Consider the following 41,749-nt stretch of genomic DNA (forward strand, 5'->3'; position numbering starts at 1 on the left):
AAAAAGTAGAAAAGCTTGTTTTGCTTTGCCCATCCGGCGTGGGACCGCAAAAGGGTTCTTTCCTTTTTACAGCGATGTTCCATATGTGTTTTGGAGATCGCGGACTAAAAAAACTATTCTATAAAGTGAATGGGAATCAGCCTATTCCCGACATTGTGCTGGATTATCAATTGCTGATTGGCAAGAGTTTCAACTTTCGCCGTGAAATGATACCCATTTTTTCCGATCAGGAATTGAAATCCTTAACGATGCCGGTCGTTTTATTTGTGGGCGGCAAAGATATCATGCTTCATTCGGCGAAGACTGCTCGGCGGATGGAAACATTGGTTCCACAGGGCAAGATCAATATTCTACCCGAGGCAGGCCATACACTTACCAATCTAACCACGGAAATCTATGATTTTTTAATTCAGGAATAATGAACATTCTTTTATTTTTTTACGTAGTTATTAGAAATTTTAGGTGCGATATGATATCTTTAACATTGGCTGCCTTTGGAAGGCGTTATTTTACCGTGAGAATGCCAAACTATTTTTAGCCAGTGTGAGGTGCTTCATTTGATTCTATTATCGGCAGAAAAGATTACGAAAAGTTATAGTGAGAAAAAACTCTTAAAAGATATGTCTCTATTCATCAATGAGGGAGACAAAATCGGTGTGATCGGGATTAATGGCACCGGTAAATCGACCTTCTTAAAGATTATTGCCGGCATAGAGAACCCTGATGCCGGAGCCGTAACGACGGCTTCTGGGGTCAGGATCAGTTATCTTCCGCAAAATCCTATTTTCGGTGAGGGTCTGACCGTTCTGGAACAAGTATTTCTGGGAACGTCATCTGAAGTCCGGGATTTGATGGAATATGAAGCCAAGTCTATTCTAACCAGGCTGGGTATTACGGATTTCTCGATGGATGTCAGCTTCCTGTCAGGCGGAGAAAAGAAACGCGTTGCGATCGCGCGTACATTGGTCAAACCCAGTGAAATCCTGATTCTGGATGAACCGACCAACCATTTGGACAATGAAATGGTCCTCTGGCTGGAAAATTATCTGCGCAAATACAGCGGAGCGATGATCATGATCACGCACGATCGCTATTTCCTCGACAGGGTAACCAACCGTATGATTGAGATCAGTCAGGGAAATCTGTACAGCTATCCGGCGAATTATTCCAAGTATTTGGAGCTGAAAGCCCAGCGCGAAGAAATGGAAATCAGCACGGAAAGAAAAAACAGCAGTCTCTTCCGAAGAGAACTGGAGTGGATCAGCCGCGGTGCCAGAGCCAGAGGGACGAAAAGTAAAGAACGGATTGAGCGTTTCAGACAATTAAGCGAGAGAGATAAACCGGCAGACAGGGAGAAGCTGAACCTCAGTTCGGTGGCATCCCGCCTTGGTAAAAAGACCATTGAAATGAACCATATCGCAAAATCCTATGCCGGAAAAATGCTGATCCGGGATTTTGACCATATTATTCTGCGTGACGCCAGAATAGGCATTGTTGGCAAAAACGGCTGCGGCAAATCGACCCTGTTAAAAATGATCATGGGCTCGGTTGAAGCGGACAGCGGGACGATCGTTACAGGCGAAACCGTCAGGATCGGTTACTTTTCGCAGGAAAGCGCTGAGATGGATCCCTCTCAGCGCGTCATCGCCTATATTCGGGATATTGCCGAAAACATTGAGACGGTGGACGGAACAGTGACTGCCACGCAAATGCTGGAACGCTTCCTGTTTCCAGCTGATTTACAGTGGAATACGATTGCCAAGCTTTCCGGCGGCGAACGCAGACGACTTTATCTGCTCAGCGTGCTGATGAAATCCCCGAATATCCTGCTGCTGGACGAGCCGTCTAATGATCTGGATATTGAGACGCTGAGCATCCTGGAAGATTACCTGGAGAACTTCAACGGTGCTGTGGTCGTCGTCTCCCATGACCGTTATTTCCTGGATAAAGTCGTAGACCGGATCTTTGAATTCCAGGAAGACGGGACACTGCGGCAATATGTCGGCGGTTATTCCGATTATCAGGAACAAATTACGGATAAGGGCAGAGAAGAAAAAGATAGTTCTAAGAGAAACAGTCCTTCAAGTGGTTCAAGTACTTCAAATACTTTAATCACTTCAAGCAACATGGGCATTTCAGACCAATTTAATTGTACTGATCCCCAGGGTGAAACCGCCGAACCCAGGAAAAAATTGAAGTTTACCTACAAGGAAGAACAGGAATACGGAAAAATCGAAGAAGAGATTGCACAGCTCGAAGCAAACTTGCGTACACTGGATGAAACCATTTCGCGGGAGACCAGTAACTATGCAAAATTGCAGGAATTGCTTTCCGAGAAAGAAGAGCTGGAATGTACCATTGCCGGCAAGATGGAACGCTGGATATATCTGAACGATCTTGCTGAAAAAATTGCTGCTGCGAAATTATAATCCTTCGACAAACGCTGATTACTTATGTTATAATGACTACTTGATTGTATTATAATGGCGACTTGGTTGCACGAATAAGGATGGTAATAAAATGATCAGTACGACTGGAATATCTCTTCGTTACGGCGGACGTGCGTTATTTGAAAACGTCAATATTAAGTTCATCCCCGGGAACTGTTATGGACTCATCGGCGCGAACGGCTCCGGCAAATCGACCTTTTTAAAAATTCTCTCCGGTGAGATAGAAGCCAATAAAGGAGATGTCTCGACTGACCCCGGCGAAAGAATCGCCGTCTTAAAGCAGAACCACTTTGAATTTGACGAAGTTGAGGTCTTAAAAACCGTCATGATGGGTCACAAAAGGCTCTGTGAGGTTATGGATGAAAAAGAAGTTCTCTATGCCAAACCCGATTTTTCCGAAGAAGACGGCATGAAGATCGCCGAACTGGAAGCGGAATTTGCGGAAATGAACGGCTGGGAAGCTGAATCCGAAGCGGCAACGCTCTTAAACGGACTCGGTATTGGCGAAGAGTACCACGATAAAAAGATGAAGGAACTCGACGGCAATGAAAAGATCCGGGTCCTTTTGGCCCAGGCTCTATTTGGAAGTCCTGATATCCTGCTGCTGGACGAACCTACAAACCACCTCGACATTGCCTCCATTACCTGGCTCGAAAACTTCCTGTATAACTTTGAGAACACCGTGATCGTCGTTTCCCACGACAGACACTTTTTAAATAAAGTCTGCACGCATATTGCCGATATTGATTTCGGTAAAATTCAGCTTTACGTCGGTAACTATGACTTCTGGTACGAATCGAGCCAGCTGGCGTTGAAGCAGATGAGAGACGCCAATGAAAAGACGGAAGCTAAGAAAAAGGAATTGCAGGAGTTTATCCAGCGGTTCAGTGCCAATGCTTCCAAGTCAAAACAGGCCACATCCCGCAAAAAACTTCTGGAAAAACTGACCCTGGAGGACATCCGGCCGTCATCCCGCAAATATCCGTTTGTTGATTTTAAACCGGATAGGGAAGCAGGGAATGACCTGTTGGCCGTGAACGGAATCAGCAAAGAAGTAGAAGGGGAGAAGATCCTGAACAATGTCTCATTTATCGTTAGTAAAGGTGATAAGATTGCGTTCGTAGGTCCTAACGGTCTGCCTAAGACATCCCTGTTTAAAATATTAATCGGGGAAACGACTGCCGACAGCGGAGATTTCAAATGGGGCGTTACCACATCCCAGTCCTATTTCCCGAAAGACAACGCGGCTTATTTTGACGATGTTCATCTGAGCCTTGTCGATTGGCTCAGGCAATATTCCAGTGATCAGACCGAGACCTTCGTCAGAGGCTGGCTTGGCAGAATGCTTTTCTCCGGCGAAGAAGCGCTGAAGGAAGCAGCCGTGCTTTCCGGAGGGGAAAAGGTCCGCTGCATGCTGGCTAAAATGATGCTTTCCGGCGCTAACGTCCTGCTGTTTGACGAGCCGACCAACCACCTCGACCTGGAATCCATCACTGCCTTAAATGACGGGCTGATCAATTATAAGGGAACGATTCTGTTTGTTTCGCATGACCACCAGTTTGTCCAGACTGTGGCCAACCGAATCATTGAAATCACGCCGAATGGGATTATCGACAAGCAGATCACGTATGACGAATATCTGGAAAGTGAAGATATTCAGGCGCTGCGCAAGAAGATGTACGAAATGTAGGATTAATTTTTATACTGCAAATAACCCCTAAACAAGAGTAAACAAACCGATATGATGCTGGTGATGGTCCTCACAGACTGTTACCAGCATTTTTGTAAATTTAGCTGCGGCTGACGTTTTAGGTCTAAAGCACCATTAGCCTGAGAATAAATCCCTATATAACCAAAAATAGTAATATGGTATAATTTTGGCAATATTTATTAATTTTGTAATAATATTGCCATTTATTAGTTTTTATCTCAAGATTATGGGTTAAACAAGGGAGGAAGAAAAGTGAAAAAATTATGTTCAAAAATATTATTCCTGCTATTCGTCGGCTGTTTCATTCTTCTGTTAAAATCACCCGCAGTCTATGCAGCAACAATCACTGCGCCATCTTCGATTACTGCGAATACAACCTGGACTAGCGACAATGTCTATGTGGTTTCATCCACCACAGTCCAGCCAAACGTGACGCTGACTATTGAGCCTGGAACCGTCGTCAAATTGAACGCGATTAACAGCAAACTTGTAATTAAAGGCACACTGAATGCACTCGGATCAGACACGAATCAAATCGCCTTTCGTCGATCAAAGATGATACATATGGCGGAGACACCAATAACGATGGAACAACAACGACCCCGGCCAAAGGCAATTGGGATTGCCTCGAGTCTTATTCCGGTGGAATAATAAACCTTTCCTATTGCCGTATTTGTTATGGTGGATATGTGTATTCTCAAGTTTACAGCACCGGAGGAAGCCTGAATATCAACAATTGTGTATTGGAACTCAGCAAAAACAGGGGTATTGAAACTTCTGGTACAGCCAGTATCACAAATTCACAGGTTTCGAATTGCACGACACGAGGCATATATATTAAAAATGGTGCGCCAACCATATCCGGCAATACAATTAGTAATTGTTCTAGCGGCATATATTTAGCAGACGGTAATATCCTCATCACAAATAATAATATTTCGGCGTGTTCATATGGCATTTATGTGCTAAAAGGAACGCATACTCTCTCTTCAAATACTATCGTAAACAGCAGCACTTCAGCTATAGCTATTGAAAATGCAACATGTAATATCGTAAGTAATAACATTTCCCAGTGTCCCAATGAGGCTATCCGTTTTATAAATTCAACTCAAGTACTGACTGGAAGTATAACTGGAAATACATTTGATAACTGCAAAGATTTCCTGGGGTTTCGGTCAAGCTTAATGGCAAGCTTATTCCCAACATTGACATTGAACGTAAGCGTAAACTCTGGCGGCGTAAAAAAGAGCCCACTGTTAACCAGCAGGCTCGCGTTATCTAAGAATCAATCGTCGCATTTGCTCTTAGCATACGGTACTCGGCAATGCTCCGGAGCATTTGCCGGGAGTAACTGAATCACCCAGTCCGGTTGTGTTTGATCAAGGTTAGGAGCAGTTGTTAAGACATATACCAGATACCTATACGGATCAAGGTTGTTCTCCTTGGCGGTTTCAATTAGGCTGTATATCACCGCGCTGCCCTCAGCCCCATTTGGCGTATTAGCGAATAGAAAGTTTTTTCGGCTCATGACAAACGGTTTTATGCTCCATTCTGCTCGGTTGTTAGAGAGCTCCAGCCGGCCGGCCTTCAGATACTCTATCAAGTGAGGCCACTGCTGTTGCAGATAATACAAGGCTTTTCCAAGGGCAGACTTCGGAGCTGCGTTTCTTGTTCGTGCCCATGTTAGCATTGCATCCAGTACCGGTTTTTCCAGCTCCAGCCGCTGGGTATATCGTTCTTCAGGGGAAAGACATTTAAGCTTATCCTCAATTGAGAATAGCTTGTTGCAATACTCTTGCCCAATTATTGCCGAAGATCCTTTTTGCTCGGATTTCGGTAAGGAATTGACTGCCTCATCAAATTTGCGCCGAGCATGGGCCCAGCAGCCAACTACCGTGATGTTTTCCGGCAACGTGTAATAGGCCTGATAACCGTCAGCATGCAGGTATCCGGAGAATCCTTCCAAAAATTTCTTCGGGTTTTCAGCTTTCCGATCAGGCTTGTATTCATAAAGCACAATCGGCTGATCAGTATCCCCGCCGGTTCTGTACATCCACATGTAGCTTTTGGCTTGCGCCTTCTTGCCTGGTTCCCGCAACACCTGCAAGGTGGTCTCGTCCGCGAATAGAACACTGTGCTGCAAGAGCCGTCGGTGCATCTCCTCGTACACTGGTTTCAACCAGTCCTCAGATGCTCTTAATATCCAGCTGGACATCGTCTGGCGGGATAGCATCACGCCGCTTCGGTTAAGCTCCTGTTCCTGTCGGTAAAGAGGAGAATACATCACGAATTTCTGGGTCATGATGTGGGCTATCGCTTCCGGGGAGGCAAAGCTTCCCGCGATGACGGGTTTATTTTTTTGCGTTTTCAGCACGGGGGTTTCCAAGGCCTCTGCTTTACAGGTCAAGCAGGCATAGCTGAAATACCAGTCTTCACGGATTTTTACCTGAGCCGGAATAATTACAAGGCTGCGGCGGACTTCCTTGCCGATTTCCTGCATGACAGTATCGCAGGATGCGCAGAGCCGTTCTTCGTCTGGAAGACGATGCTCAACTACTTCAACAGGGACATTATCCGGCAGAATTTCCTCAAGGCTACCAGAACGCTTTTTGCGGGTATGGGCGGCAACCTTTGTTTTCTCCGATGGCTCGATTTTTATATACGCTTCCGCCTCGTTAAACAGAAGGCTCAGCTGCTCCATGACCGCTTCCTGCGTTTTCTCGGTGGAAGATCCGAAGCGCTTCTTTTGGTTCAGGCGTATCTGTTGTATAAGCCACTCGATTTGCCGACCTTGCTCCGCATTCTGCTCTTTAAGCGCTTCATATTCGGTACGTGAAATGGTGACCATTTCAGCGTTATTCATCTCATTTTTTTGTAGCTCTTTCATAACAAAATTATATCATGAAACAGCCATTTTTTCCAGTGTTTACAAGGGTTTGTGGCATTTTTTGAGCATTTTTAAACCATGCAGAGGCCTGTTGAAGGACGGTGTGCTTTGGGTTGTTCTACGCTTAAACCTTCCATGAGCCACCGGTACTGCTGTGGGGTAAGCGCCTGCGCTTCGGCGGCACTACGCGGCCACTGAAACCTGCCGTTTTCAAGCCGTTTATACAGGAGAACAAACCCATTGCCTTCCCAATACAAGGCCTTTATCCGGTCACATCGGCGTCCGCAAAATAGAAACAGGGTGTTGGTGAACGGATCCAACTGGAACTTTTGCTGGACAATACTGGCTAGACCGTCGATCCCGCATCGGAGATCGGTGTAGCCACAGGCAATATATATGTAGTCGGCTCCGGAAAAATCATTCAGCATGATTTCAGCGCGCGGAAGATTGCCTCAATGGTTGACGCGTCGGCGCTGGGATAGATGTCGGCTTCGGCATTTCCAATGCGCACAGTTGCCGCTACTTCAAGATGGTCATTCCGGCGTTCTACGGGAACTCTTGCAAAGTACGGCTCTTGCTGCGCGGTCAACGCCTCAAACACTCGGCGCTGCCAGTAATAATATGTTTTTTCGACAATCCCGTTTTCCCGACACCATTGTTTGATGCTTATTCCGCTATTCCGGCAGGATGAGATCCGCTCAGTCCACTCAGCCAGCCGCTGGTTTGCGCTTAAGGCTTGCAGGCTTTGTTCCATTTGAGTCACTCCCATTCTATCTAAATGTCTACCTTAGTCTCTTTTGGTGACACTCAGACTCTTTGGGATATTCTCTCATTCTGCCGATTCTATGACAATCCGCCTACGTGGTTTACGCTTACTATTTTTCTTATACCGGAGACAACAGAAAGAAAAAGCGGAACCGGAACCGGCCCAACCCTAACCTATTAATAGCTTTAGGTCAAGACAATAGCTGACAGCATATCAGCCGGATTATTTTAAGATGCAAGTAGTATAACAATACTAAAAAACACTTCATCGTACTGGCATACCACTACTATTGCGGGGATTTGAAAAGGCTGAATAAGTAGCAGTCATCTTTTTCAAATCCCCCAATGCCCAGCGGTAAGCCAAATTGCTTGATAGGTACACATAAATCCAGCTTGCTTAAAAAGTTGCTGCTCCCCGACTTCCGGAACCGAAATAACATTGTAAGTATACCCAGGACCGAAACGTTAGATCAATTTCTCTCTATTCTTGAAATTATGCAGCCTTGCCCGAAATACCAAAGCGAGGGTCAAGTGCCAGTGGCGTTATGCAAACGGGAATTTGAGCGTAGAAAATGTCAACGGTTCACATGCAGAAAGCCCAGGGGTTTTGACATTTTAGCGAGGATTCCTGTTTGTAGCCACGAGAACGTGCGAGCGGGGTATTTTGGGCAAGGCTGCATACCCCATAATCACCAAAAGTCAGAAATAAGACTAACCTTTACAGTGTTATTCCTATGAAAGCTTTAGACAGCTTGTCCCAGAATCTGAGGCGCCTCAGATTCTGGGACAAACCTATTCGGAGGATAACTAAAAAGTTTAACTTAATCTTGATTTTAGCAGATTGAAACAATTATAATGGCAATAATCATCATTAACATAATTTGTAATACCGAAGGAACATAACAATGATCACAAAAGCCGAAACCGTCAAAAAATATGCCCAGGATGAAGAAAGCAGACTGCTGCTTGCGCGGGCGCTGGACAAACTTGATGAATCAGAAAAGAAAAATATTCCGGTTTGCATGCGGTTCTGCAGTGAACAGCAGCGGGTGCTGCTTGGAAATGCGCTGAAAGCGAGTGGGAACCCCCGGCACTTTTTCTGGGGAGGCTATGAAGGGGCTGAGCGTACCGTATTGGTCTTTCTGCCGGACTACCTGGAGCCTGAACAAGTCATTCAGGATGATGAATATTGCCCATTAGCTTTTATCCGGGCGGAATATCCTGCAGACAGCGGCCTGTCGCATCGGGATTTCCTAGGTAGTTTGATGGGGGCAGGAATCAAGCGGGAAACGGTCGGTGACATTCTGGTCACAGAAAAAAGCTGTGATCTGATTGTCCTCAAAGAAATTTTACCGTTCCTGATAAATAATCTGGAATCAGTCGGCCGTGTCAAAATAAAAACAGCAATCATCTCTGCGGGATTGCTGCAAATACCGGAAGAAAAAGTTCTTCTGCTGAAAGACACCGTAGCCTCATTGCGGCTGGACAGTGTGGTCGCGGCAGGTTTTAACTTAAGCCGTACCAAAGCAGGGGAATATGTTGAATCCGGGAAGGTCATGCTGAATTCGCTGGAATGTGACAAAACAGATAAGACGGTTGCGGAAGGGGATACGCTATCTCTGCGCGGCTTCGGAAAAATCAAGGTTCAGGAAGTAGGCGGACTTTCTAAAAAAGGCCGCCAGTCCATCGTGATTAAAAAGTATGTCTAGTACAACGCTCTTGAAACAAGGTATATAAAATAGTTACCCCACATTTATTTCCGTGCCAGCCGTTCTGCTTCGGCCTTCGCTGCCCGAAAGCAGTCCTTGATTTCTTCAGCAGTTAAGGCGGAACCTTCCTTTTGCTTCCTGAAATATTGCATCAATACTTTGCCGACTGCATAGCAGCTAATAAAGACTAGCGAGGCTGTTCCCGGCGTGCTGCCTGAGTCTGAGTCTGCGTCCAAGCCAACCCGGGTCAATCCTTCCAGACCATATTTGGCAGTAAGCGCAAGGCCGGCCTGCCCGGAAAGTTCGCGGAAAAGGCGCTGGGCGTCCTCGGGAGCCAGCGTTTGACCGGATTCCTCCGCCAGGCGCAGCGTCAGATATACCTCTGTGATTTGAAGCAGGATGGTATCCTTGTGTTCAGCAGCCGAGGCGGCTGTGCCGGCTGTCAGGACAATCAGCCGGTTCATTCTATCCCTGGTTTTATTTTGAGGGAGCTTATTTACGGCTTCCTCAATTTTATTTAGGTATTCTTCCGGCGTAATGGTTTCCGAACCACTGCAGACCGGACAGGATCCAGCGTCATGGACATGCACAGCATGGCCGGTCTGGGAATGGTCATGGCCACAGCTGCAAGACTGCTGATGCAGCGTGGAGTGATCGTGCCGATTAGGTTGATGATGCGGATGTTTTTTCGGATGGTTCGCAGGCATATGACATCCTTTCTATCCATAAAGGATAAGCTAGCAGAATGATTCGTATTTTGATGATTAATACGAGGAAACATTAAACAAAGTACAAAAGTGTTTTGTCTTAATATAACACAATCTACGATTATTTTTAAATACTTTTACTGATAAACGAATAAGTCACAAGGTCAGAAAAAATGAGAATGTCAGATATTATTCGATCCGGACATTCTCAATAAATAAATAAATATATTTCAGCCGACGAGATGAACATGATTCATCTAACCACTAAATCACCCGTTTTGCCCCGAGATATACGGATTTCCAGTAGGTACCGAAACTATAGACAACAACACCTTTGGAGCTTGAAGCGTTGATAAATTGGTTATTGCCGATGTAAATCCCGTCATGATCAACAACACCGTTTTTGGCAATCGAAAAGAAAACGATATCTCCCGGTTGTAAATTAGCGAAACTGACCGCTTTGCCAACCAGGTATTGGTCCCTGGAAATACGCGGCAGGGTAATGCCGTTTTGCGCAAAAACATATTGAACAAATCCGGAACAATCAAACCCAGTCGATGGGTAAGTACCTCCCCATTTGTAGGGGACACCAATATATTTCTGGGCCGTCGCAACAATCGCGCTGGCTTTGACGCCTTGCGCTTTATTCATATAGGCGGTGTTTATGGCTGAACCCGTGATCGGCCCAACAATTCCGTCAGCCGATAAATTCTTGGCTTTCTGAAAAGCGATGACACCGGCTTGAGTTTTGAGTCCGAAAATTCCATCCACTGTACCGACGCTGTAACCCAGATAGTTGAGTTTGGTTTGTAGTTCCACGACATCCGGCCCCGTCGAGCCTGTCTTCAGAAGTGTATCGCCGAGGGCAGCAGACGATACCTGAGCTAAGCCGAGAATCAGGATAGCAGAAAGAAGCAGCGTCACAACAATTTTTTTCGTCATTGAAATCCTCCACTCGTCAAATTTTTTCATCTGGATTCTGTACCGGTCTCGTTCGCTTCTTACCAGTATTTTAACAATTCACTGGAAAAAAGGCATGTCCAAAATTCTGGAAATATTTATAACGCATGAAAAGGATGATAATTTGTCTTCAAGATGATATATTAGGTGTGATTGGTTTTTATTTTCATTAATTTGCCGTTAAGGGGAATAAAATGAGAGAAAAGGATCAAATATTTGCAACTAAATGGGAGCCGGATATACTCCCTGCCAAAGCAATCATCTTGATTATTCACGGGATATCGGAGCATTCCGGCAGATATGCACCGTTTGCAAGGGACCTGACGGAAGCAGGGTACATTGTTTATGCCTACGACCAAAGAGGCCATGGCAAAACAGCTGAAACCGCAGGCATGGAAGGATTTGCGGGTCAAGACGGCTGGAACCATATGGTACATGATGTCTATGATTCTGTCGCCCTGATTAAAAAAGAAAATCCCGGACTGCCGTTGTTCATTTTTGCTCATAGTATGGGAAGCTTTATTCTTCAGCATTATATGCATCTCTATGGAGATGAGCAGGGAGTACAGGGGTTTATTTTATCCGGCCCAGGCGGAGACACGACGTTTATGCTGTATTTTGGCCGCTTTTTGTGTCGGATGATAGCTCTGGTCAAAGGAAAGCTTTACAAAAGCAAATTGATTCACGAGCTGACTTTTAAAAACTTCAATGCCCGGTGCGCAGAAACCAGGACAGAATATGACTGGCTTACCACCAATCCGCTTGTTGTCGATGAATATATTCAGGATATTTACTGCGGGGGAACCTGTACTTTAGCGTTCTATCATGATTTTTTTGCCGGAATTTTGCAAGTGCAAAAGAAGTCTAACATCAGGAAGATCCCGAAAGACATCCCGATTCTGATCCTCTCCGGCCAAATGGATCCTGTCGGCCACTACGGAGAAATTATCACAGCGCTGCGTCTGCGTTACCAACAAGCTGGAATTCGTGATGTTACTGTAAAACAATATGAAAACTGCAGGCATGAACTGCACAATGAAACAGACCGTTCTCAAGTTCTTCAGGATATAATTCAGTGGCTAAGTTCCAAGATTGGCAAGAATAACATAGCGCATAGATAGACGGATAGATAGATAAATAGGTAGATAGGTAGATGGATAATAGGTAGATAGATAGGTAGACCGATAGCATAGATATAGAAATGAGGAGGGAAAGATGATGAAAAGAATCCAATTTGCTTTGGTTGCTTTCCTGATTGGCACAATGTTTGTTTTGCCCATTAATTCTCCTATTGCCTCGGCCGAAACTCAGAAGAGTATGACGATTTTGTTTACAAATGACATGCATGATCATCTCCTGCCGGTCAAGGATGAACAAAACGGTGTGATAAATCAGTCAGGCGGATTTGCCAGACTCCAGAGCGCCATTGCTGCCGCGAAAGAGAATGGCCCGGATACATTGCTCCTCGATGCCGGAGATTATTCCATGGGAACGCCATTTCAGACGATTTTTCGGACAGACTCCCCGGAGCTAAGCGTCATGGGGCAGATGGGGTATGATGTTGTAACCCTGGGCAATCACGAATATGACTACAGGGCTTTCGGACTGGCCGACAGCCTTCAGGCAGCTGTCGCTGCGCGGAAAAACGGGGGGATTTTGCCCCGGATCGTTCAGGCCAATATTGCCTTTCCGGCCAAGGAGGACGGCAGCTTAACGCCTTCGCTGGCAGCTCTGCAACAGGCTTATCTGGATTATGGGATCACCGAATACACCGTCGTTGAAAAGAATGGGGTAAAGATCGGTATTTTTGGCCTGATTGGAAACGATGCGGCATCCAACGCACCGAAAGCCGAAGTGGAATTCACCGATCCGGTCGCGAACGCCGAACGGATCGTTTCGGTCCTGAAAAACCAGGAAAAAGTTGATTTAATTGTCTGCTTATCCCATTCCGGGATCTGGGAAAAGGCATCCGAATCTGAAGACCAGATCCTGGCAAAAAAAGTTCCCGATATTGATGTGATTATCAGTGGCCATACCCACACCAAACTTGAAGAATCGATCATCGAAGGTAAGACGCTCATTTGTTCCGCCGGAGACAGCTGCAAGTACCTCGGTGTTTTGCAAATTTCTCAAAAATCCGGTTCTTCAGACTGGGGACTTGTCGATTACCGTCTGCCGGCAATCGATGAAAGACTGCCTGAGGATCCGCGGATTGCCGGTATTGTAAGTCAGTTCAAACAACAGGTTCAGGACAAATTCTTTGCTCCGTTTCAGTTAAATTATGATCAAATATTGGCAGAATCTCCCTATAACTTCCGGAAGGTCAACGACATATTGAATACGCATCAGGAAGATCCATTGGCCAACCTGATTTCTGATGCCTACGTTTATGCTGTGAAAAAGGCGGAAGGTTCCGGCTATGTTCCGGTGGATGTCGCAGTTGTACCTGCCGGGACGATCAGAGGTACCTTTTTTAAGGGCGCGATCACGGCCGCCGACGCCTTCAGCGTAAGCTCCCTCGGGATCGGTCCGGATAATATTCCGGGGTATCCGCTGGTTTCTGTCTATTTAACCGGCAAGGAATTAAAGACCCTATGCGAAGTAGATGCCTCGATCTCGCCGATGATGGCTGAAGCCCAATTGTTCATGTCAGGTATTAATTTCACGTATAATCCGAACCGGATGATATTCAATAAGGTCACTGACGCCGTGTTGCAGAAGCCGGACGAATCTATTGAAGAGATTGACGATACCAAATTATACAGGGTAGTTGCCGGTTTGTATTCTGCTCAGATGCTTTCAATCGTCGGCGATAAATCTTATGGTCTATTATCGATTGTGCCGAAAACAGAAGAAGGTACGCCGGTTACAGATTTTGAAGCCCAGATCGTCAAAGACACAGCCGGAAATAATGCCGAAGTCAAAGAATGGCAGGCCCTCGCCTTATATCTTCAGTCCTTTGCTAAAGTCGGCGGAGTTCCAACGATCTCCGATGATTACGGCATGATACTTGGAAGAAAAGTGGTAGACAACAGCCATCATCCAATATCCCTGCTCGCCAATCCGAACAAAATAACCCTGACGGTCTATACTGTTGTTCTTGTTATAGCACTGATTATTTTTGTGATTTACAGGATAGTTACCCGCCGCAGACGCTTGGCTCGAATCAACCAGAAATCTGTCTAAATGCAGTTTTTCTGTATGAAAATATGAAAACATGCAGAATCTTAGCCAGAAAGATTTCTGGCTTTTATTTACTATTTTTTATTAAGCGAAAAAGTAAGCTGCAATTGTAAGCAGGAATTTGCCGGGGTCTCCAAGAACTAACATAACAGCATACTTGAGAAATTGTATTGGCTGCAAACAGCCTGCTTGCTGCGGTGTTTACATGGCTGATAAGCGACGAACGATTGATGTTTTGGTGTTATCAGGGTGAGGTGTGAAAAATGGCGAAAACCATCCGTTTTGTGCATTGTGCCGGATTTCAATTTGACAGCCGTTCTTGGGAAAGACCGGCTTGCTGGACAGCAATGCGCAATCAGGACTTATGGCATACCTTCGAGGCCGTCCTGACGCTTTGCCAAAAAGAAAAAGTGGATTTTCTGTTCGTGACAGGGGATTTATTCGACCAAGAGAATGCGCGTAAAGAAACGGTCGAACGTGTTTACAGGTCATTCTCCGGCTTGAAGGACACCCGTGTCTTTATCACGCCTGGGGATCAGGATCCTTTGGTCATCTCTTCGGCCTACCGTTTTGCTGAATGGCCCGATAATGTTCATATCTTTGCGGGGGGCGTCAGTCATATTGAAATTCCGGCCAAAGGGACTGTCATTTATGGCTCGGGATGGACGAATTACCGTCAGGAGCTGATTGATCTGGGGATGATTCAGCCTGTCTTACACAACGCACCTATTCAGATGATGCTGCTCCATGCAGAGATAGCGTCCCCCAAAAATACGGATAGGTTTATTCCTCTGGAGCCAGAGGCGATCACAGCAAGTGGTTTAACCTATCTGGCGTTAGGGCATCAGCAGACATTCAGTGGGCTGCATCAGATCGGGGATACTTTCTGGGCAGATTGCGGATCCCCTGAAGCCAGGAGTTTTCAAGACAGCGGGCCGCATGGCGTACTTTTCGGAGAAACAGACGGGAAATTGACACAGGTTGATTTTGTGGAACTTGGCAGACGGAACTACATTGAAAAGTTCTGGCCGCAGGCGGCTGAACCCAAAGAGATTGCTAGCGGGCTTTTAGCGGATACAACGAAAGAAGAACGGCAAAGAGATTTGTTCCGGATTGTTCTGTCTGGGCCATACCCGGATCCGGAAAGTACAGTCCAGACTTTGCATCAGCTTCTCTCCGAAGACTTCAGCTACTTTGAGGTTTACCATACATCCCAGTCTGGTCCGGCTCTTTGTGCCGATGGCAATGTTGTAAGACGCCAAACCAGCAGCTTCCCGGATTTAACCGAAGTATTCAGGAGAGGGATCCAAAAACGCCTTTCTTCAGAGAACCGGTCTGAGGAACAGCGGCGTTGGGAATTGGTTCAGAAAATTGGATTGGCTGCAATCAGTCAGGGACGGGAAGATTATGAGGATTGATAAGATCGGGCTGCAGGGGCATCCGCTGCTCGGGGATACGGAGTGGTCCTTACCCGGGGATTTTACGGTGCTGTATTTGAAGGAACCCGAACTGGCAAAAGCTTTGTATCAATTACTGCAGGAATACTATGACGACCGGGTAGCGGCAGTACCGTCAGACAAGCAGAAAAGACAAGGATTGGCAGAAATCCTGCTTTCCGGGGAACAAACAGGTTTGAATATGACTTTTGAGGCAATCCGGCAGGGCGGCTTTATTGTCTGGCCGGATACCAATAAGCATGGTTTGTACCGAAGGGTCTCCAATCTCCAGCAGATCGGAAATGAAGAGCTTTCCCTGGCACGGGTGCATGACGCCCTGGCCAGAGCAAAGGAACGCGTCGAAGAACAGGCGGATGGAATGGCTCAGGTTAAAGCAGAGTATGATGCGTTAAGAAGGGATTGGGAAGAAGCAAGCCACCGGCAGGAGGAACAGCGCTTTCTGCAAATCGAAATCAAGAACCTGCAGGCTGAACAGCATCTTATGACGGAGAAAATTGCTGTGATGGAAAAAATTCAGCAGCGGCTTGTTATCCTGAAAGAGAACCTTGATTACCGTGAATTGCGCCGTCTGCAGGGTGAACTTGCTAGCCTCGAAGAACTGCGTAGGGATACCGGGGTTCGATTGGCGGCCGTTGTTCAGGATAAACAGGTTGATTGGGACATGATTGAAGGTTTGCGGGAAGAGTGTTATGCTTGGGCCTTGATTCAAAAAGAGGTGGAACAGGGTGAAGCTTTGATCACCCGGCAGACTCAGGCCATCAACGAGCTTCAGGATTCGCTAAGATCATCCGGCTATCGGCAACTGCCGAAAAATGAGGAGCAGCACTTACGCAGCACTGAAGAAGAGCTTCGTGCCGCGCAGAAGGAACTTGAAAGCTTTGCCGGTTTAGCTGATATCGTGAAGGAACTGGAAGGGTCCCTTTATGAAGAAAAAGCCAAACTCAAAAAATATGCGCTGATTGCCGGTGTGACTGACAAAGACCAACGCTCACTTGCCCGATCATATGCACGTCTGAAAAAATGGCAGGACTCTGTACTCGGACGCATGATTGACCGGAGGGTCATCCGGCGGTCCGGGGCAGGCAGCATCGAAGACCGATTGGCTTCGAGTCTGACAAAGCTTCTGCAAAAATATCAGGCTGCAGACTATCAAGAATTCATGCGGCAGATTGAAGCGTACCAGAATCAGAAACAGGCCGCAGACCGGCTTCAGACGGATTATAACCTGGTCAGAAAACAGGTTAAAAGGGAAAAAGAACTGCACAGGATCATCCTGTCCCGCAGTCAGCGGCTGCAAAAAGCTTTTTCGATAGTCAAGGCTTCCGATTTTTCGTCCTGGAAAAGCGGTTGGGACGAGTACCGGCAGAAAAACAGCCATAGTGCGGAAATGCTTCAGACGCTGCAGACACAGACAGGACAACAGCAGAAAACAGAACAGAAACTGCAGGAATATGCGTCACAGCTGCGCGAAAAATTACAGAACCGAATCTCGGCCGATGCCGATATTGACGAGGTCCTTGAGGCGGTGCTGCTGATTGCGCGTGAACTGCGGATCAAAGAAGAAACTGAAAAAGAATATGATTTACTGAAAAAACAGTATGATATCGCCTTAAATAAGCGGAATCTGGATCAACTGTCCAGAACTTTGGAACCGCTTGCCGAACTGGAACGTGAAGCATGTCTGCCGGAAGAAGAAAGGCTGGCCGCCCTGGTGGCTTCCCGCCAGGCGCTTTCAGAGAAAAACAGCCGGCTTCAGAAGATCCGTAAAGACCTTCAGGACAGTCAGGCTGTGAAAATTGACCATGACCTGGAGAAAAAACTCGGGAGCGTAAAACAGCAATGGCAGGCCTATCAGGAATTACAGCATACCCTTGATGATACGGCGGAACTGCTTGAAGCCTCGCTGCAAAAATGGCAGGCCGAGAACGGCATTGTTCTAAAGATTAAAGCACAGCGGTTTTTGAGGCGGGCATTTTCGTTGAACCTATCGGATAAAAAAGAAATGATGATGGCCGAAGCCTATTCGTATTATTTTGCTTACCGTCTGGCCCTTGCTGAAGCCGCTCTTGAGGACAGCAGCATTGAGATTCCTCTGTTCTTTCTGGCCGGATCAATGAACGGAACCGAGGGATTTTGGAAGAAAGCACTGGCTTATCTGCAGGAACTATCACACTTGCGTCAGGTTATTTTTTGTACGGCGGATACCAGACTACGGAAAATAGCCGATGAGCTCTACAGTAAAGCCTGATCTTCTTACCAGTAACTTGTTAACTCTAAAATGCATGTAACTAGCAATATCAAACATCGAGGCAAATAACAGGGAGGCAGCTTGAATAAATTAGCAGATTTAGTAGATAAATCAAAAGATATTCAGGAGAACCCGTCAGAGATTGCTGTGTTATTATTGGCCTGGTATGACCAAAATAAAAGGGATCTGCCCTGGAGAAGAACAAACGATCCCTATGCGGTTTGGTTATCGGAAATCATGCTTCAGCAAACACGGGTCGATACGGTTATAGATTATTACCTGAGGTTCCTGGAACGGTTCCCGGATATTGACAGTCTGGCTGACGCGGGCGAGGGGGACGTTTTAGCCTTATGGAAAGGTCTTGGTTATTACCGTCGGGCCAGGAACCTTCATCAGGCTGCCATCGTGGTACACGACAAGTACAGTGGGAATTTTCCGCGCACTTATCCTGAAATCCGCGCTTTGCCAGGAATCGGTGACTATACGGCTGGGGCTATTGCAAGCATCGCCTACAATCTGCCTTATCCGGCTGTTGATGGGAATGTTCTGCGGGTTATAACCCGTCTGCTTGGACTTGAAGCTGACATCAGCCAGCAAAAAACGCTAAAGCAAATTGCTGAAATGATTAGAGAAATGATTCCCAAAGATAGGGCGGGCGAATTTACCCAGGCGCTGATGGAACTTGGCGCAATGTGCTGTACACCCAATACTCCCGGTTGCCGGGACTGTCCCTGGCGTACCGTCTGTACGGCCCATCGTACGCACAGGGAGACTGTCCTGCCAGTTAAGAAGAAAGCAAAAAAAGCAACCTGCTTCAATTACTGGACGGCGCTTGTCTGTAACGACGGGGATATTCTAATGGAGTACCGTAGCAATACACAGCTGCTCGGCAACATGTGGGGACTGCCGCTCGTAAACAAGGAATCCGGTCCTTCTGCGGAAGAACTGTACCGTCGCGACTGGGAGTTAGATCTCCGACTTATTAAACACTTGGGCAGCGTTCGGCATGTTTTCACACATCAGGTCTGGCAAATGGATGTCATTTTGTTCTCGCTCAAGCCGGACTCGGAGGTAAAATCAGGGCTTGCCTGGATTTCCCGGGAGAAACTGAAGGACCTGCCGATTCCGAAGGCATTTCAAAAAGCCCTTCAGCTTATGCACAGTAAAGGTCATACAATGTAAAAATTCCTGCACATACAGGAATTTTCTTTTTCCGGAAGCAGGAATGCAGATAATTGGTTCCATAGAATATGTCTTTTATGATATAATAATCAGCTGTATAACCTTCATAAAGTATTGAATCTAACATACTGGAGAGAGAAAAGTGGAACTACAAGGCGTCTATAATCAACTGGGGATTTTGTTCTTAACGATTTTACTGGGTTATGTCCTGGCCAAGGTGAAGGTTATCCCACCGGCAGCGACTCAGGTTTTTTCTAAATTTGTTCTGACCATTGCACTTCCGGCCTTGATCCTGTCCGGGATGAGAGTTTCTTTTACTACGGAGAGGTTGCATACGGCACTTTTTGTTTTCTTGCTTACGATACCCTGTTACGGTCTTGCCTTTCTCGTCGGGAAACTGACAGCGAAGATCCTGACCAAAGATCGGACCAGAGAAGCCATCTTTAATTTTGGAATTGTTTTTGCAAATACAGGCTTTTTAGGCTTTCCGATATTTCAGGCGCTCTATGGCAAAGAAGCAATATTTTATGCTGCGATCTACAATATTATGTTCAACTTGTTGTTGTATACACTTGGTATAAAAATCATGAATACGGATAAAACCGGGCATCCTACAAGGCTAAACCTGGAAAAGGTTATTAATCCGGGCGTGGGTGCGAGTATCATCGGGTTCATTCTGTTTATCACCGCTGTTCCGCTGCCCGAATTTATGACCGGCACGATCGATGCGATCGGAAATACCTGTGTTCCTCTGTCAATGCTGACCATCGGGGCGACATTAAGTGAACTGCCGCTTCAAAAGATGTTCAGCGATATCGGCATTTATATCCTGTCGGTCGTCAGATTGCTTGTGATGCCGTTATTAACCCTGGTTATGGTCAAATATATCTTTCAGATTGATCAGATGTGGCTGATTGCTATCCCGGTCATCATGGCCGGTATGCCTATTGCGACCAATACGGTTTTAATGGCGATTGAATATAAAAATGATGCACATCTGGCATCGCAGACGGTGCTGATTTCAACCTTGCTTAGCTGTTTATCGATTCCATTGCTGATATTTGTGCTGTCCCATTTTTAACAGCGTCCCATTTATAATGTATAGAATAGCCATAATTTGGATAAAATGTTCCTATATCATGTAAGGGAGGATCCGTATGGGCGACAAGAATCCAAAAAATATTAAGAAACAAAAAAAGAAAAGAACGGAAAAGAAACCAGAAGCGCTTAATCCAGAAAATAATCTGTAAAATTTGTAACGATAAAACTCAATATTTCTGCATTGTTTTTAACAATACCAGAGTCTCCAAATTAATGTTTGGACTCTGGTATTTTTTTATCCAGACTCATCCGTGGTATATCATTCACAAATTTTTGCGGGTACATTCGTTGTGGTTCTATCCAACATCATGTAAAATGGTATTTATCAGAAAAACGCATCGACATGATTTTCAAACTGTTTCATGAGGTGATTGGATGGAAGACTTTCAGGAAAAACGGAAGTTTTTTCGCGTCGATTTGATCCATGATATTCCAGCCACAGCGAAGATTTCCTCGATTAACAACCGGAAGGTCGAAGTGGAGAAAACATTTCCGATTACGATCCTGGATTTGAGCACAGGCGGGATATATGCTTTTATCCCAGTGGATATTCCGGTTAATATTGTCATCATCGATATCATGTTCACGTTTGAAAATGAAGAATTTTCATTTAATGCGCTGATTATTCGCAAGACCCCCAAAGATGACGGCTTTGAATACGGGATGAAATTCCTTTTTCATTCCCAGAAAGATGAAAGCCGGATCACCCGATGTCTGAATCAATATAAAATCAAGCATACCCGCTTTATGAAGATCCAGCTTGATTTACGCAAACAGAAATACATCGGATGCTTTGTCAAGGGCCTGGAGCTGATTGAAGAGCCGGCTTATCTGATTACGAGCCGCCGGATCGTTGTTGCCACAAATAAGGCGGCACAGGACAGCGGTGTCAAACTTGGCGAGCGCTGTTATTCCACGGTTGCCAAACGGCATCGCGCCTGTCCGTTTTGCCTGCTGGAAGATGCCAAAAAAGCGGATCATCTTCTTGAGACAAATGCCGTTATCCGGGAACAAAGCTGTAAGGCCCGCTGGCTGTACCTCGAGGATCATTACATGATCCACTATTTTACGCGAAAGGAAGGGTTGAAAGATGAATGAAAAGGTGAGGGATATTGCCGAGAGAATTAAAGGCTTAAGATTACTTACCGGTTGGGCCGAAGAAGAGGCTGCACGTAAAATCGGACTTCCTGTTCAAGAATATCTGAAGTATGAAAAAGGCGAAGATGATATTCCGATCAGTATTCTCTATGAAATTGCCGATTGTTATCAGGTTGATTTAACGGATGTTCTTACCGGCGTCTCGCCCAAACTGCATGATGTCTGCTTCATCAAAAAGGGGCAGGGACTCAAAGTTGAACGTTATGACCAGTATGATTTCCAGAGTCTGGCTTATCAGTACGTTAACAGAAAAATTGAACCGCTGCTGGTGACCCTGGATGCAGAAAATAGTCCTGAACTTGTTTCCCATCACGGACAGGAATTTAACTTCTGTCTGGAAGGCAAGATGAAAGTCATGATCGGCAGTATGGAATATGTACTGGATCCGGGAGACTCTCTGTATTTTAATTCCTTGATTCCACATAAAATGCTGGCCCTCGAAAAAAGATCAGCAAAATTTTTAACCGTCATACTTTTATAAAGGATGTGAACAGATGAACCTCGCTTCAAGATATATCGGGAAAACCGATTTTGATTCTTATGAAGATTTTTGTGCGAATTATCAAGTGAAAGTACCTGACAATTTCAATTTTGCGTATGATATCGTCGATGAATATGCCCGTCTGGAACCGGAGCGTCCAGCGCTGGTCTGGTGCGACGACCACGGTAATGAACGGATCTTTACCTTTACCGACCTGAAAAAATACTCGGATAAAACGGCGAACATGTTAAGCGAAGCCGGGATCGGCAAAGGCGACAAAGTCATGCTGATCCTGAGAAGGCGTTATGAAGTGTACATAGCGATTCTGGCTCTGGCCAAAATCGGCGCGATCTATATTCCTTCTTCCAATCAGCTTACGCAGAAGGATATTATTTATCGAAATAATGCCGCATCGATTAAAGCGATCATCGCCTATCATGATCCGGTAATTCTCGACCATGTCGAAGCTTCCAGGGAAGAATCGTCAACGCTCGAAACGCTGTTTCTGGTTGGGGCTAAGCGTCCGGGCTGGGTTGATTTTGACAGCAGCCTGGAGGCCGCTTCCGAAAACTGGGTCCGGCCGACAGGTGCTGACGCTACAACGAATGACGACACAATGATCATCTATTTCACGTCAGGGACCACGAGCATGCCCAAAATGGCCATTCAGAGCTTCACCTATCCGCTTGGTCATATTGTGACGGCCAAATACTGGCAGCGCGTCGTGGACGGCGGGCTTCACCTGACGGTTTCCGATTCCGGCTGGGCTAAATTTGGCTGGGGGAAAATTTACGGCCAGTGGATTTGCGGCGCGGTGCAGTTTGTCTATGATATGGACAAGTTTATCCCTGAAAAGCTTTTGGAAATGATGCGAAAATATAAGTTATCCACGTTTTGCGCACCGCCGACAATTTATCGTTTCCTGCTTGAACACAATCTCGAAAAATATAACCTGTCCTCGATTGTTCACTGCTCCACAGCCGGAGAACCTTTAAATCCGGATGTCTTTAACCGTTTTAAAAGCATTACCGGCTTAAGCATCTTAAACGGATTTGGCCAGAGCGAGACGACCGTGCTGGTTGCCAACTTTGAATGGCTGGATATTTATCCAGGAGCGATGGGCAAACCGAATCCAGCCTACAAGATTGATGTGGTCGATGAAAACGGAGTTCCATGCCCTCCGGGAGTCGAAGGAGAACTGGTCATCCGCGAGGCTGATTCCAATAAGCCTGCCGGATTGTTCTGCGGGTACTACATGGATGAAACTGCTACCCATAAAGTGTGGTATGACGATACGTACCACACAGGGGATATGGCCTACTGGGATGAACACGGCTTTTTATGGTTTGTCGGCCGCAATGACGATGTCATTAAGGCTTCCGGCTACAGGATCAGTCCTTTTGAAGTTGAAAGTGCGCTGATCGAACATCCAGCTGTCGTGGAGTGTGCTGTTACCGGCGCGCCGGATGCTGTTAGGGGAACGGTCGTCAAAGCGACTGTTGTGCTGGCCAAAGGCTATACGGCCTCCGAATCTTTAAAAAAAGAGATCCAGGACTATGTTAAAAAGGTGACGGCTCCGTATAAATACCCGAGAATCCTCGAATTTGTCGACGAACTGCCGAAGACGATCGGCGGCAAGATCAAACGCGCCCAGATCCGGCGTGAAGACACGGAAAAGTTTCAGGATAAAGAATAACTTTAACATATACCCATCAATCATTGAATATTGTCAGATACACCCCACGATGATCGTGGGGTGATTTTATGCCTTGAAAAGTGGTTGGATTTTCATGTAAAATGAACCATAAATAATTATCATGACGAATGTTAATTTGAAAGTAACGCTGGATCTATGTTGTTGCTAAAGAAAGGATAAACTGATGTTTCCGAGCGATTTAAACTATAGAATGCCTGCGGAATGGGCGAGACACGAACGGACATTTATTTCCTGGCCGGTCCGGTCATCGATGTGCCATCCGGAAAATTACGAGGCTGTCTGTGAGGGTTATGCCGACATTATTCGAGCCATCGGGGAATTTGAACCCGTCACTGTATTGATAAACCCCGACGAACGATCCCTGCTCGAAGGCCGCTTTCGAAACAGGCCGATCGAGCTTCTGCCGCTGGCGCACAATGATGCCTGGCTTCGGGATAACGGGCCGACGTTTATTGTCAATGATCAGGGAGATATAGCCGGCATTAACTGGCACTTCAATGCCTGGGGCGGCAAATATCCGGACTGGGATCTGGACAATCAGGTCGCACCGCAAATATTGAAGCACCTCGGACTGAGTCCGTTTGATGCGCCGCTGATTATGGAAGGCGGCTCGCTGCACGTGGACGGAGAAGGTACACTCTTGACAACGGCCGAATGCCTGCTTCATCCGAACCGCAACCCCGATCTTTCCCAGGAGCGGATTACGGAACTATTGAAGAAATATTTGAGTATCCACAAAGTTATCTGGCTGGGAAAAGGCTTATATGGAGATGAAACGGACGGACATGTCGATAATATCGCCTGTTTTGCGTCGCCTGGCAAAATCCTGATTCAGGTCTGTGATGACCCTTGCGATCCGAATTATGCGATTACCCGGGAAAACCTCGCAGTGTTAAACCGGGAAACGGACGCCAGAGGAAGAACCCTTGAAATCATCCCAATACAGCAGCCTCCCGCCGTATTTGCTGACGGTAAACGGCTGACGCTGAGTTATTTGAACTTTTACTTTGTCAACGGCGGAATCATTTTACCTGTATTTGGCGGCCAGGCTGCCGAAACAGATGCCCAGGCTATTCGGACCCTGAGCCGGATATTTCCGGAAAGACGGATCCGTACCGTTAATGGAATGGCCATTATTGGGGAAGGCGGCAATGTTCACTGTACCACCCAGCAGATGCCTGCTGTAAACCGTTGAAGGTGATGTATGAATTGCCCGACAATATATACGAAAATTTGAAAAATATAAATAAAGAGAAGAGCGTAACAGATACATCTTTATATGCTGCGCTCTTCTGCGTTGTGGTTTTTTTCTGCATCATGTAAAATAGAAAATGCATACAAATTAACAAAATAGTAGAAACACCTGTAAGATCAGGTTCAGAACACACCGAAATCAGGCAGTTGGGAAGGAATATTAACGATGAGAAACGTCAAAGTGGCAGCAACCCAGATGCGCTGCACCAGTAACGTTGAAGAAAATATTGCCGGGGCGGAGACACTGGTCAGGGAGGCAGCAGCCCGGGGAGCGCAGATCATCTTGTTGCAGGAGCTGTTCGAAACCCCGTATTTCTGTCAGAAAGAAAAATCAGATTTTTACGTTTATGCTGCTGAGCTAGAAAACAATCTAGCAGTCAGACATTTCCAGAAAATTGCCAGAGAGCTGGAAATCGTCCTGCCGATCAGTTTCTATGAGAAGAAAAACTACGCGCGCTATAATACGATTGCCGTGATCGATGCCGATGGTGAGATCCTCGGCAAATACAGAAAGAGTCATATCCCCGACGGACCGGGCTATGAGGAGAAATTTTATTTCAACCCCGGTGACACAGGGTTTAAAGTCTGGCAGACGCGCTACGCCAAGATTGGGGTCGGCATCTGCTGGGATCAATGGTACCCGGAAGCTGCCCGCTGCATGACCCTGATGGGGGCGGAGATCCTGTTATATCCGACAGCCATCGGTTCAGAACCGCTGGATCAGACGATTGATTCCAAAGACCACTGGCAGGCCTGCATGCTTGGCCATGCTGCCGCGAACCTGATCCCCGTGGTCGCATCCAACCGGATCGGCGTCGAGGAAGAGGATGATTCCAGGATTACCTTTTACGGTTCCTCTTTTATTGCCGGACCGCTTGGCAACAAGGTTGCGGAAGCAGGGCGTACGGAAGAAACTGTACTGGTGGCCGAGTTCGACCTTGATCAGCTTGAGGTTCAGCGCCTGGAGTGGGGGATATTCCGCGACCGCCGGCCTGATTTATACGGAATCATTACTTCCTATGACGGCGAACGCGTAGACTGAGTCTACTAGGTAACTTCAATTTAATATCCATTGTTTGAATATTCATACATTAATTGATGATTCATACATTTATTGACAGATTTCGTGTATTTTACTATAATTGAATCAAAATCATACGATCCATTGGCAAACCTGTTGAAAAGCAGGGACGCAAAGCTACGAGTCTAAGTGCTGAAGCATATTGACAGTCGGGTTGCACACAGAAGATGAAGACCGCGGCTGCTTTGGCCGCGATTTTTTTTTCTGAGGAGGGGATTTAATGTGACAGCGGATTCGATCATCGCTGGGAGTATTTCGATTACCTTGGTCTTGTTGATATCTTACGGCTTTTTATATTTCTCCGAAAAAAAGCACTATTTCCTGGCATGGAGCCTTTCTATTGTAATGATGATGGTTACCTACCTTTCCAGAATTGCATTGCTGGAAACCGGCAGCCAGTCCCCGGTGCTTCTAATTATCAACTATGCCTCTTCAATCGCAGGCTACTGGTTGGTGTTCAAGGGTACGCAGCTATTTTTTAAGAAAAGCTATCCGGTGTTCTGGGATATCAGCGCAGGCTTTTTGATCCTTACTTTTATATGTATTACGGTCCAGGGACTCCCGACAACCGCTCTTTTCCTTCTGTCCATTGCCTGCATTATCGCACTATTATCCAAAGCAGCTATTACATGCTTAAAAGCAAAAACACCGCAAGGCCCGATCAGAATAATGCTTGGCTATACCTATATTTTTTGGGCCTTAGCGATTTTATTCTACCCGCTGTGCAAATTACTGAAGGTCATTGCATTACCTATCGGCTATTTAGTTGCCGGTGTCGTTGGTCTGCTTGCTTATCTCAATATGCAGGCCCTGTACTTCCAAAGCATCCGGGAAGAGCTCGAAAGCAAAGAAGCTAATATCAGGAAACTTGTCATTCATGACAAATTAACCGGTGCCTACTGCCGTGCTTATTTTGAGAATACGTTGGAAAATTTCTTAGATAAAGCCCTCATGCCTGCAACATTGGCCATGGGGGATTTTAATGGTCTGAAACTGATCAACGACACCTTTGGTCATGAAAAAGGGGACGAATTGCTTGCTGACGGAGTCAGAATCATGCAAGAGACGATTGGCACTGAGAATGTGATTATCCGATGGGGCGGGGATGAGTTTATCATTATCATGCCTGGTGTACCGCTTGATCAGGCCGGCGTGCTTTTAAACAGTGTCAAGAGCAATTTGAAAATATCCCGCTCGCAAACGGTACCCATAGATATTTCATTTGGCCTGACGCTTTATGAGGACAGGGAACAGCCCCTGGCAAAAATGATCAGTCAGGCTGAGGAAAAAATGTATAGCAACAAACTGAATGAAAGCAAGAAAACCCGTCTCTCCATCATCGAGTTCCTGGAAAAACTGCTCTGGGAAAAAGATTATCAGACGGAAGCCCATGTCATGAGGCTGAAAAGTCTTGTCAGTAAATTTGGCAGTCAGATCGGCTTATCTGCAAGGGAAATCGTCGAACTGGTCCAGGTTGCGATGCTGCATGATATTGGCAAGATTGGCGTTCCGGGGGAAATCTTAAAAAAGCAAGGTGACTTGACCCCGGAAGAATGGAGCATCATGAAAAAACATTCTGAAATCGGCTATCGGATTACGCAGTCTTCCAGGGAATTAGCGCATGTCTCGGAAGCCGTTCTCGGTCATCATGAATGGTGGAATGGGAAAGGTTACCCGCAGGGGCTGAAAGAAGATGAAATTCCGCTGTTCTCGAGGATTGTATCGATTGTGGATTCCTACGATGTGATCACGCATGAAAGGCCTTATAAACGGGCCATGGATCCCTATAGTGCACTTGTTGAAATCAATAAGTGCGCCGGCAAACAATTCGATCCGTATTTGGTCACTGTTTTTAACAAGATTATGCAGGAATCCCTTGTTGTAAATGATCGGTAGCCGTACAAAGAAAATATATAACATATTGAACATTAAAGGATATAAGAGGACATAATAAGATAAAAAAAGAATTGCATAATGGATAAGGAAAATAGAGAGCAGGAATATTTAGAAAGGAAAAGATAATAGCAGTTATTTTGATCTTACTAAAGATATTTTAGATAAATGATAGCGTATGTATATAACGTTTACCAAAAAAATTATTTGGAGGAAAACAACATGATTTTAACGACGACACCGTCCGTAGAAGGACGCAGGATCACCGAATACTATGGGGTGATTACCGGAGAAGCCATTATGGGGGCTAATATTGTCCGCGATATTTTTGCGAGTATCACCGATGTGATCGGCGGCCGTTCCGGGACGTATGAAGGGAAACTGCAGGAAGCCCGCAATATTGCGTTGAGAGAAATGGAAGACCGGGCGTTCCAGATGGGCGCCAACGCCGTAGTCGGCATCGACCTGGATTATGAAGTTATCGGAGCCAACGGCAGTATGCTGATGGTCAGCGCTTCCGGAACCGCCGTAAGAGTGGAATAGTTCCCAGGAGATTCCAAAGATACCCGCAAGTCTCGTACAAGCGGGTATCTTTTTACCAGGTTAAGAGTATTTTTTATAGATGAAAAAGATGCAAGCAAGATAAAAATAGGGGCAGTGATAGATGAACGCTAAAGATGATGAGAAAAAGAAATGTCTAATCATTCATGGGTTTGGTGGCGGGGTACACGAAGTGAAGCCTTTGGCCGAATATTTGACTGCTCTTGGTTATGATGTTATTTGTCCTATATTAAAAGGCCATTCAACAACCAGACATGAAATGGAAAAAGCAACTTACATGGACTGGATAGATTCTGCTGAACGTGAACTTTTAAGATTAAAAGAAATTGGGGATGAAATTCTGCTGATAGGGTTCTCCATGGGAGGGCTGATTGCATTTAATCTTGCTTGTAAACATGATATTAAGGCCATTGTGACAATCAATACTCCTATCTTTTATTGGAATATATACCAAGTGTTTCGTAATATTGCGGATGACATCAAGAACAAGAAGCCTAATCATATCAAGAGATATTTACAAGCAAAAAAGATCTCACCATTTTTAGCTATGATTCAATTCTTGTTATTATTGCACCAAACAAAGCCAAAATTAAAGAAAATAAACTGTCCTATCCTAATTATTCAGGCTGAAGATGATGATACTGTAAGAAGAAAGAGTGTGGATTATATCAATAAACATGTGTCTTCGGACAGAAAAAAGATTCGTTATTTCCCCAAAGGTGGTCATTTGATCCTTCTAAGTCCGACGGCGGAACAGGTGATGCTATGTGTTGAAGATTTTTTACAAATGTGATTGCAAAATGGTCCTATGATGCACTTTTCTTATAACCATTAAATAAATAATAGCGGAACAGTAGTCCTAGCGTAATCCCAAACACAATTGAACCGATCATTTCTGAATAATAATCATTGATAGGTCTATGCGGAATAAGGTTACGCCCTTCAATAAGCCACATGAAAATGACTTCTAATGTTAACCAGTTTAATAAACTAATGCCGATACTTTTGAATATAAAATAGTCATGATCTAAGAATTTAAGTGCGTAGTAAAAAACAAGAGATAATACACAACCTAATAGGATGGAGTATATCGCTCCGAGAATAACATTAGGCCTGTCCAGTGTTATCATAAAGCTAGTGAGCTGATATACACTATACTTGGCAAATCCAAAAGTCATTAGGACCCTTGTAACGATTTCATAGGGAATCGTGGATAAAGCTCCTAAGAGCATAGCTAAAGTTGGTTTATCGTATTTCATCGTTCGCACTACCTCTATACATAAATGTTTGAGATTAGTATTCCCAATATAAACAATTTTACAAGTATTTTCTGCAATATGCAGTTGTTGATTACATGTTAGATGATCCGGAAAAAGAAGAAACCCTAAAGTACCGGCATCTTATTATATTTCAAAAAGGTAACGGCTATGTGGTTGCGAAAATTGATCCTATGATGAGTTTTAAATGAATGATGGAGGCCCATGCCCGCTGCAAACGGGGCAGGGCTTTTATTTTTGTACTGTTATGGATCAATTATAAACTTCGACAAAACATCCTAATATTCGATAAAGGAATATGGCGCTATTTGAAGAATTTTCCTTATAATTGATCAAGCTGAAGGGAATTCATCAAAACGAATGGAAACTTTAATAGGACTACTTTCAGTAAGACAAATGGTAACTTTTTTATTATGAAAGGGGTTTTTTTAGATGAACTATGAAGGTATTGCTAATTTGGTTCATAAATGTGTCAAAAATCCCAAATTGCTAACCCAGGCTGACCATCAGGGTGAGAAGACCGCAAAACCCATTGAGTTTTGTGTTATTCAGAATGTTTTTTCCCGGTGTGAAGTATCCGGGGGTATTGTCTCAATTGAAGTAAGCCCTCTTATTCAGTGGTCATAGAATAAATGAATTTTCAGCTTGATCAAAACATCTTTGCAGAAATTGATAGGATTATGGAAGCAACAAAACTTAGTGCTGAAATGTGTCAAATGATTCAAAATTCGTTGAATGCAGACAGTAGTACGGGTGAATTATTTAAATGGGCCTATTTAGCCACTATGAGTTGCGAGTGTACAGGAGGAAAGCCAGAAACTGCGCTGCCGGGAGCAATTGCGATGGAGTTTTTTGCCTTGGCAGCGGATATTTTTGACGATATTCAAGATCAGGATCATGATGACCTGCCCTGGCGAAAAATTTCGGAAGCGAAAGCCATAAGCCTGGCAAATTGTCTTTTAATGTTAAGCGATGAGGCAATTAGCGAAATTCAGGATGACAGGATTTATAGAGAAATCAGTAAGACTATACACCGCGCTGGGGTAATTGCCAGTGATGGTCAGTTTAGGGAGTTCCTTTATGCTGATTGTGATCAGATTTCTCTTGAGCAATACTTTGAAATAGTTAAGCGAAAGTCAGGAAGTTTAACTTCCTGTGCGTGTGAAATAGGAGCGATCCTGGGAGGGGCTTCGGATTCTATTAAAGAGTTGTTAGCAGAGTTTGGCCAAAACTTTGGGATCATGAACCAAATCCGCAACGATTTAAATGACTTTCTGGATTTTCAGAAAAAACATGATTTTACAAATAATATAAAGACCTTACCCTATGTTTACCTTTTACACACAGTAAAAGAAGTGGGTCAGTTCCATCTGCGAAAAAAGGGAAAAGGCTACCGGTCGCAACAATTATTGGATAATGAAAAAGAATTGCTGAAAAGAACTTCTGACGAAGAAGGGGTTAGTCAATATTGTACCGTCATGTTTGAAATTTATCGCCATATTGCTGATGAAATCCTTGAAAGGCTTCCCGTTCCAGAAAAACAAAAGGAGAAGATGAAAAAACTTGTGGGAGAAATTTTTTAATCGGCATATCTATTATTTGGCAAGTGTGATTTTCATTGTGCTAGGATTTGTTTACTTTGTTGCTTGTCTGGATCGGCCATATATAGGTGTTGATCTAAAAAACGTAAACAGCCACTGGCTGGTGGTAACATGCGATTCTATTGGCGAAGCATATCAATCCGGGATAGAGTTGGGGGATGAAATCCTCAAAATTGACGGTAAAGATCCTAGTAAAAACCTCATTGTTCAAAAATGGAACCTACTAGAAGATGCTACAACAATCGAATTCCTCAGTCCGGGACAAATAACTTCCAAAGTAATTACTATACATAAACAAATTGATTTGTTTACAGCATTGAGTGAAATCCCGTTAATCGTATTAGGGTTTACGTTTTGGCTATTGGGTTTTTTAACTTGGTACAAGCGACCTTTTTTAAAACAAGCTCGTACTTTATTTTGGATGCTTTGGTTATTTGCCTTAGCAATTATTTTAACTCGGGCTTCAGGCCGTTGTTTGCTTTTGGCCAAAGAATTGGAGTTTGTCACGTTTTCATTAGCACCTGTTTATCTTATTCGTTTTTTTTCGGTTTTTCCTGCTGATCAATCAAGAAAGATCAATAAATATGGCCAATTATTTACAATAATTATTTTTACAGTCATAACAATTTTGACAATTATGCAATTTTCAGGTCTTGTCCAATTAGGAAGGTTAATAAGAAATTTGTCATTATCGAATATGCTTATAGGCATTTTTATTTCGATATGGAACTTAAGTCAGATAATAAAGTTCCCAAAAGAACGGCCGGAAAAGAATGAAGCTAGTATTACTTTGTTAGGAATGATTATTGGTTTTTTACCTAACGTATTATTTGTTGCTGTTCCCTTATTTTTCACTTTAAATATAAGGGTATATACCGAATTAAGTTTTCTATTTGTCGCCGCTATTCCTATTTCACTCTATTATGTTATTACAAATAAATATTTACCGGATAGTCGAAGGTTGTATGAAATCATTATTACAAATTCTTTAGCCGGGATAATCATTAGTTTCCTCACGTATTTTATCCTATACAAAATCAAATTTATTCAATCCATGAACTTCGAGCTTTATTTAGCTGTATTTATTTTATCAATATTATTTATTATTTGTTTTTATTTAATACGAACAGCAATAAGTAAAATATTTAATAATATGAGTCAAAGCAAATTTAGTGTTAAACAAAGAACCATTCAACTAGAAGAAAATGCTACATTACTGTTAGCAAAAGATCAACTCTTCAAAGATCTGATTCAAAATTTAGGGATTGACGGGGCTTTTATTATTGTAGAAAACGAACAGACAGGCTGTTTTGAAAAGTCATTTGGCCGGTTTAAGAATAATTGTAAAGAACAGTCAAAGTTAGAAGAGTATTTTCGTCAAAATCAAAAGCTGGATCTTGAAGCAGAGTTTCTTCCAGAGGAGTTTCCGGCCGAAATTTTTGTACCGTTTAGTTCTCATAATTCTCGCTGCGGAATCTTTTTTGGACACCGCTATTCACATGTCAAATTTGATAAGTCCGAATTGCCTTTTCTGACGTTACTTGCCGGTCAGTTAGCTTATCAGGTACTGATGCAGCTCGTTGTTGTTGATCTGACTAAAGAAATTAATTACCTGAACAAAACGTTCTCGAACTCTCATAGAAGAAACCGGGAACTTCAGCATATTACCAATTCCTTAATCCGAATGATTGAACGAGGTAAAGGAAGCCTGGCCAAAGAAATATTGGATGGCCCGGTACAGAGCGCCCTGGATATCAGCCGCTGGCTTAAACTACTGGAAAAGGAAAATCTGGACGATGATACGTCCCAACAGGCAATTTCGCGGATGAGGGATCTGATTAATGATCTAAATTATGATCTGAATCAAACAATTCACCATTTGCGTCCGTCGGTTTTAGCGGATTTGGGTTTAGTTCCTGCCATACAGTCGCTATCCCAGGATATTATGCTGAAGGAACCAAGTTTCATTCTACTGGAAACAGAAGGAATCGGGTTGGATGACCGTTTTGCGGAAGATATTGAAATCACCGCTTACCGCTTTATACAAAAAGGAATATTCAATTCCCTGCGTTATTCGGGTTCGAAGAAGCAGACAGTCCGTATTGAATTAAGCGGAGAAAAATTGGAATTAACGGTGAAGGATAATGGACAAGGTTTCGACCCCGATCAACTTGAAAAAGGATTATTAGGCGGGGCACATTACGGCTTGGCAATCATGAAAGAACGCATTGAGAGCCTGGGGGGGCAGATGCTGATTGATTCCGGCTTTGAGCGTGGAACAATACTTCAAGCAACAATACCGGTATATTAAGATGCAATTGAAGTTAGGTGGGTTAAATGAACGTTAAAGTTTTAATCGTCGACAGTCACGGGCCGTTTACGGAAAATACCATAGTTCTTTTTTCCATGGAGCCGCAAATCGAAATCGTGGGAATTTTGAAAAACGGGGGAGAATGCCTTGATTTTGTCCATCAATCTCCGCCTGATGTTGTATTGCTGGATATCCATCTGAATGATGGCAACGGAATCTCTTTAATCGAACAAATCCAACGAATTGTGCCCACGATAAAAATCATTTTGATGACTGAATGTAATCAGGAAGGGTATGTCATTGCAGCGAAGAGTAAAGGGGCTCAGGGGGTAATCTTAAAGGATACGTATATCCGGGAAATGGTTCAAGTCATTCTAAGGGTCATGGACGGCGGTTCTTACTTTTATCAAAGTCCTTTAGCTTTTCCCAAAAAACAAATAGACATCGATGATATGCACTTTCCAGTTAAGCCTGTGGAAATTCTGGAAAAAATACTAACGCCTGAAGAAAAAGAAATCATGAGATTATTGACCAAGAGGTTGTCCAACAAGGAGATAGCTTCCATTTTAGGCGTGTCGGTTCGTGTTCTTAGTGAGCGAATCAATATCATCCTTCTGAAATTTGGCGTGAATACCAAGTTAGAGGCTGTTTTAACTTGGCCTTTTGTCGAGACTTAAGTTCACCGTTTTCCAGTACCAATGTGGGTTCATGCCCGTCGCAGACGAGGCAGGACTTTTTATTTTTGTTTTTTAACAATTTATTTTAGAAGCCAAGAAAATTTATATTTACATGATGAAAAATAATACGTATGATAAAGCCGATATGTTTTGTTGAGAAATGTACAGGTACGTATTTTGAGAACGACAGGGGAAAGCTAAAAAATATGAAATTAAACATTACACGACAGTTCCTGGTAGCCATCATTGGCATATTTTTGCTGGCAGTTGTCCTAACCGCTGGAAAATTATTTTTTCAAGTCAATGTCATTAAATTCCATATCCCGAATCACTTATACAATCAGGACACTATTTTTTCTTGCCGTGATTATTTAGAAAAGATAGGAGCTATTGTTACCTTGGATGAAAAAGCCCAAGAAATTACAATTCAAACAGGCTTGGATAGCTATTATCTTGAAATCAAGACTGATTCTGTGCAGGGAATCCCAATCTATGTCGATAACGTGTATATTGGCAAAACACCGGTTAAAAAAAGGCTTTCAGCAGGAAAATATGTGGTTGTGGCGAAAAATTCCGGACATGTGAGCACAATACGCTATTTAACACTTAAACCAGAAATTGCTTCGGTTAAACAGATCATATTGCCGGTGGATCAAAAAAACTATGAAGAATTTCTAGATGAAATTATCTTGTTTGGCTACAAACCTATAAGGGTTATGGATTACTATAACCATGCTCCAATTACCAAGAAGACTATTGTTTTAAGGCATGATGTGGATGTATCCGCTGAGGATGCCTTAGCTATGGCAAAAATTGAACATCTCAGAGGAGTCAAAAGTACCTATTATTTTCGTTGGTGCACCGCTGATCCTGAGGTCCTCAAAGAAGTAAGGGCGCTGGGACATGAAGTTGGACTGCATTACGAGACTTTGGCAGATTATTCTCTGCAATATCATCTCAAATCTGCGCAGGATATTACATCAGATGTCAAACAAGAATTGCGAAGACGGTTAAAGACAGAGATTGTCCATTTCCGACAACAGTATGGAGAAATATATACCATTGCTTCCCATGGTGCAAAAGAGAATATAAGGCTTGGTGTTACGAATTATCAGGCAATTATGGCCGGAGAAAATCCGTATGACTATAATATTATCGGCACTGCCTATGGACCCATAACGCAACGCTTCACGTATATGAGCGATTCAGGCGGTATTTGGGAGCCGTTTCCTTACCCGAAACTTGAAAGTAACGCCGGCCCATTTTATATCTTGATTCATCCCATCCACTGGGCTTCCGGTTTAAGTCGATAAACATTTAGCCTAACAGGTATGCTCTCAAAAGGTCTCAAAATTTTTTTCAAGATTTCTTTGTACATTTTTCTGCTCTAAAAAATACTTTTAATAGTTATTAGTTATTTAGGTAAATAATGGTATGATATAGTATAACGGCCGAATCACTTTCATATAGAGGATTATGTAAGAATCTAATCAGCTGTGAGGTGAAAGGAGATAAAAAGTGAAAAAATACGCAAAACGATATCTTTTTGTACTGTTGACTTTAATCTTATGTCTGGGTTCATTTGTCCCTGAGGCTTTAGCATCTACGATTTCGACCCACCGTATTTTCGGGGATACACGATATACCACTGCCGCTAATATTGCCAAAGAAGGTTGGTCCGGCGGCTCACAGTGGGCGATTATCGCCTGCGGAAGCAATTTTCCTGATGCTTTGGCGTCAACCCCTCTGGCAACAAAATATAATGCTCCGATCTTATTGACGGAAAAAGATAGTCTAACGGAGGTTACGAAGTCCACGCTGACTACACTCGGCATAAAGAATGTCTATATTGTCGGTGGAACAAGTGTCGTTTCTACGACAGTTGAAACACAGCTGAAGTCTATGGGAATCTCAGTTACCCGATTGTTCGGAAGCGACAGATACAATACTTCAGTTGAGATTGCTCAGCGTATCGGAAATACTTCCGGGAAGCTTGTCGTTGCTCCCGGGGGTGATTATCCAAATGCGCTTTCGGTTTCATCCTACGCCGGTAAAAAACAAATTCCCATTATCCTGGCCGATAAAAGTACGATCAGCGATAGTCTGAAACAATATTTAGCAAACAACAGTATTCAACAAACCTATGTGATAGGCAATACGACAGAGATCAGTGATTCAATCGTTAACGCGCTTCCAAACCCGACACGCATTCAAAGCTCCGACCGCTATGCAACCAATCTGGCGGTATTGGAAGCCTTCGAATCCGATTACGTTTTCAGCAATACCTTTTTAGCAACCGGGAATAATTTTGCCGATGCGCTTGCTGGATCAGCTTATGCGGCCAAGCTGGGGGCTCCGATCATCCTGACCGGAAAGACGCCGGACAGCCGTATTAATACGTATTTTACGGCAATCAGTACGAGCGTTGCCCAACTCAATATTTTGGGTGGGGAAGCCGCTATAGCAACCACTCTGGTCAATGGTTATCTGGGGATTGAAACAACGGGAACACTGACTGCCAAAGAGATCTTCACCAAGGTAAGCCCTTCCGTCGTCTATATCGAGACCTATGACAGCAGCGGGAATGCCCTGGGGTCCGGCAGCGGGTTTATCGTGGATTCCAGCGGCAAAGTCGCGACGAACTACCATGTGATTGAAGGCTCGTACAGTGCTAAAGTAAAGACTGCTGCAGGGACATCCTATGATGTCCAAAAGGTCTTAAGCTATAACGAAACAACCGATCTGGCAATACTTAAAATAAGCGGGGCAGGACTGACTGCAGTTTCCCTTGGTGATTCCAGCCTGATTGAAACGGGGGACAATATTTATGCAATCGGCAACCCGTTTGGATTAGAAAATACCTTATCTAACGGTTTAATCAGCACAAAATCCAGAGATATTAATGGAACGGCCTATATTCAGATTTCTGCCCCGATCAGTTCCGGCTCAAGCGGTGGTGCGCTGGTGGATGAGCAGGGAAAAGTCATTGGTATCACAGCGGCCGTATATTATGGGGGCCAGAACTTAAACTTTGCAGTTCCGATTAACCTGTTAAGACCAATGCTCTCGGAGAATATTAATAAAACACTGCCGGAAATTCTCCCGGCCATTTACAGTGTCTTTTCCAATATGGCTTCTTATATTCAGAATGCCTACGGCACAAATGTAATTGCAGGTCAAACGATCAAATATGATATTGTCGTGACTGCCTACCAGGGTAATACCGATACTTCCCATGACGGAAGCGCATTTATCGTATTTACGGTTACTTCTGAGACAGATGCTGCCGAATCAGACGTACTGGATAATCATTACAGTTCTTATCTTGTATGGCTGGAGGCTATGTTGAATGATCTCCAAGCAAGATACGGTACGAATGCGTTTAGCGGTGGAATGTACTACGGAGATAAATTTTATATTATATTCGATAATTGGGACGGGTCTGTTCAATACTGGTATTAAGGGATTTGTTAAGGGCTTTTCAATCCTGCCAAGTCGTGCTAATCTTACCCATAGAGAATGAATCGGAAGGTGGGTGGTTTCATGGGGCTTGGCAGGGTGCGTTTTATCGATGATTCAGTGGAACTGCCGAAGATCACGGGAAAAATGCTGGGCAGGATCTTTCGCTATTTTCTTCCGTACTGGAAACAAACCATCGTGATCATCCTGTCCCTGGTCATTTCAGCGCTGCTTGGACTCGTACCGCCCTTAGCGACCCGGAGTATTTTAGATGAGGCTTTGCCTCAGCACGATATGAAGTACCTGACGATTCTGATGGTGGTTGCCATCGGGGCAGCTATCTTAAGCGGTTTGCTGATGGTCGGACAGAATTATCTCAAAACCTTGATTGCCCGGAATATCATCTATAAAATGAAAAACCAGATGTTTGAGCATATCCAGCATATGTCCCTGCGTTTTTTCTCGGCGGTCAAACCGGGTGAAATCATCACGCGGATGAACAGCGATATCAATGGCGTCCAGGAAATGCTGAACAGCACGATCATCAATACGCTTAATAGTACCCTGACGCTTGTCACCACAGCAGCGGCGCTGATCTCCATGAACTGGAAGCTGGCGATTGTCGGCATCGTGATCGTTCCGCTTTTTGTCATACCGACGCGCAAGGTCGGTAAAGTCAGATGGAAGATTGTATCCCAGACTCAGGCCAAGGTCGATGAACTGAACCAGATTTTACAGGAGACGTTCGGCATCAGCGGTTCGATCTTGATGAAAATTTTTACCAAAGAAAAAGCGGATTATGCCAAATTCGAAAAAGTCAACCGGGAAGAATCCCGTCTGCGGATGAAAGAGTCTTTAGCCGGACAATGGTTTACGATGACCATCAGCATTTTTACCTTTATCGGGCCGATGTTTATCTATTTTTTTGGCGGTTACCTCTATATGCAGAGGGAAATCACCGTCGGGGAAATTGTGGCTTTTGTAGCGCTGCTGACCAGGCTTTATACCCCTGCAGCCCAGCTGTCAAATATCCATATCAATGTTGTCCGTTCGTTCGCTTTGTTTCAGCGGATTTTCGATTATTTTGACCAGCCGCTCGAGATTGTGGACCGTGATAAAGCGAAAACCATCGTTTCGGCTGTCGGTCAAGTTGATTTTGAACACGTTTCCTTTTCGTATGACCATAAAATACCTGTTCTCCGGGATATCAGCTTCTCCGTTACCCCCGGAACCATGGTCGCACTGGTCGGGCCGAGCGGGGCAGGTAAGACAACCATCACGAATCTGATCCCAAGACTGTACGATGTCATAGACGGCTGTGTCAAAATTGACGGAGAAGATATCAGGGACCTGACACTTCAGTCGCTGCGCAGACAAATCGGCATTGTGATGCAGGAGCCTTATTTATTTAATGATACAATTGAAGCAAATCTAAAATACGCCCGGGAGAATGCCACAGAAGAAGAAACGATGGAAGCCTGCAGGGCGGCCAATATTCACAATTTTATCATGATGCTGCCGGACAAATACCAGACCGTTGTCGGAAACAGGGGAATCAAGCTGTCAGGAGGGGAGAAGCAGCGGATCTCGATTGCCCGCGTCATCCTGAAGGATCCCCGGATCATTATCTTTGATGAAGCAACTTCTTCCCTGGATTCGGTGTCGGAGCTGTACATTCAAAAAGCAATGGTTCCGCTGCTGAGAGGGAAGACAAGCTTTATTATTGCCCACAGGCTTTCCACGGTACTGGCTGCCGACCAGATCCTTGTCGTAGAAAAAGGCCGGATCACGGAAGTGGGAAAACACGCGGACTTATTGTTACGGGACGGGATCTATAAAAAGCTGTATGATACACAGTTCAAGAACCAGACAATATAAAATAAAAATATCGCTATTATCTCATAATAGTAATCATTTTTTTAATTAACTCGTACAGAACAGTAAACCAACTATTTCGTTAACCGAAGAAATTGTACACGTGTACAATTTCTTAAAATTTAGAAATTTTGTCGTATCGAAGATTTACAACTGATCACTTGACAATGTTTTCTCAATCGCTGATGATTTTGATCGATACACTAAGGCATGTGCTGTGTTGATTCAGACATCCTGATATCTGCTGCTTATTCAGCTAAATTAAATAGATTCGTACTCAGATATTTTTCCCCGCGGTCGGCAAACAGGACCACAATCAATCCTTCCTCGATATCTTTGATGCATTCTAAAGCTGCAATCATTGCGGCTCCGCTGCTCATGCCGACAAAGATGCCTTCCTGGAGAACGATGGCTCTGGCCATGGCAAAGGCGGCTTCAGATTCGATCATGACTGTCCGGTCTATCTTGCTGGGATCATAGATTTCCGGTACGATAGCTTCTTCCATGTTTTTAAGACCCTGAATATAATGGCCTTTTTCAGGGTGGGCTTCAATAATTTGAACCGCAGGATTTTTGTCCTTCAGACCCATGCCAACGCCCATGAGCGTCCCAGAGGTACCGAGTGCGGAAACGTAGTGAGTGACTTTTCCGTCGGTTTCCTCCCATATTTCATGCGCAGTCGTATAATAATGGGCGAGCTTATTGTATTCGTTTGAGAATTGGTTCGGCATGAAATATTTCTCTGGATACATCCTGCAGAGCTCATGCGCTCTGCGGATCGCTCCATCAGTTCCCTCGGATGGGTCGGTCAGGATTGTCCTAGCACCAAAAGCTTCAATCATTTTGCGGCGCTCCACGGATACGGCTTCGCTCATCACAATTTCTACCTTATATCCTTTGACTGTGCCGATCATGGCGAGGCCAATCCCTGTGTTTCCGGAAGTCGGCTCAATAATGGTCTTGCCGGGGACAAGCGAGCCGCACGCTTCGGCTTGCTCAATCATTTTTAAGGCAATGCGGTCTTTGATGCTTCCAGTCGGATTAAAACCCTCCAGCTTTGCGTACAGCGCAACGTGCGGCTTCGGATTTAATCTGTTAATCCGGACCAGCGGAGTATGTCCAATGGTCTCAAGAATATTATCGTACACAGGCATCATCCTTTCCAAACATTCAATACTATGAATACTATACACCATCTTTGTTGGCAGGGAAATCCTGCTAACCTTTGTTTTTGGCGATGCTTAACATTTTAAATTGTCTGAATTTCTGGTGAGATCTTGATTTTTGAAAGGAATGTGATAATATTTAGCGAATAAGAATATTTATGGTTGTATTTTATGGTTGTATCTTCGTTATTGATTTTAAAGAAGTCTCGGCTGGTGGCTGATATATAAATGAAGAAATACAAGCTTTATGCAAATGATAATGTTTTGAATGATTATTAATAACAAAGGAGAGATTCATATGGCCACATATTTTGATGAACCGTCCCATACTTTTGGAGAATATTTATTAGTACCCGGGTATTCTTCGGCAGACTGTACCCCGACAAATGTAAGTCTGAAGACTCCCGTTGTAAAATACAAAAAAGGTGAGGAATCTTCCATTAATATGAATATTCCTCTGGTATCGGCAATCATGCAGTCTGTTTCGGACGATAAAATGGCAATCGCTCTGGCAAGAGAAGGCGGCATTTCGTTTATTTATTGTTCTCAGCCGATTGATACCCAGGCCCAGATGATTGCGCGGGTCAAAAACTATAAGGCAGGTTTTGTGACCAGTGATTCCAATATAACCCCGGACAGCACGCTGGCGAACATCTTGGCCCTGAAAGCCAAAACGGACCATTCTACAGTGGCTGTGACCTCGGACGGCACAGCTACAGGTAAGCTGCTGGGTCTTGTTACGACCAGAGATTACCGTGTCAGCAGAATGTCCAAAGATACGAAAGTCAAAGAATTCATGACAAAGTTTGAGGATCTGATCTGCGGAAGTGATCAGATCACCCTGAGTGAAGCCAACGATATTATTTGGGACCATAAGC

General features: G+C 44.3%; 34 protein-coding genes and 1 riboswitch. Of the genes, 27 read left to right on the forward strand and 7 right to left on the reverse strand.

Annotated elements, in window-relative coordinates:
• The 4 genes from NC238_03405 to NC238_03420 form a co-directional block, all read left to right on the forward strand.
• The coding region (locus tag NC238_03405) for an alpha/beta hydrolase (protein ID MCM1565003.1) at nucleotides 1-419 on the forward strand (419 nt) is incomplete at its 5' end.
• Nucleotides 420-557: 138 nt separating this feature from the next.
• Nucleotides 558-2,429, forward strand: a complete 1,872-nt coding sequence (locus tag NC238_03410) for an ABC-F family ATP-binding cassette domain-containing protein (protein ID MCM1565004.1) — start codon at nucleotides 558-560, stop codon at nucleotides 2,427-2,429.
• A 91-nt stretch (nucleotides 2,430-2,520) separates the two neighbouring features.
• On the forward strand, nucleotides 2,521-4,140 hold the full coding sequence (locus tag NC238_03415) for an ATP-binding cassette domain-containing protein (protein MCM1565005.1): 1,620 nt from the start codon (nucleotides 2,521-2,523) through the stop codon (nucleotides 4,138-4,140).
• 273 nt (nucleotides 4,141-4,413) lie between these two features.
• Nucleotides 4,414-4,812: a hypothetical protein gene (locus NC238_03420; protein ID MCM1565006.1), complete on the forward strand. Its 399-nt coding sequence runs from the start codon at nucleotides 4,414-4,416 to the stop codon at nucleotides 4,810-4,812.
• A gap of 634 nt (nucleotides 4,813-5,446) precedes the next feature.
• Here NC238_03420 and NC238_03425 read toward each other — a convergent pair.
• The 3 genes from NC238_03425 to NC238_03435 form a co-directional block, all read right to left on the reverse strand.
• Complete coding sequence (locus NC238_03425) at nucleotides 5,447-7,048, reverse strand: IS66 family transposase (protein MCM1565007.1); 1,602 nt, start codon at nucleotides 7,046-7,048, stop codon at nucleotides 5,447-5,449.
• A gap of 71 nt (nucleotides 7,049-7,119) precedes the next feature.
• Entirely contained in the window at nucleotides 7,120-7,476 is a 357-nt protein-coding gene (tnpB, locus tag NC238_03430) for an IS66 family insertion sequence element accessory protein TnpB (GenBank protein ID MCM1565008.1), read from the reverse strand.
• Nucleotides 7,470-7,802 (reverse strand): IS66 family insertion sequence element accessory protein TnpB, encoded by a 333-nt coding sequence (locus NC238_03435; GenBank protein MCM1565009.1) that lies wholly within the window; start codon nucleotides 7,800-7,802, stop codon nucleotides 7,470-7,472. Before NC238_03435 ends, tnpB begins: the two co-directional genes overlap by 7 nt.
• 916 nt (nucleotides 7,803-8,718) lie before the next feature.
• On the opposite strand from NC238_03435, the gene NC238_03440 reads away from it, so the two are divergent.
• Entirely contained in the window at nucleotides 8,719-9,522 is an 804-nt protein-coding gene (locus NC238_03440) for a YlmH/Sll1252 family protein (protein ID MCM1565010.1), read from the forward strand.
• A 44-nt stretch (nucleotides 9,523-9,566) separates the two neighbouring features.
• Here NC238_03440 and NC238_03445 read toward each other — a convergent pair whose 3' ends face one another.
• Nucleotides 9,567-10,229, reverse strand: a complete 663-nt coding sequence (locus NC238_03445; protein MCM1565011.1) for a hypothetical protein — start codon at nucleotides 10,227-10,229, stop codon at nucleotides 9,567-9,569.
• A 264-nt stretch (nucleotides 10,230-10,493) separates the two neighbouring features.
• Complete coding sequence (locus NC238_03450; GenBank protein ID MCM1565012.1) at nucleotides 10,494-11,171, reverse strand: NlpC/P60 family protein; 678 nt, start codon at nucleotides 11,169-11,171, stop codon at nucleotides 10,494-10,496.
• Between the two features lie 212 nt (nucleotides 11,172-11,383).
• Between NC238_03450 and NC238_03455 the strand changes: the two genes are divergently transcribed.
• From NC238_03455 to NC238_03520, 14 genes are all read left to right on the forward strand, one after another.
• Nucleotides 11,384-12,310: a lysophospholipase gene (locus tag NC238_03455; GenBank protein ID MCM1565013.1), complete on the forward strand. Its 927-nt coding sequence runs from the start codon at nucleotides 11,384-11,386 to the stop codon at nucleotides 12,308-12,310.
• Between the two features lie 94 nt (nucleotides 12,311-12,404).
• A complete protein-coding gene (locus NC238_03460; protein MCM1565014.1) occupies nucleotides 12,405-14,375 on the forward strand; it encodes a bifunctional metallophosphatase/5'-nucleotidase in 1,971 nt (656 codons plus the stop codon).
• A gap of 260 nt (nucleotides 14,376-14,635) precedes the next feature.
• Complete coding sequence (locus NC238_03465; GenBank protein ID MCM1565015.1) at nucleotides 14,636-15,790, forward strand: metallophosphoesterase; 1,155 nt, start codon at nucleotides 14,636-14,638, stop codon at nucleotides 15,788-15,790.
• Nucleotides 15,780-18,077 (forward strand): hypothetical protein, encoded by a 2,298-nt coding sequence (locus tag NC238_03470; GenBank protein ID MCM1565016.1) that lies wholly within the window; start codon nucleotides 15,780-15,782, stop codon nucleotides 18,075-18,077. Before NC238_03465 ends, NC238_03470 begins: the two co-directional genes overlap by 11 nt.
• A gap of 81 nt (nucleotides 18,078-18,158) precedes the next feature.
• Nucleotides 18,159-19,259, forward strand: a complete 1,101-nt coding sequence (mutY, locus tag NC238_03475; GenBank protein ID MCM1565017.1) for an A/G-specific adenine glycosylase — start codon at nucleotides 18,159-18,161, stop codon at nucleotides 19,257-19,259.
• 142 nt (nucleotides 19,260-19,401) lie between these two features.
• Nucleotides 19,402-20,340, forward strand: a complete 939-nt coding sequence (locus NC238_03480; protein MCM1565018.1) for an AEC family transporter — start codon at nucleotides 19,402-19,404, stop codon at nucleotides 20,338-20,340.
• 395 nt (nucleotides 20,341-20,735) lie between these two features.
• Entirely contained in the window at nucleotides 20,736-21,458 is a 723-nt protein-coding gene (locus tag NC238_03485) for a PilZ domain-containing protein (protein ID MCM1565019.1), read from the forward strand.
• Nucleotides 21,451-21,999: an XRE family transcriptional regulator gene (locus NC238_03490; GenBank protein MCM1565020.1), complete on the forward strand. Its 549-nt coding sequence runs from the start codon at nucleotides 21,451-21,453 to the stop codon at nucleotides 21,997-21,999. The genes NC238_03485 and NC238_03490 overlap by 8 nt, the downstream gene beginning before the upstream one ends.
• A 13-nt stretch (nucleotides 22,000-22,012) precedes the next feature.
• Nucleotides 22,013-23,695, forward strand: coding sequence for an AMP-binding protein (locus NC238_03495; GenBank protein MCM1565021.1), 1,683 nt, complete (start codon nucleotides 22,013-22,015; stop codon nucleotides 23,693-23,695).
• Between the two features lie 184 nt (nucleotides 23,696-23,879).
• Entirely contained in the window at nucleotides 23,880-24,911 is a 1,032-nt protein-coding gene (locus NC238_03500; GenBank protein ID MCM1565022.1) for an agmatine deiminase family protein, read from the forward strand.
• Between the two features lie 225 nt (nucleotides 24,912-25,136).
• Nucleotides 25,137-26,012, forward strand: coding sequence for an N-carbamoylputrescine amidase (gene aguB, locus NC238_03505; GenBank protein ID MCM1565023.1), 876 nt, complete (start codon nucleotides 25,137-25,139; stop codon nucleotides 26,010-26,012).
• Nucleotides 26,013-26,127: 115 nt separating this feature from the next.
• Nucleotides 26,128-26,213, forward strand: a riboswitch (cyclic di-GMP riboswitch).
• Between the two features lie 60 nt (nucleotides 26,214-26,273).
• The gene (locus NC238_03510) at nucleotides 26,274-27,947 is read left to right on the forward strand and encodes a diguanylate cyclase (GenBank protein MCM1565024.1); all 1,674 of its coding nucleotides are present in this window, start codon (nucleotides 26,274-26,276) and stop codon (nucleotides 27,945-27,947) included.
• 219 nt (nucleotides 27,948-28,166) lie between these two features.
• Nucleotides 28,167-28,487 carry a heavy metal-binding domain-containing protein gene (locus NC238_03515; GenBank protein MCM1565025.1) on the forward strand — a complete coding sequence of 107 codons (321 nt, stop codon included), beginning with the start codon at nucleotides 28,167-28,169 and terminating at the stop codon, nucleotides 28,485-28,487.
• Nucleotides 28,488-28,608: 121 nt separating this feature from the next.
• Nucleotides 28,609-29,298, forward strand: a complete 690-nt coding sequence (locus tag NC238_03520; GenBank protein MCM1565026.1) for an alpha/beta fold hydrolase — start codon at nucleotides 28,609-28,611, stop codon at nucleotides 29,296-29,298.
• Between the two features lie 13 nt (nucleotides 29,299-29,311).
• Here the strand turns inward: NC238_03520 and NC238_03525 are convergent, their stop codons facing one another.
• Complete coding sequence (locus NC238_03525) at nucleotides 29,312-29,764, reverse strand: hypothetical protein (protein ID MCM1565027.1); 453 nt, start codon at nucleotides 29,762-29,764, stop codon at nucleotides 29,312-29,314.
• Between the two features lie 450 nt (nucleotides 29,765-30,214).
• Between NC238_03525 and NC238_03530 the strand changes: the two genes are divergently transcribed.
• The 7 genes from NC238_03530 (at nucleotide 30,215) to NC238_03560 (ending at nucleotide 39,708) form a co-directional block, all read left to right on the forward strand.
• Nucleotides 30,215-30,409 (forward strand): hypothetical protein, encoded by a 195-nt coding sequence (locus NC238_03530; protein MCM1565028.1) that lies wholly within the window; start codon nucleotides 30,215-30,217, stop codon nucleotides 30,407-30,409.
• Between the two features lie 5 nt (nucleotides 30,410-30,414).
• Nucleotides 30,415-31,365, forward strand: a complete 951-nt coding sequence (locus tag NC238_03535) for a polyprenyl synthetase family protein (protein MCM1565029.1) — start codon at nucleotides 30,415-30,417, stop codon at nucleotides 31,363-31,365.
• Nucleotides 31,346-33,694, forward strand: a complete 2,349-nt coding sequence (locus NC238_03540; protein MCM1565030.1) for an ATP-binding protein — start codon at nucleotides 31,346-31,348, stop codon at nucleotides 33,692-33,694. The genes NC238_03535 and NC238_03540 overlap by 20 nt, the downstream gene beginning before the upstream one ends.
• Before the next feature lie 26 nt (nucleotides 33,695-33,720).
• Nucleotides 33,721-34,371, forward strand: a complete 651-nt coding sequence (locus tag NC238_03545) for a response regulator transcription factor (protein MCM1565031.1) — start codon at nucleotides 33,721-33,723, stop codon at nucleotides 34,369-34,371.
• Between the two features lie 206 nt (nucleotides 34,372-34,577).
• Nucleotides 34,578-35,684 carry a PEGA domain-containing protein gene (locus NC238_03550; GenBank protein MCM1565032.1) on the forward strand — a complete coding sequence of 369 codons (1,107 nt, stop codon included), beginning with the start codon at nucleotides 34,578-34,580 and terminating at the stop codon, nucleotides 35,682-35,684.
• A gap of 205 nt (nucleotides 35,685-35,889) precedes the next feature.
• On the forward strand, nucleotides 35,890-37,833 hold the full coding sequence (locus tag NC238_03555; protein MCM1565033.1) for a cell wall-binding repeat-containing protein: 1,944 nt from the start codon (nucleotides 35,890-35,892) through the stop codon (nucleotides 37,831-37,833).
• 81 nt (nucleotides 37,834-37,914) lie between these two features.
• The gene (locus tag NC238_03560) at nucleotides 37,915-39,708 is read left to right on the forward strand and encodes an ABC transporter ATP-binding protein/permease (protein ID MCM1565034.1); all 1,794 of its coding nucleotides are present in this window, start codon (nucleotides 37,915-37,917) and stop codon (nucleotides 39,706-39,708) included.
• Nucleotides 39,709-39,953: 245 nt separating this feature from the next.
• On the opposite strand, the gene NC238_03565 is transcribed toward NC238_03560, so the two are convergent.
• A complete protein-coding gene (locus tag NC238_03565) occupies nucleotides 39,954-40,853 on the reverse strand; it encodes a cysteine synthase family protein (protein MCM1565035.1) in 900 nt (299 codons plus the stop codon).
• A 316-nt stretch (nucleotides 40,854-41,169) separates the two neighbouring features.
• On the opposite strand from NC238_03565, the gene NC238_03570 reads away from it, so the two are divergent.
• The coding region (locus tag NC238_03570) for an IMP dehydrogenase (GenBank protein ID MCM1565036.1) at nucleotides 41,170-41,749 on the forward strand (580 nt) is incomplete at its 3' end.

Source organism: Dehalobacter sp. (genome assembly GCA_023667845.1).
Classification (GTDB): domain Bacteria; phylum Bacillota; class Desulfitobacteriia; order Desulfitobacteriales; family Syntrophobotulaceae; genus Dehalobacter.

Excerpts from the sequence above, each read along its gene's own strand:
- NC238_03560 (MCM1565034.1), top strand. The coding sequence starts at position 37,915 with ATGGGGCTTGGCAGGGTGCGTTTTATCGATGATTCAGTGGAACTGCCG.
- NC238_03460 (MCM1565014.1), top strand. The coding sequence starts at position 12,405 with ATGATGAAAAGAATCCAATTTGCTTTGGTTGCTTTCCTGATTGGCACA.
- NC238_03550 (MCM1565032.1), top strand. The coding sequence starts at position 34,578 with ATGAAATTAAACATTACACGACAGTTCCTGGTAGCCATCATTGGCATA.
- NC238_03500 (MCM1565022.1), top strand. The coding sequence starts at position 23,880 with ATGTTTCCGAGCGATTTAAACTATAGAATGCCTGCGGAATGGGCGAGA.
- NC238_03535 (MCM1565029.1), top strand. The coding sequence starts at position 30,415 with ATGAATTTTCAGCTTGATCAAAACATCTTTGCAGAAATTGATAGGATT.
- NC238_03515 (MCM1565025.1), top strand. The coding sequence starts at position 28,167 with ATGATTTTAACGACGACACCGTCCGTAGAAGGACGCAGGATCACCGAA.
- NC238_03470 (MCM1565016.1), top strand. The coding sequence starts at position 15,780 with ATGAGGATTGATAAGATCGGGCTGCAGGGGCATCCGCTGCTCGGGGAT.
- NC238_03445 (MCM1565011.1), bottom strand. The coding sequence starts at position 10,229 with ATGCCTGCGAACCATCCGAAAAAACATCCGCATCATCAACCTAATCGG.
- NC238_03490 (MCM1565020.1), top strand. The coding sequence starts at position 21,451 with ATGAATGAAAAGGTGAGGGATATTGCCGAGAGAATTAAAGGCTTAAGA.
- NC238_03525 (MCM1565027.1), bottom strand. The coding sequence starts at position 29,764 with ATGAAATACGATAAACCAACTTTAGCTATGCTCTTAGGAGCTTTATCC.
- NC238_03455 (MCM1565013.1), top strand. The coding sequence starts at position 11,384 with ATGAGAGAAAAGGATCAAATATTTGCAACTAAATGGGAGCCGGATATA.
- NC238_03435 (MCM1565009.1), bottom strand. The coding sequence starts at position 7,802 with ATGGAACAAAGCCTGCAAGCCTTAAGCGCAAACCAGCGGCTGGCTGAG.
- tnpB (MCM1565008.1), bottom strand. The coding sequence starts at position 7,476 with ATGCTGAATGATTTTTCCGGAGCCGACTACATATATATTGCCTGTGGC.
- NC238_03495 (MCM1565021.1), top strand. The coding sequence starts at position 22,013 with ATGAACCTCGCTTCAAGATATATCGGGAAAACCGATTTTGATTCTTAT.
- NC238_03440 (MCM1565010.1), top strand. The coding sequence starts at position 8,719 with ATGATCACAAAAGCCGAAACCGTCAAAAAATATGCCCAGGATGAAGAA.
- NC238_03545 (MCM1565031.1), top strand. The coding sequence starts at position 33,721 with ATGAACGTTAAAGTTTTAATCGTCGACAGTCACGGGCCGTTTACGGAA.
- NC238_03465 (MCM1565015.1), top strand. The coding sequence starts at position 14,636 with ATGGCGAAAACCATCCGTTTTGTGCATTGTGCCGGATTTCAATTTGAC.
- NC238_03520 (MCM1565026.1), top strand. The coding sequence starts at position 28,609 with ATGAACGCTAAAGATGATGAGAAAAAGAAATGTCTAATCATTCATGGG.
- NC238_03425 (MCM1565007.1), bottom strand. The coding sequence starts at position 7,048 with ATGAAAGAGCTACAAAAAAATGAGATGAATAACGCTGAAATGGTCACC.
- NC238_03530 (MCM1565028.1), top strand. The coding sequence starts at position 30,215 with ATGAACTATGAAGGTATTGCTAATTTGGTTCATAAATGTGTCAAAAAT.
- NC238_03450 (MCM1565012.1), bottom strand. The coding sequence starts at position 11,171 with ATGACGAAAAAAATTGTTGTGACGCTGCTTCTTTCTGCTATCCTGATT.
- aguB (MCM1565023.1), top strand. The coding sequence starts at position 25,137 with ATGAGAAACGTCAAAGTGGCAGCAACCCAGATGCGCTGCACCAGTAAC.
- NC238_03485 (MCM1565019.1), top strand. The coding sequence starts at position 20,736 with ATGGAAGACTTTCAGGAAAAACGGAAGTTTTTTCGCGTCGATTTGATC.
- NC238_03415 (MCM1565005.1), top strand. The coding sequence starts at position 2,521 with ATGATCAGTACGACTGGAATATCTCTTCGTTACGGCGGACGTGCGTTA.